Source organism: Streptomyces morookaense (genome assembly GCF_013030945.1).
In the GTDB taxonomy this organism is placed as follows: Bacteria; Actinomycetota; Actinomycetes; order Streptomycetales; family Streptomycetaceae; genus Streptomyces; species Streptomyces morookaensis.
On the sequence record NZ_JABBXF010000075.1, the window covers coordinates 1 to 50,539 of the forward strand.

Here is a 50,539-nt window from a genome sequence, read left to right on the forward strand (position 1 = left end):
AAGTGCCCGTACACCCCACTCCCAGCGGTCGCAGAACTCCTTGAACGACGAGGTCAGTCCCTCGTGCCCGGTCTCCATCCCGGAGAGGGAGAGCTCGGAGAAACCGCGGCCGACCGAGGCCGCGCCCGGGGTACCGACGCCCTTGAGTTCACCGATGGCGCCGTTGATGCCGCCGGCGATGGCGTCCATGGCGGCCTTGTTCGCCTTGAGGCCGTCACTCATGGCGCGCCTCGTCCTCGCCATCCACCGCCGCCTCGTCCGGGACGATGCCCTTCACCGGCGGGAACAGCATGGGGCGTTCACTGCCCACGTCCAGTGCCACCCCAGCTGGGCCGGCCACCGCCGGGACCACCACGTCCAGCAGCCGGGCGCCGAGCACGGTGCGGTACTCCCACGCCGCCTCCTCCTCCGTCGTACCCTGTGCGACCGCGAACCGCGCCAGCGCAGCCTCGTCCGTAAACGCGCAGATCCAGCGGATGCCCCCCAGCTCCGCCGACCACAGACCGCCCGCCCCGTCCAACGGCACCAGGACCGGCGCCCTCCGGAACTCGCCGACCAGCGCGGCAGGGCGACCCCGCTCCACATGGACCGCGGCGATCTCGCCTGCCAGCTCTGTCAACGGCAACGCCTGTTCCTCCCCCGCACGAGTGATCCCCGGCAGGTTACCGAACGACCTGGGGCGTCACCCGCGCCTCACCCCCCAGCCGCCTCCACCACCCCCCGCACCAGCCCGTACTCGTCCCCCACCTCCGGGTGCCACTGCACCCCCACCGCAAAAGCGGAACCGGGCAACTCCACCGCCTCCACCGTCCCGTCCTCCGCAAACGCGCTGGCAACGAGCCCCTCGCCAAGGCGGGCCACCCCCTGGTGGTGGTGCGTGGCGACATTCACCGTCGCCCCCAGCAGGGACGCCGTCCGCGTCCCCGGCACCGCCGTCACCGCATGCTCCCTGAACGCCCCCACCACCGGGTTGTGCCCCTCGTGCCCCACCTCGTCCGGCAGGTGCTGGCACAGCGTGCCGCCCGCGTGGACGTTCATCAGCTGCATGCCGCGGCAGATTCCCAGCACCGGCACGCCCTGCTCCAACGCGGTCTCCAGCAGGGCCAGTTCCCAGCGGTCCCGCTCCGGCACCGGCGTGCCCGTACGCGCGTGCGGGCGCTCCCCGTACAGGGCCGGGTCCAAGTCCTCGCCACCCGCCAGGACGAGACCGTCCAGGCGGCGCACCAGTGCGCCCGCCGCCGCCGGGTCGTCCGGCGGGAGCATCGCCACCAGGCCGCCCCCGCGCCGGACGTACTGCGGGTACGCGTCCGGCAGCAGCGCCGCCGGGAGGTCCCACGCGACGCCCCAGCGGGCCCGGCACAGGTAGGTGGTGACGCCGATGAGGGGCTGAACGGGCATGTTCCGTACGGTCCTTTCGATTGCGCGGGTCATTCGAGTTCCGCCTCCGCCGCCGCCAGCGCGGCGAACTCCTCCTCCGGTGCGTTCGCCACCAGCCGGTGGCGGCTGTAGAACCCGAAGTAGGCCGCCGCGACCGCGTAGACGCCCAGTGCGATGAAGGCCGCCGTCACGTCCACGAGGAAGGTGGCCACCAGCGCCGAACAGGCCAGTACGAACGCCACGGTGGACGTCGCCGTGCCGCCCGGTGTGCGGTACGGGCGCGCCAGTCCCGGTTCCCGGCGGCGCAGCACGATGTGGGAGAGCGACATCAGCGCGTACGAGATGGTGGCGCCGAAGACCGCGACGTTGAGCATGCGTGCCCCGTCCCCCGTCGCCGCGGCGAGGGCGAAGCCCAGGGTGCCCGGTACCAGCAGTCCGAGCCAGGGGGCCTTGCGGCGGCTGGTGAGGGAGAGGAAGCGGGGGAGGTAGCCGGCCCGGGAGAGGGCGAACAGCTGGCGCGAGCCGGCGTAGATGAGGGAGAAGAAGGAGGCCACCAGGCCTGCCAGACCGGCGTAGTTGACGATCCTGCTCAGGGCCGTGGCGTGCCCGTCCGGTTGCAGTGCCGTCACCAGCGGGTTGCCCGCGTCCTTGATCGCGTCCGCCCCGCCCGCCCCGCCTGCGGCGACGAACGTGAGCAGGGCGAGGAGCAGCAGGATGCCCATGGACGTCGCCATCGCCTTCGGGAGCGTGCGCGCCGGGTCCTTCGTCTCCTCCGCGGCCAGCGGCACCCCCTCGACCCCGAGGAAGAACCACATGCCGAACGGGAACGCCGCCCAGATGCCCAGCACTCCGAACGGCAGCCAGGAGGAGGCCCCGAGGGCGGAGTGGTCGACGGGGATGTCGTTCAGGCGCCCGGCGTCGAAGTGCGTGAACGCCCCGGCGGCGAACACCAGCAGCGCGGCGACCGCGATGCCGGTCACCACGAAGGAGAAGCGGAGTGCCTCGCCCACGCCCCACAGGTGGATGCCTATGAAGACGGCGAAGCACGCCAGATAGACCGGCCAGCCGGAGGTGAGTCCGAACAGGTGCAGCGACGCGACATAGTCGCCGATGAAGATGGAGATGGCGGCCGGTGCCAGGACGTACTCGATGAGGATCGCCGTCCCCGTGAGGAAGCCGCCCCACGGGCCGAGCGCGCGCCGGGCGAAGCCGTAACCGCCGCCCGCCGTGGGCAGGATGGCGGCCAGTTCGGCCAGGGCGAAGACCATGCAGGTGTACATCACGCCCATCAGGGCCGCGGCCGCGGCGAGTCCGCCGAAACCCCCGTGTGCCAGGCCGAAGTTCCAGCCGGAGTAGTCGCCGGAGACGACGTAGGCCACGCCGAGGCCGGTGAGCAGCAGGGGGCCTGCGCTGCCCCGGCGCAGTGTGCGTTTCTCCAGGTAGGAGTCCGCGGGGGAGGGTGAACAGGCGGGCGCCGTGCGATCGGCCATGAGCCGCTCCTTCGGGCAATGGTTTTGCGCCATACCTTTGCCGGGTCGGGCCGGGAAACACAACCCCCCTGCGTTAAACCGGAGTAACGCGGACGGACTTCCCGCCCGTCACGTCAGGAATCCCCGCAGCAGCGCCGCCGTGCCGCAGCAGTGCTCCCGCATCACCGCGCGCGCCCGGTCCGGGTCCCCGTCCAGCACCGCCGCCACGAGCGCGGTGTGCTGCCGCTGCGAGTGCTCCAGGTTCCGTACCAGCAGGGGAATGCAGTCCAGCAGGTCGTTGACCGTGGCGCGCACGGCAGCGTACTGCGCGGCCAGCGAGGGGGAGCCCGACAATTCGGCCAGGGTCAGGTGCAGGCGCGTGTCCATGCGGCGGTAGTCGGCCAGCGGCGCGTCATGCGTGGCGGCCAGGGCGGCCTCCAGGCGCTGCGCCTGTTCCCCGGTCAGCCCGTGCGCCGCGCACAGTGCGGCCGCGCCCGTCTCCAGCACCTCGCGGAAGCGCAGCGTGTCCTCGACGTCCACCGCCGCGATCCGGCGCCGCAGTTCGGCCTCGCCGGAGGCCGCGGGCCGGGCCAGCACGAACGTGCCGCCGTAGCGGCCGCGCCGGCTCTCCACCAGCCCCTGGTCGTGGAGCACCTTCAGCACCTCGCGCAGCGTCACCCGGCTGATCTGCAGCCGGTCCGCCAACTCCCGCTCCGCGGGCAGCCGTTCGCCGTGCGCCACCAGGCCCAGGCGCACGATCTGGAGTATCTGCTCCAGGGCCTCCTCGAAGCCGTTGCCCGCACGGACCGGCCGCAGCACGGGCGCCAGCCGCTCCGCCGTATCCGCATCCTCGTTCATCGGACCCCTTCCCAACCAATGGTCTACGGGCCTACCTTAAGACCTCCGGTCGCACCGACGAAGGCCCGACAGGAGGCACCACCGTGGCAGACCGCACACCCCCGCTCGCCGTCGACGAACTGCGCAGGCTCGTCGACACCGGGGAGATCGACACCGTCGTCCTCGCCTTCACGGACATGCAGGGACGGCTCCAGGGAAAGCGGTTCGCCGCCCGGTTCTTCCTCGACGACGCCCTCGACCACGGCACGGAGGGCTGCAACTACCTCCTCGCCGTCGACACCGACATGAACACCGTCGACGGGTACGCGATGTCCTCCTGGGAGCGCGGCTACGGCGACTTCGCCCTGCACGGGGACCTCGGCACCCTCCGCCGCACCCCCTGGAACCCCGGCACCGCCCTGCTCACCGCCGACCTCGCCTGGCACGACGGCTCGCCCGTCCTCGCCTCCCCGCGGCAGATCCTGCGCCGCCAGCTCGACCGGCTGGCCGAGCGCGGCTGGACCGCGTACGCGGGCACGGAGCTGGAGTTCATGGTCTTCCGGGACTCCTACGAGCAGGCCTGGAACCGCGGCTACCGCGGCATGACCCCCGCCAACCAGTACAACTGCGACTACTCCGTCCTCGGCACCGGCCGCGTCGAGCCCCTGCTGCGCCGCATCCGCAACGAGATGGGCGCGGCCGGCATGACCGTCGAGTCGGCCAAGGGCGAGTGCAACCTCGGCCAGCACGAGATCGCCTTCCGCTACGCCGACGCGCTCACCACCTGCGACCAGCACGCCGTCTACAAGACCGGCGCCAAGGAGATCGCGGCCCAGGAGGGCATGGCGCTCACCTTCATGGCCAAGTACGACGAGCGCGAGGGCAATTCCTGCCACATCCACCTCTCGCTGCGCGACGAGGCCGGGCACCCCGTCCTGGCCGACGACGGCGGCCCCTACGGCATGTCCCGCGTCATGCAGCACTTCCTCGCCGGACAGCTCGCCGCCCTGCGGGACTTCACCCTGCTCTACGCCCCCAACATCAACTCCTACAAGCGCTTCCGCCCCGGCTCCTTCGCCCCCACCGCCGTGGCCTGGGGCCCCGACAACCGCACCTGCTCCCTGCGCGTCGTCGGCCGGGGACACTCCCACCGCTTCGAGAACCGGCTGCCGGGCGGCGACGTGAACCCCTACCTCGCCGTCGCCGGCATGGTCGCGGCCGGGCTGTACGGCATCGAGCACGAACTCGAACTGCCCGACGTGTGCACGGGCAACGCCTACGCGGGCGACGCCGAACACGTTCCGGCCACCCTGCGCGAGGCGGCCGAGCTGTGGGAGGCCAGCCCGATAGCCCGCGCCGCCTTCGGCGACGACGTGGTCGAGCACTACCGGCACATGGCCCGCGTCGAGCAGGAGGCGTACGACACCGCCGTCACGGACTGGGAGCGCTTCCGCTGCTTCGAGCGGCTGTGATGTGACCGGCGCAGGACGGGTTCGCTGCCAGGCAGGCCGAGCCTGGCCGCCGGAGCGAACTGCGGGCTCGTCGTGGCTGGTCGCGCAGTTCCCCGCGCCCCTTCGGGGCGCGGTCACGCACCGCACTTCGCCAAGCCCGCTGAGCAAGGAGATCTGTTGCACGAGCACGACGTAGTCAATCCCGCCACCGAGGAGCTGGTCGCCACCGTACGGGCCACGACTCCCGAGGAAGTGGACGCCGCCGTCCGCCGCGCCATCGACGCCCAGCGCCGCTGGGCCGCCCTCGCCCCCGGCGACCGCGCCCGCACGCTGCGCCGTTTCGCCGCGGCCGTCGACGAACACCTGGAGGAACTCGCCCTCCTGGAGGTCCGCGAGGCGGGCCACCCGATCGGCAACGCCCGCTGGGAGGCGGGCAACGTCCGCGACCTGCTGGACTACGCGGCCGGGGGAGCGGAACGCCTCCTCGGCGCCCAGATCCCGGTGGCCGGCGGGCTGGACGTCACCTTCCACGAGCCGCTGGGCGTCGTCGCCGTCATCGCCCCCTGGAACTTCCCCATGCCCATTGCCGCGTGGGGCTTCGCCCCCGCGCTGGCCGCCGGCAACGCGGTGCTCGTCAAGCCTGCCGAGACCACCCCGCTGACCGCCCTGCGGCTGGCGGAACTCGCCCTGGAGGCCGGGCTGCCCGAAGGACTCCTCCAAGTCCTGCCCGGGGCCGGGCCGGTCACCGGCAACGCCCTGGTCGGGCACCCCGGCGTCGCCAAGGTCGTCTTCACCGGCTCCACCGCCGTCGGGCGGCAGATCATGGCCACGTGCGCGCAGGACGTCAAACGCGTCACCCTCGAACTCGGCGGCAAGAACCCGAACATCGTCTTCGCCGACGCCGACATCGAGCGCGCCGCGGCCGCCGCCCCCGGCTCGTTCCTCGACAACACCGGCCAGGACTGCTGCGCCCGCAGCCGCATCCTCGTCCAGCGCTCCGTGTACGACCGCTTCCTCGAACTGCTGGAGCCCGCAGTGCTGTCCTGGGTCACCGGCGACCCCGCCGACCCCGGCACGCAGATGGGCCCGCTCGTCTCCGCCGCGCACCGCGAACGCGTCCGCTCGTACGTCCCCGAGACCGCGCCCGCCGCCATCCGCGGCAACGCCCCGGCGGGCAAGGGCTATTGGTACCCGGCGACCGTGCTGGAGGGCCGCCCCGGGGACCGTGCCGCGGTCGAGGAGATCTTCGGGCCGGTGGCCGTCGTCATCCCCTTCGAGGACGAGGAGGAGGCGGTGCGGCTCGCCAACGCCACCGACTACGGGCTGTCGGGCTCGCTGTGGACGCGGGACGTCGCCCGCGCCCTGCGCGTCTCGCGGGCCGTCGCGGCGGGCAACCTCTCCGTCAACTCCCACAGCAGCGTGCGCTACTGGACGCCCTTCGGCGGCTTCAAGCGCTCCGGCCTGGGCCGCGAGCTGGGCCCCGACGCGTTGTCCGCCTTCACCGAGACCAAGAACGTCTTCATCGATACGGAGGAGAGCAAGTGACCGACCAGACCCCCGTCTGCCGACGCCTCGTGGGCCGCACGGCCGTCGTGACCGGAGCCGGCAGCGGCATCGGACTGGCCACCGCGCGGCGGCTCGCCTCCGAGGGTGCGCACGTCGTCTGCGCCGACATCGACGAGACGGCGGGCAAGGCCGCCGCCGACGAGGTCGGCGGCCTGTTCGTCAAGGTCGACGTCACCAGCCCGGAGGAGGTCGAGGCGCTGTTCAGGACGGCCTTCGACACCTACGGTTCGGTCGACGTCGCCTTCAACAACGCCGGGATCTCCCCGCCCGACGACGACTCCATCCTCACCACCGGCCTCGACGCCTGGAGGCGCGTCCAGGAGGTCAACCTGACCTCCGTCTACCTGTGCTGCAAGGCCGCCCTGCCGTATATGCAGCGGCAGGGCCGGGGCTCCATCATCAACACCGCCTCCTTCGTGGCCGTCATGGGCGCCGCCACCTCGCAGATCAGTTACACCGCCTCCAAGGGCGGCGTGCTGGCCATGTCCCGCGAACTGGGTGTGCAGTTCGCCCGCGAGGGCATCCGCGTCAACGCGCTGTGTCCCGGGCCGGTCAACACCCCGCTGCTCAAGGAGCTGTTCGCCAAGGACCCGGAGCGGGCGGCGCGCCGGCTCGTGCACGTGCCGGTGGGCCGGTTCGCCGAGCCGGAGGAGATCGCGGCCGCCGTGGCCTTCCTCGCCAGCGACGACTCGTCGTTCGTCAACGCCGCCGAGTTCCTCGTGGACGGAGGCATCGCGGGCGCCTATGTGACCCCGCTGTAGGGTCCATGATCGGGCAACGGAACCGGCCGTCCGGTCGGTTTCGTCGTCCTGCTCCGCCCTGCCCGTTTTCCGTTTCCTGCACCGAAGAGTTCTGATGCGCAAGAAGACCGCCATAGTCGTCGGCCTCGCTGCCGCCGCGACCCTCGCCGCCCCGCTGCCCGCCGGAGCCGCGACCGCCCACGGCACACGGGCCGCGTGCCCGCAGCTGGACAAGAACCTCGCCTGGTCCGGCGACAACCGCGCGAAGCTGCAGAAGATGATCGACGAGCGCGGCACGTGCTCGGGCAAGGGCGGTCCCCGTCCCGTCGCCGCCTTCGACTGGGACAACACCGTCGTCAAGAACGACATCACCGACGCCACGCTCGCCTGGGCGCTGCAGCACGACAAGATCCTGCGGCCGAAGTCCTGGAAGGACACCAGCAAGTGGCTGACCCCGGCCGCCGACGAGGCCCTCACCCGGGCCTGCGGCACCGCCGTGCCGGCCGGCCGTCCGCTGCCCACCTCCCGCAACACCGCCTGCGCCGACGAGATCTTCGAGATCCGCGAGAAGTCGCAGACCATGGGCGGCGCCGCCGCCTTCGCCGGTGACTGGAACCACCGGCGCACCGTGCCGGTGTACGCCTGGATCCCGCAGCTCTTCGCCGGGCACACCCCGGCCGCCCTGACCTCCTTCGCCCGCAAGGCCCGTGCCGAGCAGTTGGCCGCGCCCGTCGGCAGCACGCAGACGGTCGGCACGCACAAGCTGGCCGGGTACGTGCGCTACTACGACCAGCAGAAGGACCTGATCCGCACGCTCAAGAAGGCCGGATTCGACGTCTATATCGTCTCGGCCTCCTCCGAGCCGATCGCCGAGGCGTGGTCGGGCGGCGTGGGCATCGACCGCAAGCACACGATCGGCATCCGCAGCATCGTGCAGAAGGGCCGCCTGACCACCGGCATCCGCGGCTGCGGTGACGTCCCGGACGGGATGGGCGAGGCGCTGCCGTACATGGACGGCAAGCGGTGCCTGATCAACCAGGAGATCTTCAAGATCAAGGGCGCGAAGGCGTGGGAACGGCAGGACGCCGCGCACCGCATCGCGCTCGGCGCGGGCGACGCGGACACGGACGTGACGTTCGTCGGCGACGCGACGGGCGCGCACGTCGCGATCAACCGGAACAAGGCCGAGCTGATGTGCCGGGCGTACGACGACGAGGACGGGCGCTGGGTGGCGAACCCGATGTTCATCGACCCGATGCCGCGGAAGTCGGGCGCGTACCCGTGCGCGACGAGCGCGTACACCGCGCCGGACGGTTCGCACGGGCCGGTGCGGCGGGCGGACGGCACTGTGGTGCCGGACCAGGTGGACAGGGCGTTCTGAGGCGCCCCGAAGGGGTGCGGGGAACTGCGCGACCAGCCCCCACCGGCCCGCAGCCGAGGCACCACCCCAGAGGTCCGGGGCGTAGCCCCGAGTACCTCGGCTGCGGGAGCGTCGTGGTTGCTCGCGCAGTTCCCCGCGCCCCTTACAGGGCGCCGTGGTGCGGGGTCACAGGAACGCGTACCCCTCGCCCCGGTACGTGGGCACCGTCTCCGTGACCCGGTCCCCGTCGACCAGGTGCAACACGGCGAATCGCTCGCACAGTTCGCCCGCCTTCGCATGCCGGAACCACACCTTGTCGCCGATCAGCAGATCATCGGCCGCCTGGCCGAGCAGCGGCGTCTGCACCTCCCCCGCCCCCTCCCGCGGCGCGAGCCGCAGCCCCGCCGGCAGGTGCGGAACCGGCAGCCGGTCGCGGCCCGGTGCGCCGGAGGCGGGGTAGCCGCCGCCGAGCACGGTCACCACGCCCACGCCCGGCCTGCGCACCACCGGCAGCGCGAACAGGGCCGCCGGGCGGCCGCGGAAGGAGGTGAAGTCGTCGAAGAGGCGCGGCACGAACAGCCCCGACCCCGCGGCGACTTCCGTCACCGCCGCCTCGGCCGCCGTGTGCTGCACACTGCCCGTGCCGCCGCCGTTGACGAACTCCAGGTCCGCCACCGCCCGTACCGCCGCCACGGCCTCCGCCCTGCGCACCGCGAGCTCCCGGCGGGCGGCGGCCTGCATCAGCCGCACCGCCCGGGCCCGTACGGGGTGCCCGGCCGGGGCGTCGCCCACGCCGGCCACATGGGCTTCGTACGCCATCAGCCCCACCAGCCGCACGCCCGGCCGGCGCCCGACGGAGCGCGCCAGTTCCGCCAGGCGCTCCGGGGCGTACACCGGGGAGCGCAGCGCCCCCAGCCGCACCCGGCCGCCGAGCAGCCGCAGCGAGGTGTCCAACTCCAGGCAGACGCGCACCACTTCGCGTCCCGCGCGGGCGGACTCGACCAGGGCGAGCTGGGCCGGATCGTCGATCATCACCGTCACCGCGCGCGCCAGCTTCGCGTCCGAGGTCAGCTCGGCGAACCCCGCCCGGTCGGTGGACGGGTAGGCCAGCAGCACGTCCTCGACGCCCGAACGCGCCAGCCACAACGCCTCGGCGAGCGTGAAGGCCAGCACCCCCGAGAACCCGTCGCGGGCCAGCACCCGTTCCAGCAGCGCCCGGCAGCGCACCGACTTGCTCGCCACCCGCACCGGCTTGCCCCGCGCCCGGCGCACCAGGTCGGCGGCGTTGGCGTCGAAGGCCCGGAGGTCGACCACGGCCAGCGGCGCGGTCAGACCGCCGGTGGCCCGGTCGTAGCGGGTCCGGTCGGAGGGGGAGCCGGTGACGCGAGGTGCTGTCGCTGACGGCATGGGCGCAGCTTGCCAGAGCCGATCACCGCTGAACAGGGGCCGGGCGAGGGCGAATGGCCGGGGCCGCCGGAGGCCCCGTAGAGTGGCGCCGCCGCCCGGCCGCCGAGCCGTGGGGCGAGATGTCGTGTTACGAACCAGCCTGCCCCGAAAGGCGATCGGGCGATACGGCGAGCCGGCTCGCGAGGGGGAGCACACAGGGTGAGCACCGAAGCGGACGCCCCACCCTGCCCGGCGGCACCGATGGGGGCACCCCCAGCGGTAGCCGGGGGAGGTAGCAGGGGGAGCATCCCGCCGTATCCCGCCCGCCCGCCTCGGCACATCACCGGACGCACCGTCGCGGCGGCCGTCTGCGCGGTGCTCGGCACCGGGCTCATCGCCGGGGCGCTGGCCGGGAGTTGGCTCGTGGACGGGCCCGACGCACCGTCCGCGACCGAGGCCTCCTACGCGCGCGGCGCCACCCGCTGGCAGGAGGTGCCCGTCGACCGGCTCTTCCCCCCTGCCGTCCACAGCGACGCGGCGGGACCCGGCGGCGCCGCCCGCGACTGGACCCGCCTCGGTGTCGCCCCCGACGGCGACTGCACCGGCGCCTTCGACCCGCTGCTGGCCCGGGCCCTTGCCCCGGCCGGCTGCCGGCGCCTGCTGCGCGCCACGTACGCCGACGCCACCTCCACCCGCGTCACCACGGTCGGCCTGCTGATCACGGACACCGGCCGGGCGGGCATGCGCGCCCTCGACCACCGCTTCTCCGACGAACACCTCGACGAGCGCACCGACCTGATGCCCCGCCCCTACGCCCCCGCGGGCACCGTCGCCGAGCACTTCGGCGACGCGCAGCGCGCCAGCTGGCGCATCACCGTCCTCACGGATGTCCCGGCCGTGGTCTACGCGGTCACGGGCTTCGCGGACGGCCGCACCGGCGTGCCGCCGCAGCCCGCACCCGAGGCCGTCGCCCGCGGTGCCACCACGGTCGCCGCCCAGGCGGGACTCGGCAACGACGCGACGGCGCTGGCCGCACAACTGGAGCGCGGCTACCGCGAGGCGGCCCGCACTCCGGACGGGGAGACCCCGTGAGGACCCGCGCCCTTACCGCCGTCGCCACCGCGGCCGCGCTCGTCGCACTGTCCGCCGGGCCGGCCGGCGCCGATGCGATACGGGACCAGGAGTGGGCGCTGGACGCCCTGCACGTCCAGGACGCCTGGCGGACGACCAAGGGTGCCGGCATCACCGTCGCGGTCCTCGACACCGGAGTCGACGAGGGTCACCCCGACCTGCGCGGCCGGGTGCTGCCCGGCAAGGACTTCATCGGCTTCGGCGCCGCGCCCGGGGACCGCGCCTGGGCGCGGCACGGCACCGCCATGGCCGGCATCATCGCCGGGCGCGGGCACGGCCAGGAGGACGGCGACGGCGTCGTGGGCGTCGCGCCCGAGGCCCGGATCCTGCCGGTGCGGGTGATCCTGGAGGACAACGACCCCGCCCGGCCGAAGGCCCGCAGCTCGCGCGGCGGCGCCCTCGCGGCCGGCATCCGCTGGGCCGCCGACCACGGCGCCGACGTGATCAACCTGTCCCTCGGGGACGACAGCGACACAGCCCACCCCGAAGCGGGGGAGGACGCGGCGGTCCAGTACGCGCTCGCCAAGGGCGCCGTCGTCGTCGCCTCGGCCGGCAACGGCGGGGAGCACGGCGATCACGTCTCCTACCCGGCCGCCTACCCCGGCGTCATCGCCGTCACCGCCGTCGACCGCTACGGCAACCGCGCGGCGTTCTCCACCAGCCGGTGGTACGCCGCCGTGAGCGCGCCCGGCGTCGACGTGGTGATCGCCGACCCCGACCGCCGCTACTACGAGGGCTGGGGCACGAGCGCGGCGTCCGCCTTCGTCTCGGGCTGCGTCGCACTGATCCGCGCCGCGCACCCCGGGCTGAGCCCGGTGCAGGTACGTCGCCTGCTGGCGGCTACGGCCCAGGACGCACCGGCAGGGGGCCGCAACGACGGGGTGGGGGCGGGTCTGGTGGACGCGGCGGCGGCCGTCGCGGATGCGTCACGGCCGGGCCGCGAGGATGTGGTGCCCCGAACGTACGGGGCACGGTACTTCGGGGCGGGACCCCTGCCCCGTCCGAGCGGTTCCGGCGACAACGGCCCCCGCACGGCGGCGGTCCTCGCCGGCGTGGCCGGGATGTTGCTGCTGGGCGTCGCGTTCGCACTGCGACGACGGTGACCGCGGTTCCGCGCCCCGTCAGGGGCGCGGGGAACTGCGCGGGCAACCACAGATGACCCGCACCGACGAACCGAGGAAGGCGCCCCGATACGCTGGCCCCGTGGCCCTCAAGAACATCCCTGACCCCGGTTTCGCCGAAGACGACGGCTCCGCCGACCCCGCTCTCGCGGAGGCCCTGGCCGCGTGGGCGGCCGACCCCGCCACCGGCGAGCCCCGCGTGCTCGCCGCCCTCCGCGGCGCCCGCCTCCTCGTCCCCGTCGTCGCCGTGCTCGGCGAGGTGGAGACCGGACCCGACGGGCTCAAGCGCGAGAAGACCAGCGACATGGCCGTCCCCACCCTGCAGGCCCCGGACGGCCGCAAGGCCCTCCCCGCCTTCACCTCCCTCGAGACGCTGGCCCGCTGGCGGGCCGACGCCCGCCCCGTGGCCGTGCCCCTGCACCAGGCCCTGCAGGCCGCCGCGCACGAGAAGGCGGACACGGTCGTCCTCGACCTCGCCGGCCCGGTCACGTACCCGCTGACCGGCCAGGCCCTGCTCGCCCTCGCCGAGGGCCGGCAGAGCACCGACCCCCTGGCCGACCCGGCCGTCGCGGAGGCGCTCCGCGCCGTGCTGGCCGCCGAGCCCGGCGTGCTGCGCGCCCATCTGGCCCCGTCCGCCGAGGCCGACGGCACCCTCGCCCTCGCCCTGGCCCCGGGCACGGCGCCCGCCGCGACGGTGCCGCGCGTGGCCGAGGCGCTCGCGGCCGACGAGGTGCTGCGCGCCCGCCTGGTGCGAGGCCTGGACCTGGCCCTGCTGCCCCCGGAGGCGGCGGTCCCGGGGGAGCCGCTCTTCAGCCGCTGATCGGCTGCTGATCTCCGACAGGCGACCCGGGGCGGACCGTCCGACAATGCGATGAGGGACGGTCCGCGAGATCCAGGAGGTCGCCATGGTCGCCCTGAAGCTGGACACCCTGCAGCTGAATCCCGTGAAGACCCGCGCCATCGCGTCCGAGTTCCTCGGGACCCTGCTGCTGGTCTTCTTCGCCGTGGGCTCCGCCGTCCTGGCGGCCGACTACATCGGGGTGCTGGGCATCTCCCTGGCCTTCGGCTTCACCCTTCTGGCCCTGGCGTACGCGCTGGGCCCGGTCTCGGGGTGCCACGTCAACCCGGCGGTGACGCTGGGCATGCTGGTGGAGCGGCGCATCACGCTCACCACGGCCATCGAGTACTGGATCGCCCAGATCGTGGGCGGCATCGTCGGCGCGGCGATCCTGTTCCTCGTGGCAAAACAGGTGCCGGGGCTGAAGACCAGCGGCTCGTTCGGCAGCAACGGCTTCGGCGACCGCTCCGCCGTGCACATCAACACGGGCGGCGCGTTCCTCGCGGAGGTCGTCCTGACCTTCCTGCTGGTCTTCGTCGTGCTCGCGGTGACCCACAAGATCGCCCTGGTGGGCTTCGGCGGCCTGGCCATCGGCCTGGCCCTCGCGGTGATCCACCTGGTCGGCATCCCGCTGACCGGCACCTCGGTGAACCCGGCGCGCAGCATCGGCCCCGCGCTCTTCGCGGGCGGCGGCGCGCTCTCCCAGCTGTGGATGTTCGTGGTGGCACCCCTGGTCGGCGCCGTGCTGGCGGGGTACGCCCACCGGCTCACCCATCCGCCGCAGGCACCGGTCCTGGTCGCGGACGAGATCGCCTCGGCCACCTACGAAACCCCGCCGGGCCACCTGACGGGCAAGCCGGAGAACCCCCGCCCCGAGAGCGCCCCGTAAGGGAGGCGCCCCGAAGGGGCGGGGGGAACTGCGCGACCAGCCCAATCCGGCCCGCAGACGAAAAGACTCAGGCGTAAACAGGCCCCGTGAACTTCTCCCCAGGCCCCTGCCCCGGCTCGTCGGGCACGACGGACGCCTCGCGGAACGCCAGCTGCAACGACTTCAGCCCGTCGCGCAGCGGCCCCGCATGGAAGTTGCTGATCTCGGTGGCGCTCGCCGTCACCAGACCGGCCAGCGCGGTGATCAGCTTCCGCGCCTCGTCCAGGTCCTTGTGCGCCTCGCCCTCCTCGGCGAGGCCCAGGTTGACCGCCGCCGAGCTCATCAGGTGCACCGCCACCGTGGTGATCACCTCGACCGCGGGCACCTCCGCGATGTCACGGGTCAGGGAGTCGAAGTCGGGGGTCTCGCCGGCGGGGGTCGCGTCGTTCATGCCGCACACGATACGTGCCGTCACCGAATCGGTTCGCCACGGGTTGGGCCCTCTGCTCCACAGCTGGTAATGTGGTCCTTCGACCGGCTGGACACGTGCGTGCCCGGCCCACAAGTGGAGGCTCCGAACTCCCACCTCGCCGACCCCGGGTCGGCAGGTCGTTTCCGGTCAGGCGGTGGCCATCGTTCCGTACGGACGATGGAGCCGCCCGATGCGCCCCGCGGCTCCCCGTGGCGGTGTTCCGGTTTCTGGAGCCCCGCCTGTGCCGTCCGGGGCATTTTTTGTGCACCGGCGCGGTTGGTCCGTACGTACAACAGACGCGGCTGTCCGCCGGACGGCCGTGTGGTGCTACCGAGGAGGATCCATCAGCGCCGAGCCCCGCATCAACGACCGGATTCGCGTTCCCGAGGTGCGACTTGTCGGTCCCAGTGGCGAGCAGGTCGGCATCGTGCCGCTTGCCAAGGCCCTGGAGCTTGCGCAGGAGTACGACCTCGACCTGGTCGAGGTGGCGGCGAACGCACGCCCGCCGGTCTGCAAGCTCATGGACTACGGGAAGTTCAAGTACGAGTCGGCCATGAAGGCCCGTGAGGCGCGCAAGAACCAGGCGCACACGGTCATCAAGGAGATGAAGCTCCGGCCGAAGATCGACCCGCACGACTACGACACCAAGAAGGGTCACGTCGTCCGGTTCCTCAAGCAGGGCGACAAGGTCAAGATCACGATCATGTTCCGTGGTCGCGAGCAGTCCCGGCCCGAGCTGGGCTACCGACTGCTGCAGCGCCTCGCGGAGGACGTCCAGGACCTGGGTTTCGTCGAGTCGAACCCCAAGCAGGACGGCCGCAACATGATCATGGTTCTCGGTCCGCACAAGAAGAAGACCGAGGCGATGGCCGAAGCCCGCGAGGCGCAGGCCGCCCGCAAGGCCGCTCGCGAGGGCGGACCCGCGGACGCTGCGGATGCCGCCGAGGAGCCTGCAGAGGCGTGATCCAGGGGCCTGTGCCCCGGGTCGCTCCGGGGCGGCTGCCCCGGACAGTAATCGAACACAGCTGACGCTCCCTTGTGCCCGCCCCGGCGGGCCGGAGCGCCACCGACGAGGAGATACGGCGCGATGCCGAAGAACAAGACGCACTCCGGTGCCAGCAAGCGCTTCAAGATCACTGGCTCCGGCAAGGTCCTGCGCGAGCGCGCCGGCAAGCGCCACCTGCTCGAGCACAAGTCGTCCAAGCTGACGCGTCGCCTCACCGGCAACGCCGAGATGGCCCCGGGCGACGCCGCGAAGATCAAGAAGCTTCTCGGCAAGTGACGCCCTGCACCCCGTACCGCGGGGTGCGCGTCCGACCGGGACCCCATCGATTTCCGGGTCGCGTGAGAATCCACCGCGGCCCCGCTACAAGGAGTTAACAAGTGGCACGCGTCAAGCGGGCAGTCAACGCCCACAAGAAGCGCCGGGCGATCCTCGAGCAGGCCAGCGGCTACCGCGGTCAGCGCTCCCGCCTGTACCGCAAGGCCAAGGAGCAGGTCACCCACTCCCTGGTCTACAACTACAACGACCGCAAGAAGCGCAAGGGCGACTTCCGTCAGCTGTGGATCCAGCGCATCAACGCCGCTGCCCGCCAGAACGGCATGACGTACAACCGCCTCATCCAGGGTCTGAAGGCCGCCAACATCGAGGTGGACCGCAAGATCCTGGCCGACCTCGCGGTCAACGACGCCAACGCGTTCGCCGCGCTCGTCGAGGCTGCCCAGAAGGCGCTGCCGGCCGACGTGAACGCCCCGAAGGCCGCCGCCTGATCCGGCGCCCCACGGCTTCCGAGCGGACCCGCAGGCCCCCGCGGCCTGCGGGTCCGCTGCCGTCTGTCACCCGGCGCGCGCCCGCGCCCGTACGCCCCACCCAGTGAAGTGAGCCGCCGCCCATGGGCACCCCCGAGCTGATCTCCCCGCGCTCCCCCCGCGTCGTCGCCGCCCGGCGGCTGGCCAGGAGAAACTTCCGGGTCAAGGAGCGCCGGTTCATCGCCGAGGGTCCGCAGGCCGTCCGCGAGGCCATCGAGCACCGGACCGCGGGCGAGCCCACCCTCGTCGAGCTCTTCGCCACGGTCGAGGCCGCCGTGCGGCACTCCGAGATCATCGAGGCGGCGCTGGCCGCCGGGGTCCGGGTGCACCACGCCACCGACGAGACGGTGGCCGACATCTCGCAGACGGTGACCCCGCAGGGCTTGGTCGGCGTCTGCCGCTTCCTGGACACCCCCTTCGAGGAGATCCTGGCCGGCCGCCCCCGACTGGTGGCCGTCCTCGCCCATGTGCGCGACCCCGGCAACGCCGGCACGGTGCTGCGCTGCGCGGACGCCGCCGGCGCGGACGCCGTCGTGCTGACCGACGCCTCGGTGGACCTCTACAACCCCAAGTCGGTCCGCGCCTCCGTGGGCTCCCTCTTCCACCTGCCGGTCGCCGTGGGCGTCCCCGTCGAGCAGGCCGTGCGCGGGCTGCAGGGCGCCGGGGCCCGGATCCTGGCCGCCGACGGCGCGGGCGAGAAGGACCTGGACGACGAGCTGGACCAGGGCGCCATGGGCGGCCCCACCGCCTGGATCTTCGGCAACGAGGCCTGGGGCCTGCCGGAGGAGACCCGCGCACTCGCCGACGCCGTGGTGCGCGTTCCGATCCACGGAAAGGCCGAGAGCCTCAACCTCGCCACGGCCGCCGCCGTGTGCCTGTACGCCTCCGCCCGTGCGCAGCGCGCGTCCGGAGGGTGCCGCTCCGTGACCTCCAGCTAGTAGGGTGGCGCTCCTGGGGCTCGGGAGGGGTGTCGGGTGATGAACGTCAGGACGTCCGGGAGCGTGGCCGGGCGCTCGGCGCCCGCGGTCGCCGACGGGCCCCTGCCGCACCCCGACGACCTGCCGGACGGGCTCGTCGTCGCCGACGAGAGCGGCCTCGTGACCTGCTTCAACGCCGCCGCCGCCCGGATCACCGGCCTCGGCTCCGCCGAGGCGCTCGGCCGGCCGCTGGAGAAGGCGCTGCCGCTGGAGGACCTGGACGGCCGCCGCTGGTGGGCCCTCACCGACCCGTACGGGGGCCTCGCCATCCGGGCGGGCCAGCCCGAGCGGAATCTGCTGCTGCCCGGCGGGCGCCAGGTGCTGGTCTCCGCCCGGTACGTGCGGGAGCGGCCGACCGGGCGCGTGGTGCGCGTGGTCGTCCAGCTGCGCGGCACCGAGGCGCGCCGCCGTACCGAGGCCAGCCACGCCGAGCTGATCGCCACCGTCGCCCACGAGCTGCGCTCGCCGCTGACCTCGGTCAAGGGCTTCACGGCCACGCTGCTGGCCAAGTGGGAGCGGTTCACCGACGACCAGAAGCGGCTGATGCTGGAGACGGTCGACGCCGACGCGGACCGGGTCACGCGGCTGATCGCCGAGCTGCTCGACATCTCCCGGATCGACTCGGGGCGGCTGGAGGTGCACCGCCAGCCGGTCGACATGGTCGCCGCCGTGCACCGGCACATCGAGGCGCACACCCGGGCGGGCCAGCCGCGCGAGCGGTTCGTCGTCAAGGTCGCCGACCAGCCGCTGCCCGCGCTGTGGGCCGATCCGGACAAGGTCGACCAGGTCCTGGGCAACCTCCTGGAAAATGCTGTGCGCCACGGCGAGGGAAAGGTGACCATAGAAGTGGCACCGGCTCTGTTGACCGCGCGGAGGGAGGGGACGGCCGTGACGGTGAGCGACGAGGGCCCCGGCATCCCCGAGGAGTCCATGAAGCGCGTCTTCACCCGTTTCTGGCGCGGCAGCAAGCGCGGCGGCACGGGCCTGGGCCTGTACATCGTCAAGGGCATCATCGACGCCCACGGCGGGACGATCACGGTCGGGCGGGCCGCCCGTGGCGGCGCCCTGTTCCGTTTCACCTTGCCCGTGGGCGCCCCGGCCTTCCTGGACCGGACCTGAGACCGGCCCACGGGCCGCCACCCCTCATGCGCCCCTTAGACTCGACCTTTGGCACCTTTGGCACCGCCTCTGGACCATTAATCGGAAGCACGGGAAGAGATGTCGGCACCCAATAAGTCGTACGACCCTGTCGAGGTCGAGGCACTGAAACCGGAAGAGATCGAGCGCATGCGGGACGAGGCGCTCGCCGCCTTCGCGGCCGCAGGGAGCCTCGAAGCCCTCCACGAGGCCAAGGTCGCGCACACCGGCCCGACCTCCCCGCTCGCCCTCGCCAACCGCGAGATCGGCGCCCTGCCCCCGCAGGCCAAGGCCGAGGCGGGCAAGCGCGTGGGCATGGCCCGCGGTGCCGTCAACAAGGCCCTCGCCGCCCGGCAGGCCGAGCTGGAGGCCGAGCGCGATGCCCGGGTGCTGGTCGAGGAGGCGGTGGACGTCACCCTGCCCCATGACCGCATCCCCTCCGGCGCCCGCCACCCGATCACCACGCTCTCGGAGCGCATCGAGGACGTCTTCGTCGCCATGGGCTACGAGGTCGCCGAGGGCCCCGAGGTCGAGGCGGAGTGGTTCAACTTCGACGCCCTCAACATCGCCAAGGACCACCCGGCCCGCGCGATGCAGGACACCCTCTTCGTCCAGGGACCTGACAAAAAGGCGGAGTCCGAGGTCGTGCTGCGCACGCACACCTCGCCCGTGCAGGTCCGCACCATGCTGGACCGCGAGCCCCCCATCTATGTGATCTGCCCGGGCCGCGTCTACCGCATGGACGAGCTCGACGCGACGCACACGCCGGTCTTCACCCAGGTCGAGCTCCTCGCCGTCGACGAGGGCCTGACCATGGCCGACCTCAAGGGCACCATCGAGCACATGGTGCGCGCCCTGTTCGGCGAGGGCCTCACGACCCGGCTGCGCCCCAACTATTTCCCGTTCACCGAGCCGTCGGCCGAGCTGGACATGCAGTGCTACGTGTGCCGCGGCGCCTCGGCGGGCGACCCCGAGCGCCCCTGCCGCACCTGCTCCAGCGAGGGCTGGATCGAGCTCGGCGGCTGCGGCATGGTCAACCCGCGGGTGCTGACCGCGGCGGGCATCGACCCGGAGAAGTACAGCGGCTTCGCGTTCGGCTTCGGCATCGAGCGACTGCTGATGTTCCGCCACAACGTCGAGGACATGCGAGACATGGTCGAGGGTGACGTCCGCTTCACCCGGCCGTTCGGGATGGAGATCTGATGCGCGCCCCGCTTTCCTGGCTGCGGGAATACGTCGACCTGCCGGCCGGTGAGTCCGGCCGGGACGTCCAGGCCAAGCTCATCGCCGCGGGCCTGGAGGTCGAGCGCGTCGAGCAGCTCGGCGGCGACCTCACCGGCCCGCTGGTGGTCGGCCAGGTGCTGACCATCGAGGAGCTGGAGGGCTTCCGCAAGCCGATCCGCTTCTGCACGGTCGACGTCGGGCAGGCCAACGGCACCGGCGAGCCGCAGGAGATCGTCTGCGGCGCCCGCAACTTCGCCGTGGGCGACAAGGTCGTCGTGGCGCTGCCCGGCGCCGTCCTGCCCGGCGACTTCGCCATCGCCGAGCGCAAGACCTACGGCAAGGTCTCGCGCGGCATGATCTGCTCGGGCGACGAGCTCGGCCTGGGCGACGACGGTTCGCACGGCATCATCGTGCTCACCCCGGAGCACGAGGTCGGCACCGACGCGATCGAGCTGCTCCAGCTCGTCGACGAGGTCCTCGACATCGCGGTCACCCCCGACCGCGGCTACTGCCTGTCGATGCGCGGCATCGCCCGCGAGGCCGCCATCGCCTACGGCCTGCCGCTGCGCGACCCGGCCCTGCTGGACGTGCCGGCGCCCAACGCCCACGGCTACCCGGTGCAGATCGCCGACCCGGCCGGCTGCAGCCGCTTCACGGCGCGCACGGTCACCGGCATCGACGCCGAGGCCCGCTCGCCGATCTGGCTGCAGCGCCGGCTGCAGAAGGCCGGCATGCGCCCGGTCTCGCTGACGGTCGACATCACCAACTACGTGATGCTCGAGCTCGGCCAGCCGCTGCACGCCTACGACCGCTCCCGCCTGGACGGCCCGATCGGCGTGCGCCGTGCGCAGCCCGGCGAGAAGCTCACGACGCTCGACGGCACCAAGCGCGTCCTGGACGCCGAGGACCTGGTCATCACGGACAACCGCGGCCCCATCGGCCTCGCGGGTGTGATGGGCGGCGCCGACACCGAGATCGCCGACCACGGGGCGGCGCAGAGCTCGTCCGAGGTCGTGATCGAGGCGGCGCACTTCGACCCGGTCCCGGTCGCCCGTACCGCCCGGCGTCACAAGCTGACCTCCGAGGCGTCCAAGCGCTTCGAGCGCGGCGTCGACCCGCAGGCCGCCTCCGCCGCGGCCCAGCGCACCGTCGACCTGCTGGTGCTGCTGGCCGGCGCCACGGCCGAGGCCGGCGTCACCGAGATCACCGCGCCCAGCGCGCCCCGCACGATCGCCGTCCGTGCCGACCACCCGGACCGTGTGGCCGGTGTCGCGTACGGCCGGGAGACCGTCGTCCGCCGCCTCCAGCAGGTCGGCTGCGACGTCTACGGGCAGGACGAGCTGATCGTCACGGTGCCCAGCTGGCGCCCCGACCTCACCGACCCGAACGACCTGGCCGAAGAGGTCATCCGGCTCGAGGGCTACGAGAACCTGCCCGCCACCCTCCCGCAGCCGCCCGCCGGGCGCGGTCTGACGAACCGTCAGCGCCTGCACCGCCGGGTCGGCCGGGCGCTGGCCGGTGCCGGGTACACCGAGGTGCTCAACTACCCCTTCTTCGGGGACGAGGCGCTGGAGCACCTGGGCCTGGAGGCGGACGACCCGCGCCGCAGCACGGTGCGTGTGGCCAACCCGCTCTCGGACGCCGAGCCCGCGCTGCGCACGACCATGCTGCCGGGGCTGTTCGCCGCCCTGCGCCGCAACGACGGCCGTGGTGAGCACGACCTGGCGCTCTTCGAGACGGGCCTGGTCTTCCTGCCCACCGGCAAGGAGGTCACCCCGGCCCGCCTGCCGATCGACCGCCGTCCGACCGACGAGGAGATCGCCTCGCTCGACGCCGCGCTGCCCCGGCAGCCGCGCCGTGCGGCTGTCGTCCTGGCCGGTGCCCGCGAGCAGGCCGGCTGGTGGGGCAAGGGCCGCCCGGCCGGCTGGGCGGACGCCGTCGAGGCGGGCCGCACGGTCGCCCGTGAGGCCGGCGTCGAGCTGACCGTCCGCCAGGACCAGACGGCGCCGTTCCACCCGGGCCGCTGCGCCGCGCTGTTCGCCGTGGTGGACGGCACGGAGACGCTCGTCGGCAACGCCGGTGAGCTGCACCCGCGCGTCACCAAGGCGTTCGGCCTGCCGGAGCGCACCTGCGCCATGGAGATCGACCTCGACCTCCTGGAGCGGGCGGGCACCGGTCCGGTCGAGGCCCCGCACGTGTCGGCGTTCCCGGTGGCCACGCAGGACGTCGCGCTCGTCGTGGACGCCTCGGTCCCCGCGGCCGACGTCGAGGCGGCGCTGAAGGACGGCGCGGGCGAACTCCTGGAGTCGCTGCGGCTGTTCGACGTCTTCACCGGCGAGCAGCTGGGCGAGGGCAAGAAGTCGCTGGCCTACGCGCTGCGCTTCCGTGCCGCCGACCGCACGCTGACCGCCGACGAGGCCACGGCCGCCCGCGAGGCCGCGGTGCAGTCGGCCGTCGAGCGGACGGGCGCGGTCCTGCGCGGCTGACACGCTCCATTGCCCGAAGGGCGCCCCGGTTTTCCGGGGCGCCCTTCGCTATATCGCATTCTTGTCAGGCAACGCCTGCCGAATATCACTCAATAGGGTGGAACCGGGGCGACATCACCTTCCCCAGGTCGGAATACGTCGGCGAGAATCAGCCCGTCGTTGCGCTAGGGGGACCGACGGAATGATCCGTACCCGGGCTCTTCTGCGGTGCCGGCGGATTTTCGTCCTGATCCTGCCCGGGCTCTGGGTGTCCGGAGTGCTGGCCTGGGAGTGCGTGAATCCCCTCGGTACCGAGTTCATGCAGCTGCTCGCAGCCGCACCCGCCATCGCCTGTGCCGGTACCGGCCGCCGCCGGTGCGTCCTGCTCGGAGGACTCTGCGCGCTGCTCGCCCTGCTGCCGGTGGGACCGGTCGCCCGCACCGGCGCCGCCGCCCGGCTCGGCACGTGCTGCGCGATCCTCGCCGTCGTCGCCGCCAGCTATCTCACCAGCGGCCGCCGGCTGCGGCTGCTCGGCGAGCTGGAGCGGATCCGGGAGGTCGCGGCCACCGCCCAACTGGCCGTGCTGCGCCCGCTGCCGCCCCGGATCGAGGGCATCACCCTGGCCGGCGTCCACCTGTCGGCCAGCGAGGGAGCCCTGATCGGCGGGGACCTCTACGAGGTGCTCGCCACCCCGCACGGCGTGCGCCTCGTCATGGGCGACGTGCGCGGACACGGCATCCCCGCCATCGCCACCGTGGCCGCCCTGCTCGGCTCCTTCCGCGACGCCGCGCACGACGAGGCCGAACTCCCCGACGTGCTGCGCCGCCTGGAGCGCGCGCTGCAGCGGCACCTGGGCGAGAAGGCGCGCACCGGGCCGCCCGGCCGGCCGGAGCCGGAGGACTTCGCCACCGTCCTGCTGCTGGAGGTGCGCGAGGAGGGCCATGTCGCCGCCCTCAACTGCGGCCACCCCTGGCCGCACCACCTCACCCGCACCGCGGACGGCACCTCACGGGTCGTCGCCCTGGAGCCCGGCGAACCCCTGCCCCCGCTGGGGCTGTTCCCGCTTCCCGCCGAGCTTCCCCTGGTGCCCCTGCCGCCGCTCGCCCCCGGCGAGGCCCTGGTGCTGCACACGGACGGCGCCGAGGACGCCCGCGACCGGGCCGGCCGCCTCTTCCCGCTCGCCGGGGCCCTGGCCGATGCGGTCCGCAGCGCCCCGCCGGCGCCCGCGGCGATCGTCGAGCGCGTCCGGGCCGCCCTGCTGCGCCACACCCGAGGCCTGCTCTCCGACGACTTCGCCCTGCTCGCCATCCGCAACGACCGCCCCCTGCTGCCCGGCCCCCTCGCCCTGCCCTGTGGCCGGTCCTGAACGTCCCTACGGCGATGGCCCGTTCACACCCCGTGCGAACGGATCCCCACTACGCTGATCCCACCGAGCGCACCGGAGGGCAGGATGGAGCCCAACACACTGCTCGACGCCGTCCTCGACGAGGCGGGGATCTCCCACGCCGGTCTGGCCGCCCACATCAATGCGGCGGGCCGGGCCCGGGGACTGGCGTTGCGTTACGAACACACCGCCGTCGCCCGATGGTTGAAGGGCCAGCGGCCGCGCGGCCAGGTGCCGGACCTGATCTGCGAGGTCCTCGGCGAGCGGCTGCACCGCGCGCTGACCCTCGACGACATCGGCCTCGGCACCCCCGGCAGCCCCCGGGTGCCCGGCACCCCGCTGTCCGGCTTCGTCGAGCGCGCCACCGCCCTGTGGCGCTCCGACGAACAGCAGCGGGAACACGTCGTGCGGGCCCCCGCCGTCACGGGCACCCCCGCCGTCATCCCGGTCTGGGAGTGGGAGAACCCGCCCGAGGACGCCGACGTCTCCCGGCGCGGGCTGACCCGGGTCTCCATGGACGACATCGAGATGCTGCGCGCCGCCCGCACGCACTACGAGCAGATGTACCGCAAGGCCGGGGGAGTGGCGACCCGCGGCAGGGTCGTCGGCTTCCTCAACGCCGAGGCCGCGCCCCTGCTGCGCGGCAGCTACTCCGACGAGACGGGACGCCAGTTGCACCGTGCCACCGGCGGCCTGGTCGCCGTCGCCGGCATCTGCGCCTACGACTCCGACGCGCACGGACTCGCCCAGCGCTACTTCCACCAGGCGCTGCGGCTCGCCAAGGCCAGCGGGGACCGGGGACTGGGGGCGTATGTGATAGCGCTCCTCGTCAACCAGTCGCTCTTCATGGGGGAGTACCGGCAGGCGGTCGCCTTCGCCGAGTCGGCGCTGCGGGCCGCGGGCCCGCAGCTCACCCCGGCGCTCGCCGCCGACCTCTACGCCATGCAGGCCAAGTCCTATGCCCGGCTGGGGGACGGGGCCGGGGCGCTGGCCTGCATCCGGCGCGCCGAGTCCGCCGCCGAGCGCATCCACCGTGGCCAGGAGCCCGCCGAGACCGGCTATGTGCAGCCGGGACTGGTGAACGTGCAGGTGGCGGAGGCCCTGTTGAGCCTCGGCGACCTCGGACCCGCCCGTGAGCACGCGGACCGGGCCGTCGACACCCCCGCGCACGACCGGGGCCGTGTCCACCGGCTCGCCATGCTCACGCATATCGAGCTGCGTCAGGGAGACGCGGACAAGGCGGTGGCCACCGCACGGGAGATGACCGAGCAGGCGAGAGGCATGGAGTCGCAGCGCTTACGGGACCGGCTCCGGGCGGTGCGCGAGCACCTGATCGAAAGCGGGTGCGCGGCCACGGCCGAGGCCGCCGAGATGATCGACGGGGCGTTGCGCGTGCCCTTGTGACCCTGGTGAGGACAGCCCCCCGGGAGGTGGCCACCTCGGCGGAAGGTGGCAGACACGTGCGCTGGAAAAATCTCAGGGAGCTGACCGTCTACGAGAACCGATGGTTCCGGGTCAATCTCGCGGACGTCGAACTCCCCGACGGCCGCCACCTCGACCACTTCCTCATCCGGCTGCGGCCCGTTGCCGTGGCCACGGTGGTCAACGAGGCCAATGAGGTGCTGTTGCTGTGGCGGCACCGCTTCATCACGGACAACTGGGGATGGGAGCTGCCGGCCGGCGTCGTCGACGACGGCGAGGACATCGCGAGCGCCGCGGCCCGGGAGATGGAGGAGGAGACGGGGTGGCGGCCGGGGCCCCTGCGACACCTGATGTCCGTCGAGCCGTCCAACGGGCTCACCGACGCCCGTCATCACATCTACTGGGCGGACGAGGCGGAGTACATCGGTGACCCGGAGGACGCCTTCGAGTCGGACCGCCGCGAATGGGTGCCGCTGAAGCTGGTGCCCGACCTCATCGCCCGGGGCGAGGTGCCCGCGGCCAACATGGCGGCGGCCCTCCTCCTGCTGCACCACATCCGGCTCGGCTGAGCGGGCCGGTAACGGGGACAACGGGGACCACGGGGGCCGCAGGATGAATCACGCACACTCCGCGCTCATCGGCCGGACGCCTGCCACACGGCGACCGCCAGGCCGGCCAGGCCGGTGAGCGCGGCCAGCGACGGCAGGGGCCACCGGCCGTGCTCCAGGGCCCGCAGCCGCTCGGCCATCTCCTCCAGTTCGTGCTCCGCCTGTTCGCTGCGCTGGGTCAGGAGAGCGAGCCGGCCGTCGATGCGGACGACACCCACATCTAAGCTGCGCCGGAGCTCCGCGAGCTCAGCCGCCTTCGCGGCCGTGTGCTCGGGATGGATGGTCACGGTCCGTACCCCTTCCGGAAGGTGAATCTGCTGCTTGCCTGCTGAGGCGAGTCAACCGCGTCGGAGGGCGGGGCGGGAGCGTGTGCGGAGGGTGTTCGCGGGTCAGCGGCGCACACCCCGTGTGAAGGGGGCGCGCGCCGGCCCGGACGGCAACTCAGTAGGTGTAGAAGCCCGAACCGGTCTTGCGGCCCAGCCGGCCCGCGTCGACCATGCGCTGCAGCAGCGGGGGAGCGGCGTACAGCGGCTCCTTGTACTCGGCGTACATGCTGTCGGCGACCGAGGCGACGGTGTCCAGGCCGATCAGGTCGGAGAGCTTGAGCGGGCCCATGGGGTGGGCGCAGCCGAGCTCCATGCCGTTGTCGATGTCCTCGCGGCTGGCGATGCCCGACTCGAACATCCGGATCGCGGACAGCAGATAGGGGATGAGCAGGGCGTTGACGACGAAGCCCGAGCGGTCCTGGGCGCGGATGCCGTGCTTGCCGAGGACCTGGCCGACCAGGGTGTCGGCGCGCTTGATCGTCTCCTCGGAGGTGGTCAGTGCCGGGATCAGCTCGACGAGCTGCTGCACCGGGGCCGGGTTGAAGAAGTGGATGCCGATGACCTGGTCGGGGCGGGAGGTCGCCACGGCCAGCTTGACCAGCGGGATGGAGGAGGTGTTGGAGGCCAGGATCGCGTCGGGCCGGGTCACCACCTGGTCGAGGACCTGGAAGATCTCCGTCTTCACCTGCTCGTTCTCCACGACGGCCTCGATGACCAGGTCGCGGTCGGCGAACTCGCCCAGGTCCGTGGTGAAGCTCAGCCGCTCCAGGGCGGCGTCCCGCTCCGCCTCGGTGATCTTGCCGCGCTCGGCGGCCTTGCCGAGGGAGTTGGTCAGCCGGGTGCGGCCCAGCTCCAGGGCCTCGCCGGTGGTCTCGGCGACCTTGACCTCCAGGCCGGCGCGGGCGCACACCTCCGCGATACCGGCGCCCATCTGGCCGCAGCCCACCACTCCCACGCGTTCGATGTCGCTCACATCGTGCCTTTCGGTCTTCGCTGATCCTGCACTGCAGTCGTCTGGACTCTGCTCACGACGTTACCTCCGCAAGCGGGCGGTGCGGAGGGCTCCCGGGTGGGCATGCTGATGCCGACGGTGTGACTGTTCTGACAGGGTGCATTCAAGGAGGCGTGCATATGGGGCGAATCAGCCGAAGAGGCTTCACCGTGGCAGCCGCCGGAGCCGTGACGGCCCTGCTGGCGGCCGGCGAGGCCGGGGCCCTGGAACCCCAGGGGCAGGCCCGGCGGAAGCGGGAGTTCCGCGGCATGTGGACGGCGACCGTCGCCAACATCGACTGGCCCTCCCGGCCCGGCCTCGGCCCGGACCTCCAGCGGGCCGAGCTGCTCGCCCTCTTCGACACCGCGGTGGCCCGCCGGCTCAACGCCGTGATCCTGCAGCTCCGTCCGACCGCCGACGCCTTCTGGCCGTCCCGCTACGAGCCCTGGTCGGAGTATCTGACGGGTCATCAGGGGCGGTCACCGGGCTGGGATCCCCTGGCCTTCGCCGTGCGCGAGGCCCACAAGCGCCGCCTGGAGCTGCACGGTTGGTTCAACCCGTACCGCGTGGCCAACCACACCGACCCGGGCCGGCTGGTGCCCACGCACCCCGCGCGGGTGCACCCGGACTGGGTGCTGCCCTACGGCGGCAAGCTCTACTACAACCCCGGCCTGCCCGAGGTCCGCCGCTTCGTCCAGGACGCGATGCTGGACGCCGTCTGGCGCTACGACCTCGACGGGGTGCACTTCGACGACTACTTCTACCCCTACCCCGTCTCCGGCCGGGACTTCGACGACACCGCGGCCTACGAGCGCTACGGCGCCGGCTTCCCCGACCGGGCGGCCTGGCGGCGCGACAACATCGACCGGCTCGTCCGGGAGACCGGCGAGCGCATCAAGCGCCGCAAACGGCATGTGCAGTTCGGCATCAGCCCGTTCGCCGTGTGGCGCAACCGCACGACGGATCCCCGGGGTTCGGACACCCGGGCCGGCGTGCAGACCTACGACGACCTGCACGCGGACACCCGGTCCTGGGTCCGCAAGGGGTGGATCGACTACATCGTCCCGCAGGTCTACTGGGAGATCGGCAACCGCGCCGCCGACTACGCGAAGCTCGTGCCCTGGTGGGCGGAGACCGTCCGCGGCACCGGCGTGCGCCTCTACGTCGGCGAGGCCCTCTACCGGGCCGGCGACCCCGCACAGCCCGCGCCCTGGCAGGACCCGGCCGAGCTCTCCCGGCACCTCACGCTGGACGCGGCCCACCCGGAGGTGCAGGGGAACGTGTACTTCTCGGCCAAGCAGGTCGTCTCCGACCCCATCGGGGCGATGGCGCGCGTGGTGCGGGACCACTACCCGCACCGCGCACGCCCGCCACGGTGAGCCGAGGGGTCTGTCAGCTCCGGTCCGAGGCCTTGCGGTGATCCACGACGGAGTCGGGGCCGGGGGACATGATCGTCTCGTGCCCGTTCTCCGCCCTGACCCGGTACGGCGGGTTGCCCTGCGGCCCGAGCACCTCCACGATCTCCACGACGTGGTCCTGCTGCCCGACCACCCTGCCGTGCACCACCAGCCGGTCGCCCTTGCTCGCATGCATCGACGGTGCCCCTTCCGATGAGGTTGGACACGTGCACTGTGGGAATGCTGCCAAGTCTACGGTGAGCGCTGCGTCACCGCGATGCAGACGAGCACGCCCACCGCGGCGGCCGGCGCCGCGGGGGACAGCCGCTCGCCCAGCAGGGCCACCGACCAGACCAGCGTGAGCAGCGGCTGCGCGAGCTGCAGCTGGCTCGCCCGGGCCACCCCGATCGCGGCCATGCCGCGGTACCAGACGACCATGCCCAGCAGCTGGGAGCCCAGCGCCAGCCACACCAGCCCGGAGACCGTGTGCCAGGTCAGCCGCGCCGGCTCGGCGGACAGCGCCGCGGCCGCCCCGACGACGGCCACGGGCAGGCACAGCACCAGCGCCCAGCCGACGACCTGCCACCCCGGCATCTCACGGGCGAGCCGGCCCCCTTCGGCGTAACCCGCGGCGCACACGGCCAGCGCGGCGAAGAGCAGCAGGTCGCCACGGGAGGGCGCCCCGCCGCTCTGCAGCAGGGCGAAGGCGACGACCACGGCCGCACCGGCCAGCGCCGCCGCCCAGAACGTCCACGCATGCCGGGTACGGGTCCGCGCCGCCGCGTACGCCGCCGTGGTGAGCGGCAGCAGACCCACCACCACCGCGGCGTGCGAGGTCGTCGAGGTCTGCAGGGCCAGCGTGGTCAGCAGCGGGAAGCCGACGACGACACCGCCCGCCACGATGCTCAGCCCGGCCCAGTGGCGGCGCGGGGGCAGCCGCACGCGCAGCGCCAGCAGGGCGCCGAGCGCCGCCAGTCCCGCCAGGGTCATCCGGCACGTGGTCACCGACCAGGGCCCGAGTCCCTCCAGGGCCCAGGCGGTCGCCGGGAAGGTCAGCGAGAACGCCACCACGCCGAGCGCGGCCAGCAGCGTTCCTCCGTTCACCGCTATCGCGCTGCGGCGGATAGCGCTATCTTGTACTGTCATGCACGAGCGTAACAGCGTGGCAGAACTGGCCGGGACTCTCCGAGGCGAGCTCGACCGCTACTCGCCGGGTGAGAAGCTGCCGTCCAGCCGGGTCCTCGTCGAACGCTTCCGGGTCAGCCCCGTGACCGTCACCCGCGCCCTGGCCGCCCTCGCCGCCGAGGGCCTGGTGGTCACCCGCCCCGGCGCCGGCGCCTTCCGCGCGGAACGGGCCGGCCGGCCCGCCCGGAGCGGCGACACCTCCTGGCAGCAGATCGCACTCAGCGCGGAGACCGGCGAGGAGGCGGTCCCCCGTTCCGTGGACGCGTCCGGCGTGCTCGACACCCTCGCCGAACCCCCGCCCGGCGTCATCGAGTTGCACAGCGGCTACCTCCACCCCGTCCTGCAGCCCGAGAGCGCCCTCGCCGCCGCCCTCGGCCGGGCCGGGCGCCGGCCCGGAGTGTGGGGTCGCCCGCCCGTCGAGGGCGTCGCCGACCTGCGGGCCTGGTTCGCCCGCGAGATCGCCGGCCCCTCCGGCACCCTCGCCCCCTCCGACGTCCTGATCACCGCGGGCGGCCAGAGCGCCCTCACCACCGCACTCCGCGCCCTCGCCCCGCCCGGCGCCCCCGTGCTCGTCGAATCCCCCACCTACCCCGGCATGCTCGCCGCCGCCCGCGCCTCCGGGCTGCGCCCCGTGCCCGTGCCCGCGGACGACCGGGGCGTACGCACCGACCTGCTGGAACGGGCCTTCCGGGCCAGCGGCGCCCGGGTGTTCGTCTGCCAGCCGCTCTTCGCCAACCCGACCGGCGCCGTGCTGGCCCCCGAGCGGCGGCAGGAGGTCCTGCGGGCGGCCCGCGAGGCCGGGGCCTTCGTCGTCGAGGACGACTTCGCGCGCCGCCTGGCCCACGAGGACGCCCCGCCGCTGCCGCCCGCCCTCGCCGCCGACGACCCCGACGGCATCGTCGTCCACGTCTGCTCGCTCACCAAGTTCACCTCGCCCAGCCTGCGCGTGGGCGCCCTCGCCGCGCGCGGCCCCGTGCTCGACCGGCTGCGGGCGATCCAGGTCGTCGACAGCTTCTTCGTGCCCCGCCCGCTCCAGGAGGCCGCCCTCGAACTCGTCGGCTCCTCCGCCTGGCCCCGCCACCGGCGCACCGTCGCCGCCGCACTGCGCACCCGCCGTGACGCGCTGCTCGCCGCCCTGCGCCGGGAACTCCCGGAGACCGCCGTCGACTTCGTGCCGCCCGGCGGCTTCCACCTCTGGGCGCGCCTCCCCGACGGCACGGACGAACACGCCCTGGCCGCGGCCGCCCTGCGGGCCGGCGTCGCCGTCGCCCCCGGCCGCCCGTACTTCTCCGCCGAGCCGCCCGCCCCGCACGTCCGCCTGAGCTTCGCGGGCGTGGCCGGCACGGCGGAGCTGGAGGAGGGGGTGAACCGGCTGCGCTCCGCGCTCAGTTGAGGCTCTGATCCTCCTGTGCCGAGATCCGGGCCACCGCGGCCCGCAGCCACCGGTGGGCGGGGTCGGCGTCGAGGCGCACGTGCCAGGCCATGCCGGTGTCGACCGGCGGCAGGGGCAGCGGGATCTCCCGCACCTGCAGCGGCATCACCCCGGCCGCCCGGGCGGCCACCGCCTCCGGCAGCAGGGCCAGGGCGTCGGACTGCAGCACGAGGAAGCAGGCCGTGACGAAGGACGGCGCGGTGACCAGGACCCGGCGGGTCAGGCCGAGTTCGGCCAGCCGCTCGTCGACGATGCTGTGGGCCCTGCCGCGCCGGGAGACGGTGATGTGCGGGATCGCGGCGAAGCGCTCGGCGGTCAGCGGCTCGTCCGCATGCGCGGCGCCGGCGCGGGAGACCGCGACGTGACGGTGCCGGGAGAGCGGGCTGCTGCGCACGTCGTGGGGGAGAGCGGGCAGGGCGCTGATGTCCAGGTCGATGCGGTCGCGCAGATCCGCGAGATCCTCGTCGCCCTCGGGCAGGATCCGCAGCCGGATGCCGGGCGCCTCCTGCGCGATGCGCTCGGTGAGAGCGGGGCCGAGGACGACGGCGAGCCCCTCGCTGGTCCGCAGCGTGAACTCCCGCTCCACGGTGGCGATGTCGACGGGCTGCGGCGGCCGCAGCGCGGCCAGCGCCCCGAGCAGCGCCGCCTCGACCTGCGGCCGCAGCTCCAGCGCCCGCGGCGTGAGCGTCAGTCCGCGCCCCGCGGGCACCAGCAGCGGATCCCCGACCACCCGGCGCAGCCGCCCCAGGGTGCGGCTCATGGCGGAGGCGGAGACGTTCATCTCGGCGGCGGCACCGGTGACGCTGCCCTCGCGGAGCAGGGCGTGGAGGGCGGGGAGGAGGTTCATGTCGGGGAGTTGCATGGGATGCAACTCTACTGTTCCGATTCGGAACTTGTGGTCAAGGGTCGGTGCCGCACACCATGAACGGGTGATCGACAGCAAACACCGCAACACTGCGCTCCTGGTCGCAGGCTGCTTCTTCATGGAGAACCTCGACGGCACGATCGTCTCGACCGCCGCACCCCGGATGGGTGCCGCACTGGGCGTCGCGCCGACGGCGATCGGCCTGGTGGTGACGGCCTATCTGGTCACGCTGGCGGTCCTGATACCGCTCAGCGGCTGGCTGGCCGCCCGCTTCGGACCCCGGCGCGTCTTCCTCACGGCCATCGCCCTCTTCACCGCGGCCTCGCTGGGCTGCGTGCTGAGCACGAGCCTCGGATGGCTCGTGGCCATGCGGGTCGTACAGGGCGCCGGGGGAGCGATGATGGTGCCGGTGGGCCGGCTGATGGTGGTGTCGGAAGTGGACAAGCCGGACATACCCCGGCTCATCTCGTACGTCGTCTGGCCCGGCCTGGTGGCACCGGTGATCGCACCGCTGCTGGGCGGACTGATCACCACGTATGCGAGCTGGCCCTGGATGTTCCTCGTCAACATCCCGCTCGGCGCGGTGGCGTTCGCCGTCGCGTGGCGCCTGATCGACGACGGGCCGGGCCGTACGGCTCCGCCGCGGCTGGACCGGGCCGGTGTCCTGCTGACGTCCACGGGGCTCGGTGCGCTGACCTGGACGGCACATCTGCTGTCGGACCGGCACGCGCGGTGGACGCCCGTGGCCGTCTTCGGCGTGCTGTCCGTGGCGCTGCTGGCCGCTGCGGCACGGCACTTGCTGCGCACCGAGCACCCGCTCGTCGACCTGCGCACCCTGCGGATCCCGGCCTTCCGCGCGTCGGTGTCCGGCGGCTCCCTGTTCTGGATCACTGTGGCGGCGGTCCCCTTCGTGCTGCCGCTGCTCTTCCAGGAGGCCTTCGGCTGGAGCGCGGTGAAGTCGGGCACGGTGGTGCTGTTCGTCTTCGTCGGCAACATCGGCATCAAGCCGGCGACGACCAGGCTGCTCCAACGGTTCGGCTTCCGGCCGCTGTTGGTGACGGCCACGGTGGGCGTCGTCGCGACGACGGTTCTCTGCGGGTTCCTGACCGCCGGGACACCGGTCGCGCTGATCGCCGCTCTCGCGGTGGTGAGCGGCGCCGCGCGCTCGCTGGGGCTGACGTGCTACCAGGTCATCGCCTTCGCGGACGTCCCGCAGGAGCGGATGGGCCACGCGAACACCCTCCAGTCCACGGCCCAGCAGGCCGCCGCCGGGCTGGGCGTGGCGGCGGCCACGGTGGCCCTCCGGGCGGGCGAGTGGCTACGGCCGGGGTCCGCGTACGCGGTGGCGTTCTGCCTGCTGGCGGTGGTGTCGGTGGGGGCGCTGACGGGCGCGGTGCGGCTGCGGCCGGGGGCGGGTGGTGCGGTTATGGGTGTGATGCCCCGGTCCCGCCCTTCAGCCGGGCAACTTCAGCGCGGTGCGTGATCGCGCCCCAAAGGGGCGCGGGGAACTGCGCGATCGGCCACGACGCGCCCGCAGTCGACGCACTGCACTTCCCGCGGAGCGCCCTGTCACCCCACCCGCGTGAACACCAGCGACGCATTGTGCCCGCCGAACCCGAACGCGTTGGCCAACGCAGCCTCGTACCGCCCCGGTCGCGGCCCTCCGGCCACCACGTCCAGCTTCACTTCAGGATCCAGCACATCAAGATTCCGCACCGCCGGCACCACCCCGTCCCGCACCGCCAGAATCGCCGCCAGCGCCCCCACGGCCCCCGCCGCCCCGAACAGGTGGCCCGTCATCGACTTCGTCGCGGTCACGGCCGGGTGCAGCCCGACCGCCTCCGCCACCGACTCGGCCTCCACCAGGTCCCCCTGCGGCGTGGACGTCGCATGCGCATGCACCACCCCGACATCGCGCGGGGAGACCCCCGCGCTCTCCAACGCGCCCCGCATCGCCCGTACCTGCCCCTCGGCGTGCGCGGCGGTGATGTGGAACGCGTCCGACGTCACCCCGGCCCCGGCCAGCCCGGCGTGCGCCCGCGCGGCGCGTGCCGCGGCGAACCCGGCCCGTTCCAGGACGACGACCACGGCGCCCTCGCCGATGACGAAACCGTCCCGGTCCACGTCGAACGGCCGCGAGGCCCGCCCCGGTTCACCGTTGCGCGTCGAGTGCGCCTTGGCCTGGGCGAAGCCGGCCAGCGGCAGCGGGTGGATGCAGGCCTCGGTGCCGCCCGCCACCACCACGTCCGCCCGCCCGAGACGGATCAGGTCCAGGCCCATGGCGATCGCCTCGGCCCCGGACGCGCACGCGCTCACCGGCGTGTGGGCACCGCCGCGCGCCCCGAGCTCGATGCTGACCCAGGCCGCGGGACCGTTCGCCATCAGCATGGGAACGGTGTGCGGGGAGACCTTCCGCACCCCCGAGGCCTCCAGGACGTCGTCCTGGCCGAGCAGCGTCAGGGCTCCCCCGGTGCCGGTGCCGATCACCACGGCCAGCCGCTCCGGATCCACCTCCGGACGCCCCGCGTCCGCCCACGCCTCACGCGCGGCGACGAGCGCGATCTGCTCGCAGCGGTCCATGCGGCGGGCCTGCACCCGGTCCAGCACCTCGGCCGGTTCGGTCTTCAGCCGGCCCGCGATCCGGACGGGCAGCTGCTGCGCCCACTCCTCCTCGATCGCGCGGATGCCCGATTCCCCGGCCAGCATCCCGGCCCAGGTCGAGGCGACGTCCCCGCCGAGCGGCGTCGTGGCCCCGAGACCGGTGACCACCACGTCCTCCATGCCGTTCATGCATAACCCCCTTTGTTGTGGTCGAACAACTCGCCAACGACTCTGCCAGCGCAGATGCGCACGGCGAATGCCGTGATCCACGGAGACGGGCTTCCGGGATTTGTAGGGTTCGGTCATCGACGTCGCCGTATCCGCACATCTATTCCGGGTATTGCATAAAAGTGCAGCCGTCCGTATAGTCATGCCAACCGAGTGGAGGGACGGACCCATGGCGATACGCGCGGCAGTGGCCGGAGCGAGCGGATATGCAGGCGGCGAAGTGCTGCGCCTGCTCCTCGCGCACCCCGGCGTCCGCATCGGCGCCCTGACCGGGAACTCCAACGCCGGCCAGTCCCTCGGTGCCCTGCAGCCGCACCTGTCGCCGCTGGCGGACCGGGTGCTCGAACCCACCACCGCCGATGTCCTCGCCGGGCACGACGTCGTCTTCCTCGCCCTGCCCCACGGGCAGTCCGCCGCCGTCGCCGCGGAACTCGGCGACGAGACGCTGGTCGTCGACTGCGGCGCGGACTTCCGGCTCGCCGACGCGGCGCAGTGGGAACGCTTCTACGGCTCCCCGCACGCCGGCACCTGGCCCTACGGCCTGCCCGAACTCCCCGGTGCGCGCGAGGCGTTGCGCGGCGCCCGCCGGATCGCCGTGCCCGGCTGCTACCCGACCGCCGTCTCGCTCGCCCTCTTCCCCGCGTACGCGGCCGGGCTCGCCGAGCCCGAGGCCGTGGTCGTCGCCGCCTCCGGCACCTCCGGTGCGGGCAAGGCGGCCAAGCCGCACCTGCTCGGCAGCGAGGTCATGGGCTCGATGAGCCCGTACGGCGTCGGCGGCGGCCACCGGCACACCCCCGAGATGATCCAGAACCTCTCCGCCGTCGCGGGGGAGCGGGTCGGCGTCTCCTTCACCCCCACCCTGGCGCCCATGCCCCGCGGCATCCTCGCCACCTGCAGTGCCAAGGCCCGCCCGGGTGTGACCGCCGAGGCCGTGCGCGCGGCGTACGAGAAGGCCTTCGAGGGCGAGCCGTTCGTCCGGCTGCTCCCGGCCGGCCAGTGGCCGGCCACCGGTGCCGTCCTCGGCTCCAACACCGCCCTGGTGCAGGCCGTCCTCGACGAGGACGCGTCCCGCATCGTCGTCGTGAGCGCGATCGACAACCTCACCAAGGGCACCGCGGGCGGCGCCGTGCAGAGCATGAACCTCGCCCTCGGCCTCCCCGAGGACCTCGGTCTGCCGGCCACGGGGGTGGCGCCATGAGCGTGCGCAAGATCGTCGCCACCGTCCTCGCGCGGCTGGCGCCCTGCGAGACCCCGGCCCGCCCCCGGCGCGCCGTCCACCGGGACCCGTCCCCCCAGGAAGCCGACAAGGAGATGCAGTGAGCGTCACCGCAGCACAGGGATTCACGGCAGCGGGCATCGCCGCCGGGATCAAGGAGAGCGGAAGCCCCGACCTGGCCCTGGTGGTGAACGAGGGCCCCCGCCGGGCCGCCGCCGGTGTCTTCACCGCCAACCGTGTCAAGGCCGCGCCCGTCCTGTGGTCCCAGCAGGTCCTCAAGGGCGGCGAGGTCTCCGCCGTCGTCCTCAACTCCGGCGGTGCCAACGCCTGCACCGGCCCGGCCGGCTTCCAGGACACCCACGCCACCGCGGAGAAGACCGCCGAGGTGCTCGGCCACAGCGCCGGCGAGATCGCAATCGCCTCCACCGGCCTGATCGGCGTCCGGCTGCCGATGGACAAGCTGCTGCCGGGTATCGAGAAGGCCGCCGTCGCACTGTCCCCGCACGGCGGCGAGAAGGCGGCCATCGCCATCAAGACCACCGACACCGTCCACAAGACCGCCGTCGCCGAGGGCGGGGGATGGGTGGTGGGCGGCATGGCCAAGGGCGCCGGCATGCTGGCCCCCGGCCTGGCCACCATGCTCGTCGTCCTGACCACCGACGCCGACGTCGACGCCGCCGGCCTGGACGAGGCGCTGCGCACCGCCACCCGCACCACCTTCGACCGGGTCGACTCCGACGGCTGCATGTCCACCAACGACACCGTGCTGCTGCTCTCCTCGGGCGCCTCGGGCATCGCCCCGGACCCGGCGGCCTTCGCCGAGGCGGTACGGACCGTCTGCGACGACCTGGCCCGCCAGCTCATCGGGGACGCGGAAGGCGCCAGCAAGGACATCCGCATCGAGGTCGTCGGCGCGGCCACCGAGGACGACGCCGTCGAGGTGGGCCGGTCCATCGCCCGCAACAACCTCCTCAAGTGCGCCATCCACGGCGAGGACCCCAACTGGGGCCGGGTGCTCTCCGCCATCGGCACCACCTCGGCCGCCTTCGACCCGGACAGGCTGAACGTCGCCATCAACGGTGTATGGGTCTGCAAGAACGGCTCGGTCGGCGAGGACCGCGACCTGGTGGACATGCGCTACCGGGAGGTCCGTATCACCGCCGACCTCGCCGAGGGCACGGAGTCCGCCGTGATCTGGGCCAACGACCTCACCGCCGACTACGTCCACGAGAACAGCGCGTACTCCTCATGAGCACCCCGGCCCGGAAACACACCGCCCTGCCCAAGGCGCAGATCCTCGTCGAGGCGCTGCCCTGGCTGACGCGCCATCACGGCAAGACCGTCGTCATCAAGTTCGGCGGCAACGCCATGGTCGACGACGAACTCAAGGCCGCCTTCGCGAAGGACGTCGTCTTCCTGCGGCACGCCGGGCTGCGCCCGGTCGTCGTGCACGGCGGCGGCCCGCAGATCAGCGCCGCCCTCGAACGGATGGGCCTGGAGTCCGAGTTCAAGGCCGGGCTGCGGGTGACCACGCCCGAGGCCATGGACGTCGTGCGCATGGTGCTCGCCGGACAGGTCCAGCGCGAACTGGTCGGGCTGCTCAACCAGCACGGCCCGCTGGCCGTCGGCCTCACCGGCGAGGACGCCGGGACCATGACCGCCGTCAAGCACTTCGCGGAGCTGAACGGCGAACGCATCGACATCGGCCGGGTCGGCGAGATCACCCATATCGACACCGGCGCCATCGAGACGCTGCTGGACGACGGCCGGATCCCCGTCGTCTCCTCCGTCGCCCGCAGCGGCGACGACGGTCACGTCTACAACGTCAACGCCGACACGGCCGCGGCCGCCCTGGCCGCCGCGCTGGGGGCGGAGACGCTGATGGTCCTCACGGACGTGGAGGGCCTGTACGAGGACTGGCCGCACAGCGACGAGGTCATCAGCAAGCTCACCGCGAGCGAACTGGAGGCGCTGCTGCCGCAGCTGGCCAGCGGCATGGTGCCCAAGATGCAGGGGTGCCTGTACGCGGTCCGCAACGGCGTCACCACCGCCCGGGTGATCGACGGCCGCGTCCAGCACTCGATCCTGCTGGAGATCTTCACGGACGAAGGCATCGGCACGATGGTCGTGCCGGACACGGAGGAGGGGCAGGCGTGACCAACGACGAGCTCACCCGGCGCTGGCAGGGCGCCCTGATGGGCAACTACGGCACCCCGCGCATCCCCCTCGTGCGCGGCGAGGGCCCGGCGGTGTGGGACGCCGACGGCAAGCGCTACCTGGACTTCGTGGGCGGCATCGCCGTCAACGCCCTCGGCCATGCGCACCCCGCGGTCGTGCAGGCGGTGTCCGCCCAGATCGCGACCCTCGGCCATGTCTCCAACCTCTTCACCGCCGAGCCCACCGTCGCCCTCGCCGAGCGGCTGCTCGCCCTCGCGGACCGTCCCGGCCGCGTCTACTTCTCCAACTCCGGTGCGGAGGCGGTCGAGGCGGCGTTCAAGATCGGGCGGAGGACGGGCCGGACGCATATGGTCGCGGCGGCCGGGGGCTTCCACGGCCGCACCATGGGCGCCCTCGCCCTGACCGGCCAGCCCGCGAAGCAGGAGCCGTTCCTGCCGCTGCCCGGGGACGTCACCCATGTCCCGTACGGGGACGCGGAGGCGCTGCGCGCGGCGGTCACGACGGAGACGGCGATGGTGATCCTGGAACCGGTCCAGGGCGAGAACGGCGTCGTCGTCCCGCCGCCCGGCTATCTGGCGGCCGCCCGCGAGATCACCCGGGCCACGGGGACCCTGCTCGTCCTGGACGAGATCCAGACAGGTATCGGCCGTACCGGATACTGGTTCGACCACCTTGCGCACGGGATCGAACCGGATGTGATCACTCTTGCCAAGGGACTGGGCGGCGGACTCCCCATCGGCGCCACCGTCGCCTTCGGCACCGCGGCCGACCTGCTGACGGCCGGTCAGCACGGCTCGACGTTCGGCGGGAACCCGGTCGCCTGCGCGGCCGCCCTGGCCGTCCTCGACACGCTGGAGGCCGACGGGATCCCGGACCGTGTCAAGCACACGGGCGCCCTGCTGCGTGACGGGATCGCTGCGCTCCGGCACCCGCTCGTCGACCATGTCCGCGGTGCGGGCCTGCTGCTGGGTATTGTCCTGTCCGAGCCCCTCGCACCGACGGTGCAGCAGGCTGCACAGGAAGCCGGCCTCCTGGTGAACGCGGTCGCACCCGACGTGGTGCGCCTCGCACCTCCGCTGATCATCACCGAGGATGACGTGGAGACGTTCCTCCGGGCCCTGCCCGGTGTCCTGGACGCCGCACGAGGAACGAGATGATCCGGAGACTGACGTAAAGATGCCCGAGGCGCAGGAGACCGAGCCGTTCCACGGCGGCGGCGGACCGGCCGTGCCGCAGACCCGCACCGCGCGCCACCGCCGGATCGTCGACATCCTCGGCCGGCAGCCGGTGCGCTCGCAGAGCCAGCTGGCCAAGCTGCTCGCCGACGACGGCCTCTCCGTCACCCAGGCCACGCTCTCGCGCGACCTCGACGAGCTGGGCGCGGTCAAGATCCGCAACACCGGCGGCGAACTGATCTACGCGGTCCCCTCCGAGGGCGGCGACCGCACCCCCCGCGCCCCCCTCGGCGAATCCGCCACGGAGGCCCGCATGGGCCGCCTCGCCGCCGAACTCCTCATCTCGGCCGAGGCCTCCGCGAACCTGGTCGTCCTGCGCACCCCCCCGGGCGCGGCCCAGTTCTTCGCCTCGGCCATCGACCAGGCGGGCGTCCACGAGATCATCGGCACGATCGCGGGCGACGACACGCTCCTGCTGATCAGCCGGGATCCGGGTGGGGGGCAGGCGCTGGCGGATCATCTGCTGAGGCTGGCGCAGAAGGAGCGGTGAGGGGGCGGGGGCGCCGGGGTCCGGCGCCCCTCCGTTTGTCTGCCGGACGCTCGCCCGCGCAGACCGCCCTGACGCTCAGGTGGACTGCCCTGTGGTTGCTTGCCTTCTGTCCTCCGCAGTAGCCGGCCTGAGGGCCTTCGGCGGTACGTCCCACTCACGACCACCGCGAGGTGGGCGAAGCTGGCAGACACCACCCTCCTTGGCCATCACCACACCCAGGCGCTCGGTGCGGGTGTCGACCATGAGGGAGCCCAACCTGATTGCCTCACTCATGCCGGACTCCCTTCGTGGATCGCCTCGGCAGGGGCTGCGGCAGCCTTGACCTTGCTCTTTGTCCTGGTGGATGACATGCCCGGCACGGTAGGGATCGGCAGCCTCGGGACTCAATGAGCGTGTACGGACTTGCGTGCCCTCACCCCAGAGCGTTGATCGCGGAGGTGATGACTCCCCGTGCCGTCGCTCCGTAGACAGCGAGCCCCTGCAGTAGCCCGAAGGTCCGGGCGTAGAGGCTCACCTCGTGAGGTTGCGTGACGTTCAAGTACGCAGAGACCAGTTCGACATTTACCTGGGCGTCATCAAAGATCCAAAAGTCCTCAACGGGTGGGATGGCGGACCGGTCTGCGTGATCCGGGATGACTCCAAGGCTCATGCTGGGCAATGTCGCGACGGTGATGAGGTGGGCAAGCTGACCGGCCATCACTTCAATGCCGCCGATGCGCTTCCTCAACGCCGACTCCTCGATGAGGAAGGCGAACCGATGGCTGCCTTGGTGGAGAATCCTTGAGCGCTCCATACGAACGGTGAGGGCTTGCTCGACGTCATCAACAAGACCTCTCCTCCGGGCGGTTGCTCGAAGAAGAGCCCTTGTATAGCCCTCCGTCTGGAGGGGCCCGGGGACAAGCCAGGACGAGTACGCCCGGAAGACTCGTGTCCGCTCGAAGAGCGGAACCACTGACTCCTGGGCACGCTTGAGGCCGGCTCGCTCGATGCGACGCCACTCCACGTACATGCCCTGGATGCCACGGGCTGTGGCAATCAGATCCTCGGTCTGATCAAGGGCCCCGCAGTGGTATGTCCAGGCCCTGATGTCCGCGTCGGACGGAGGGGTGCGTCCATGTTCAAGTCGTGAGCACTTGGACTCATGCCAGCCGGCCCTGTGAGCCAACTCCCGCGCGGTGATCCCGGCATCCTTGCGGATCTCGCGAAAGCGTTGGCCCAGGGCCTGTTTTGCTTGCTGAACACTGGAGGAGGATGAGGTCACGAAGGGCTCAGGCAGGCTCGTACTCCTCGTGCGGGATCGCCCGCTCCCACACCGTTTCGAACGCCTTGGCGCACAGGCTCACGACCTCGGGCTCGGTCCGGATCTCCTCATCGTCGGGGGCGAGTTCACCTTCCCCGTTGAAGTGATTGATGAGGACGATCTTCCCGTCGAACAGCCAGAAGTCGTTGCCCGGGAGGGCAAGATCCGTTGCCCGCCGACGAGGGAGCCAGCGCACCTGTTCGCAGGCCGCGATGTTCAGGCCCTTGGTGATCTCGTACTCGAAGCGCACGTACTCACTCACCGGCTCGGAGACAATCCGGGCTCGACGGACGGAGACTCCCCTCTTTCGGGCATCCCCTACCCACTCGAACCACTGCGGCCAGCGCTCACGAGGAGCAATTGCCATACCGGCCTTCCAGTCGATGAAGGCTGGGTCGGACAGCATGTACCCATCCCGCATCTCCAGGTGGACCGCGGATTCCTCGGCCCGCCTGAGCAGCTCCTCAAAGCTCGGTCGTGCCACGACTGACCTCCGGAAAGAACTGCATCATGCGCCGGGGAAACTCGATCACCGTCTCGTGCGCCGGGACGTCCATCTGCGACAGGCGCTTTTCGTCCAGGACCTTCCAGCCCTGGAGCACGTAGTTGCCCGTCTCGTCGTCGTAGTACACCGTCGGCGAGTTGTTGACCGGTGACTCCGGGTCCTTGCCCAGCTTGTGCAGCGCCATGATGCCCTCTTCCGCCGAGGTCGATGGTTGCTGCGCACGATCTTGCATGTGGCTGCTTCGCCACCGCCAGCTACTTGCGTGAACTTGCGCGCCGTAAGCCGCAGGAGGGCTGGGCAGAACGACAGAGGCCCTGCCTCCAGTGATGGAGACAGGGCCTCTGAGCTGGACTTGCGTCCTGCTCGCCTGTCGGGACGGCGGGATTTGAACCCACGACCCCTTGACCCCCAGTCAAGTGCGCTACCAAGCTGCGCCACGTCCCGGTGCCCGTTCCCTCCGGGTTGTTCCCGGTGGGGCGTGCAGAAAGAAAATATCCTGTTCCGCCCCGTGATCCAAATCCGGGGTCAGCGGGATGCCTGCAGGTACCAGCGCAGCACGGTCACCCGGCGCTCGCCGACGGTCGCCGCGGCGCGGTCGAGCAGGGTGTCCAGCCGGGCGCGGTCCTCGTCCGGGAGTGCCCGGTACGCGGAGGCGGCATCGGACGGGGCCCAGCGGGCGAGGGAGGCGCGGGCGGCGGCGCGCAGGGTGGGGTCCCGGTCGTCCAGCAGGTCGAGGAAGCAGCGGAGCCGGGCCATGGAGCGGTGCGCGGACAGCAGGCGGAAGGACGCCTTCCGTACGTGGTCGGGGCGGTCGGCCGCCAGCCGATCCCGCAGCCACGCCTCGGGGAGCCGGTCGGCGGAGGGCGCGAGGGTGACGGCGACCTCGCGGACCACCGCTCCCGACGGGTCGTCCAGCAACGGCATCAGCCGCTCCACCTCGTCCGCGCCCAGCGCGCGCAGCGCGGCGACGGCCCGGGCCCGTACCCCCGGCTGCGGGTGCGCGAGCAGCGGCCACAGCAGCGCGGCGTCCGCGCGCGTGCCGCACTAGCCGAGTCCGGCGACGGCGCCGGGGGAGGCGCACGCGGTGCGGTAGTACGGCACCGGGTCGATGCCGTGCTGCCGCAGCACCCAGCGCGCGCAGGCGCGTACGAGACCGGAGCGGTCGGCGAGGAAGGCGGTGGCCCGCCCAGTGTCGCCGGTGCGGTTGAGCGCGGTCACGCCCGCCGCGCGGACGCGGGACTGGCGGGAGCCGAGGAGCGGCTCGAAGAACTGGTCGTCCTGCGGCGTGGCGGCGAGCGCCGCGTTCGCGCAGAGGTCCTGGACGACGATGTCGCTGTCGGCGGCGGCGATCTCCGCGAGACGGGCGGGGGAGAACCGCCCCTGTTCGACGGCGATCCGGTGCCCGAGGCGCCGGGCGGACCTGTCCTTGCAGGTCAACAGGGCGTCGACGGCGCCGGGTTCCCGTGCCGCCGCCACCACGAGCTCGTGGGCGAAGCCGCCGTGCTGCCGGTGCGCGGTGCGCAGGGCGACGGCGGTGACCGCGGCCAGTATTTCGGGGCGCGTGTCGGGCAGTGCGCTGCGGAGCAGCTCCCGCGCCTGCTCGCGTACCGGGGCCACCCAGTCCGCGCAACGGATGGTGACGAGGGGGAGGAGGGCGGCGGCGCCGGGGGCGGCGAGGGCGGCCTGGCGTATGTGGCCGTTGGGGTTGCAGAGGGCTATGGCCGGCGACGACTCGCCTTCGGTGTCGGGGAGGGCCCACAGCCGGCGCACGGCGGGGTCGAGGGCGACCCAGTCCTCGGCCGTGGCGATGTCCGACGGGAGCGCGCGTCCGGACCGGGCGGCTTCGGCGGCTATGTGGGCCAGGCCGGTCCGGCTGTTCAGTTCCAGCGCTTGAACTTGTCTGTCGGGATCTCAACCTTGCTGCCGTCCGCCAGGTTGAGAGTCACTGTCGCGCCGTACGTAAACTTTCGGCAGCTGGTGTACTCGTCACCCTCAGGGAGGCTGAGCAGGTGGCATACGCCTTCGAACGGGTCGACGATGAGGTAGGCCGGGACGCCGAAGCGGGCGTACTGCCGCACCTTGATCTCGTAGTCGTTGGCATCCTGCTTCGTGGAGACAACTTCGACGGCAGCCAACAAGGCCTCGTGTGAGTAGGGCTTCTCTGCCCCCTCTTCCATGATTGCGACGTCAGGGCAGCGTGGCGCCTCACCCGGGAATCGGATCAAGACGTCGGCCAGGAATCGGTCCTCGTCGATACCGCTGTCCTCGATGGCATTGAGGATGCGGCGGACCGTCCACCCCTGAATGTCGCTCTGCGGCGTCATGACGATCCGGTCCCCCACAGCCTCGATCTTGAAGCCCTCGAACACTGCCGCGGCGCGCTCGATGGTCTCCCGCAGGAAGTCGTCCTGCACGGTCATGGCAACCTCCCCTGCTCGGACTCGTCGATAGTCGCATCGTAGAACGCCCGGCCGACACCCACACCCGACCGATTCACTCCCCCGAGCTATTGACGAAACATACGGCGCACTGCATAGTTATGCCTACCAGCGCATGAGAGCGCAGCGCATCGCACCGTAAGGAGAACCCCGTGACCGAGCGCGTCGTACTCGCCTATTCCGGCGGCCTTGACACCTCCGTCGCCATCGGCTGGATCGCCGAGGAGACGGGCGCCGAGGTCATCGCCGTCGCCGTGGACGTCGGCCAGGGCGGCGAGGACCTGGACGTCATCCGCAAGCGTGCGCTCGCCTGTGGTGCGGTCGAGGCCGAGGTCGCGGATGCCAAGGACGAGTTCGCCGAGGAGTACTGCCTCCCCGCGATCAAGGCCAATGCGCTGTACATGGACAAGTACCCGCTGGTCTCGGCCCTGTCGCGGCCCACGATCGTCAAGCACCTGGTGGCCGCCGCCGAGAAGCACGGTGCGAGCGTCGTCGCCCACGGGTGCACCGGCAAGGGCAACGACCAGGTGCGGTTCGAGGCCGGTATCTCCTCGCTCGCCCCGCAGTTGAAGTGCATCGCCCCGGTCCGGGACTACGCGATGACGCGGGACAAGGCCATCGCCTTCTGCGAGGCCAAGGGCCTGCCGATCGCGACGACCAAGAAGTCGCCGTACTCGATCGACCAGAACGTCTTCGGCCGGGCCGTCGAGACCGGCTTCCTCGAGGACATCTGGAACGCCCCGATCGAGGACGTCTACGACTACACGGCGAACCCGGCCACCCCCCGGGAGGCCGACGAGGTGGTCATCACTTTCGAGCAGGGTGTCCCGGTCGCGATCGACGGCAAGCCCGTCACCGTGCTCCAGGCCATCCAGCAGCTCAACGAGCGGGCCGGGGCCCAGGGCGTCGGCCGGCTGGACATGGTCGAGGACCGGCTGGTCGGCATCAAGTCCCGTGAGGTGTACGAGGCGCCGGGCGCCATCGCGCTGATCACCGCGCACCAGGAGCTGGAGGCGGTCACCGTCGAGCGGGAGCTCGCCCGGTTCAAGCGGCAGGTCGAGCAGCGGTGGACCGAGCTCGTCTACGACGGCCTGTGGTTCTCCCCGCTCAAGCGGGCCCTGGACGGCTTCATCGCCGAGGCCAACGAGCACGTCTCCGGTGACATCCGGATGACGCTGCACGGCGGCCGGGCCGTGGTCACGGGCCGGAAGTCCGCGCAGTCGCTCTACGACTTCAACCTCGCCACCTACGACACCGGCGACACCTTCGACCAGTCGATGTCGAAGGGCTTCATCGAGATCTTCGGGCTCTCCTCGAAGATCGCCGCGAAGCGGGACCTGGCCCAGTGACCACCAATGACGTACGGCTCTGGGGCGGGCGGTTCGCCGACGGGCCCGCCGAGGCCCTCGCCAAACTCTCCGCCTCCGTCCACTTCGACTGGCGGCTCGCCCCGTACGACATCGCCGGCTCCCGCGCCCACGCCCGCGTCCTGCACAAGGCAGGGCTGCTGAGCGCCGACGAGCTCCAGCGGATGATCGAAGGCCTCGGGCAGCTGGAGGCCGACGTCGCCGCGGGGACGTTCATGGGCACCGTCGCCGACGAGGACGTGCACACCGCCCTCGAGCGCGGTCTGCTGGAGCGGCTCGGCCCGGAGCTCGGCGGCAAGCTGCGCGCCGGGCGGTCCCGGAACGACCAGGTGGCCACGCTCTTCCGGATGTACCTGCGCGACCACGCGCGGATCATCGGCGGGCTGATCGCCGACCTCCAGGAGGCGCTGGTCGGGCTGGCGGAAACCCATCCCGACGTGGCCATGCCGGGCCGGACGCACCTGCAGCACGCCCAGCCCGTGCTCTTCGCGCACCACGTCCTCGCCCATGTCCACGCCCTCGGGCGGGACGCGGAGCGGCTGCGGCAGTGGGACGAGCGCACGGCCGTCTCCCCGTACGGCTCGGGCGCCCTGGCCGGGTCCTCCCTCGGGCTGGACCCGGAGGCCGTCGCCGCCGACCTCGGCTTCGAGCGCGGCAGTTCGGGCAACTCCATCGACGGCACGGCCTCCCGGGACTTCGCCGCCGAGTTCGCCTTCATCACGGCGATGATCGGCATCGACCTGTCCCGGCTCGCGGAGGAGGTGATCATCTGGAACACGAAGGAGTTCTCCTTCGTGACGCTCCACGACGCCTTCTCCACCGGCTCCTCGATCATGCCGCAGAAGAAGAATCCGGACATCGCCGAGCTGGCGCGCGGCAAGTCCGGCCGGCTGATCGGCAATCTGGCCGGGCTGCTCGCCACCCTCAAGGCCCTCCCGCTCGCGTACAACCGCGACCTGCAGGAGGACAAGGAGCCGGTCTTCGACTCCTGCGACCAGCTGGAGGTCCTGCTCCCGGCCTTCACCGGGATGATGGCGACCCTCACCGTCAACCGCGCGCGCATGGAGGAGCTGGCCCCGGCCGGCTTCTCGCTGGCCACCGACATCGCGGAGTGGCTGGTCAAGCAGGGCGTGCCGTTCCGGGTGGCGCACGAGGTCGCGGGCGCGTGCGTCAAGGAGTGCGAGGCGCAGGGCATCGAGCTGGACGAGCTCACGGACCAGCAGTTCGCCGCCATCTCGCCGCATCTGACGCCCGAGGTCCGCTCGGTCCTGACCGTGCCGGGCGCGCTCGCCTCCCGCAACGGCCGCGGCGGCACGGCTCCCTCGGCCGTGGTCGTCCAGCTGCAGGAGGTCAAGGCGGATCTGGCCGTGCAGCGGGAGTGGGCGGCCGCCAAGCAACACTAAAGATGAGACATCGATAACCCGAATGAGACGCCAGTGTCTCATTCGGGTTATCGTCGTCTCATGAGTGTGGATCGAGACCAGGTACTGAGAGCGGCCGCCGGCCTGCTCACGCGCAAGCCGACCGCTTCCATGGACGAGATCGCCAAGACCGCCGGCATCGGCCGGGCCACCCTGCACCGGCACTTCTCCGGCCGGGACGCCCTCGTCCGCGCGCTGGAGAACCACGGCATCGAGCGGCTCGGCCGGGCCCTGGACGAGGCCCGGCCGGAGGAGGGCGACGCGGCGGACGCCGTGCGCCGGATGGTCGCGTGCATCGAGCCCGTCGCCGGGATCATCGCCTTCCTCTACGGCGAGAACCAGCTCTACGAGGGCGGTATGAACGAGGGCTGGAACCGCCTCGACGCCCGGATCACCGGGCTGTTCCGGCGCGGTCAGGAGGAGGGCGCCTTCCGCCTCGACCTCTCCCCGGCCTGGCTCACCGAGGCCCTCTACGGCCTCGTGGCGTCCGGCGCCTGGGCCGTCCAGGACGGCAGGGTTGCCGCCCGGGACATCAGCCACATGGTCTCCGAGCTGCTGCTCGGCGGCGCCCTGCGACGGAGGATGGAACCGTGAGCCATGAGATCGTCTCCCCGCCGTCCGGTGCGCCGGACGCGGCGGACGCCCCGCGCCCCGGTCGCTGGCTCGCGCTGGCCGTGCTCGTCCTGGCCGTCCTGCTCGTCGCCGTCGACGCGACCGTGCTCGGCCTGGCGACGCCCTTCCTCAGCGAGGACCTCAAGCCCTCCGGCACCCAGCTGCTGTGGATCGGCGACGTCTACTCCTTCGTCATCGCCGGTCTGCTGGTCTCCATGGGCAGCCTCGGCGACCGCATCGGCCGCAAGCGGCTGCTGCTCGTCGGTGCCGTGGCCTTCGGTGCCGTCTCGGTGCTCAACGCCTATGCGACCAGCCCCGAGATGATGATCGTGGCCCGCGCCCTGCTGGGCGTGGCGGGCGCGACGCTGATGCCGTCCACCATGGCGCTCATCCGCAACCTCTTCCACGACCCCAAGGAGCGCAGCCTGGCCATCGGCATCTGGGGTGCGATGGCCTCGGCGGGCGCGGCCGTGGGACCGGTCGTCGGCGGCTTCCTGCTGGAGAACTTCTGGTGGGGCTCGGTCTTCCTGATCAACCTGCCGGTGATGGCCGTGCTCGTGCTGGTCGGCTTCAAGCTGCTGCCCGAGTCGCGCGACCCCTCGCCCGGTCCGTGGGACCTGCTCAGCGTGGCCCTGTCGATGGTCGGCATCATCGCGGTGGTCTACGCGATCAAGGAGGGCGCGACGATCGGCTTCGGGCTGCCCGTCGCGGTGGCGGCCGTCGTCGGCGTGGTCGCCCTGGTGTGGTTCGTACGGCGCCAGCTGAAGCTGCCCGCGCCGCTGCTGGACATGCGGCTGTTCCACCACCGCGGCTTCTCCGGTGCGGTGCTGGCGGATCTGCTGACGATCCTGGGCCTGTCCGGGCTGGTCTTCTTCCTCTCCCAGTTCCTCCAACTGGTGCAGGACCGCAGCCCGTTGGAGGCGGGGCTCGCGGAACTGCCCGCGGCCGTGGGCGCGGTGACGGCCGGCCTGCTGGCCGGGCAGGCCGCCCGGCGCTTCTCGGTGCGGTCGGTCGTCTCGGGCGGGCTCGGCGCGATCGGCGTCGCGCTGGCGGTGCTCGCCTGGCTGCAGACGACCACCCCCTACCCGCTGCTGGGCGCCGTCCTGCTGGTGGTGGGCGTGGGCGCGGGCTTCTCGTTCACCGTCACCGCCGATGTGATCCTCTCCAGCGTGCCCAAGGAGCAGGCGGGCTCGGCCGCGGCCGTCTCGGAGACGGCGTACGAGCTCGGTGCGGCGCTCGGCATCGCCCTCCTCGGCTCGATCGTCACCGGCGTCTACCGCGGCTTCCCGATCCCCGTGGGTGTCCCCGCGGACGCCGCCTCGGGGGCGCACGAGTCGCTCGGCGGCGCCGTGGAGGCCGCGGCCCTGCTGCCCGCCGACACGGGGGCGGCCCTGCTCTCCTCGGCGCAGGACGCCTTCGTCGAGGGGCTGCGGATCGCCTCGGGCGTGGGCGCGTTCGTACTGATCGGCACCGCGCTCGCGGCCTGGTTCCTGCTGCGCGGCCAGCGGCTCGCGGAGGGCGCGGGCGGCTGAGCGGGCGGCCGGGCCGGCGCGCTCGGATGAGCCATCCCAGCATCACATGGCCCGGGGCTTCAAGTCCCGGGCCATGTGATGTTTACCGGCCGGTAACTCCCTTGACGCGGTCCTGACGCAACGGAGAACATCTCGTCCACCGGTCGACATTGTCGAACGCGGTTCGGACAAGGCGCCCGTTCCGGGACGCCCCTGTGTCAAAGGAAGCCCCCCCATGCGTCACACGCGCCTGCGCACCACAGCACGGTTCCTGATCGCCGCCGCGGCCGCCGCCGCGCTGAGTCTCACGGGCCTCGCCGCGTCACCGGCCTCCGCCTCGCCGCTCGACATCCCGCCGAAGGGCGCCAACGACTGGTCCTGCAAGCCGGATTCGGCCCACCCGGAGCCGGTCGTGCTGGTCAACGGCACGTTCAAGCTGATGGCCGAGAACTGGGCGGCTCTCTCGCCCAAGCTCAAGGAGGCGGGCTACTGCGTCTTCGCCTTCAACTACGGGCACATGGAGACCGACCCGATACCCCAGGCCGCCGCCGAACTGCGGGACTTCGTCGAGGCCGTGCGCGGTGCGACGGGCGCTGCGAAGGTCGACATCGTCGGCCACAGCCAGGGCGGCATGATGCCGCGCTACTACGTGAAGTTCCTCGGCGGCGCGGACAAGGTGAACGACCTCGTCGGCATCGTCCCGTCCAACCACGGGACCAAGAACCCGCTGGCGATCCCCGCCGGTTACACCTTCTGTCCGTCCTGCCTGGACCAGCGCTGGGACTCGGACTTCATGAAGAAGCTCAACGCGGGCGACGAGACGCCGGCCGGTCCGGACTACACGGTCATCACGACCCGCCACGACGAGGTCGTCATCCCCTACACCAGCGCCCTGCTGACGGGCCCGTCCGAGCACCTGACGAACGTGGTGCTCCAGGACAAGTGCCCGCTCGACCCGTTCATGCACGACCAGGCCACCAAGGACCCGGTCGTGGCGCAGTGGGTGCTCAACGCGCTCGGCCGCAAGGGAGGTCCGGCGGACCCGGACTTCCAGCCGCACTGCTTCGGCTGAGTGCTCCGCGGCCCGTGCGGTTCGACGGCCGCGGGCCGGCCGTGGCCGGTCGCGCAGTTCCTCCCCCAGCTACCGCTGGGGGGACCCCCAGCGGTGTCCCCGGCGCCCCTCACGGGGCGCGGTACCGCGTCGCCTCGAACTGTGCGGCCTTCAGGCCGCCTTGGCCTTGGTGGCGTACATGTCCACGTACTCCTGGCCCGACAGCCGCATGACCTCGCTCATCACCTCGTCGGTGACGGCGCGCAGCACGTAGCGGTCGCGGTCCATGCCCTCGTAGCGCGAGAAGTCCAGCGGGTCGCCGAAGCGGACCGTCACCTTGGCGATGCGCGGGATGCCCTTGCCGCTCGGCTGCACCTTCTCCGTGCCGATCATCGCGAACGGCACCACCGGCGCGCCCGTCATCAGCGTCAGCCGCGCGATGCCGGTGCGGCCGCGGTAGAGCCGGCCGTCGGGGGAGCGGGTGCCCTCCGGGTAGATGCCGAAGACCTTGCCCTCGTCGAGGATCCGGCGGCCGGTCATCAGCGCGG

General features: G+C 72.4%; 51 protein-coding genes, 1 tRNA gene and 2 pseudogenes. 32 read left to right on the top strand and 22 right to left on the bottom strand.

Annotated features, from left to right (window positions below; all coding sequences use genetic code 11):
- The 5 genes and pseudogenes from HG542_RS26870 to HG542_RS26890 form a co-directional block, all read right to left on the bottom strand.
- Positions 1-222: pseudogene (locus HG542_RS26870) on the bottom strand (hypothetical protein); the annotation flags it as partial.
- Complete coding sequence (locus tag HG542_RS26875) at positions 215-619, bottom strand: SseB family protein (RefSeq protein WP_373313237.1); 405 nt, start codon at positions 617-619, stop codon at positions 215-217. The gene HG542_RS26875 and the pseudogene HG542_RS26870, both read right to left, overlap by 8 nt.
- Positions 620-693: 74 nt before the next feature.
- Positions 694-1,398: a gamma-glutamyl-gamma-aminobutyrate hydrolase family protein gene (locus HG542_RS26880; RefSeq protein ID WP_171085828.1), complete on the bottom strand. Its 705-nt coding sequence runs from the start codon at positions 1,396-1,398 to the stop codon at positions 694-696.
- A 29-nt stretch (positions 1,399-1,427) separates the two neighbouring features.
- Positions 1,428-2,867: an ethanolamine permease gene (eat, locus tag HG542_RS26885; protein WP_171085829.1), complete on the bottom strand. Its 1,440-nt coding sequence runs from the start codon at positions 2,865-2,867 to the stop codon at positions 1,428-1,430.
- Between the two features lie 108 nt (positions 2,868-2,975).
- Positions 2,976-3,704: a FadR/GntR family transcriptional regulator gene (locus HG542_RS26890; RefSeq protein ID WP_171085831.1), complete on the bottom strand. Its 729-nt coding sequence runs from the start codon at positions 3,702-3,704 to the stop codon at positions 2,976-2,978.
- An 83-nt stretch (positions 3,705-3,787) separates the two neighbouring features.
- Here HG542_RS26890 and HG542_RS26895 point away from each other — a divergent pair, with 83 nt between their 5' ends.
- The 4 genes from HG542_RS26895 (at position 3,788) to HG542_RS26910 (ending at position 8,821) form a co-directional block, all read left to right on the top strand.
- A complete protein-coding gene (locus HG542_RS26895; protein WP_171085832.1) occupies positions 3,788-5,155 on the top strand; it encodes a glutamine synthetase family protein in 1,368 nt (455 codons plus the stop codon).
- Between the two features lie 153 nt (positions 5,156-5,308).
- Positions 5,309-6,679: an aldehyde dehydrogenase family protein gene (locus HG542_RS26900; protein ID WP_171085908.1), complete on the top strand. Its 1,371-nt coding sequence runs from the start codon at positions 5,309-5,311 to the stop codon at positions 6,677-6,679.
- Entirely contained in the window at positions 6,676-7,461 is a 786-nt protein-coding gene (locus HG542_RS26905) for a 3-oxoacyl-ACP reductase (protein ID WP_171085834.1), read from the top strand. Before HG542_RS26900 ends, HG542_RS26905 begins: the two co-directional genes overlap by 4 nt.
- A gap of 94 nt (positions 7,462-7,555) precedes the next feature.
- Positions 7,556-8,821: an HAD family hydrolase gene (locus tag HG542_RS26910; RefSeq protein ID WP_171085836.1), complete on the top strand. Its 1,266-nt coding sequence runs from the start codon at positions 7,556-7,558 to the stop codon at positions 8,819-8,821.
- A gap of 165 nt (positions 8,822-8,986) precedes the next feature.
- Here the strand turns inward: HG542_RS26910 and HG542_RS26915 are convergent, their stop codons facing one another.
- Entirely contained in the window at positions 8,987-10,207 is a 1,221-nt protein-coding gene (locus HG542_RS26915) for an alanine racemase (RefSeq protein ID WP_171085838.1), read from the bottom strand.
- Between the two features lie 198 nt (positions 10,208-10,405).
- Here HG542_RS26915 and HG542_RS26920 point away from each other — a divergent pair, with 198 nt between their 5' ends.
- The 4 genes from HG542_RS26920 (at position 10,406) to HG542_RS26935 (ending at position 14,165) form a co-directional block, all read left to right on the top strand.
- Positions 10,406-11,278: a hypothetical protein gene (locus HG542_RS26920; RefSeq protein ID WP_171085840.1), complete on the top strand. Its 873-nt coding sequence runs from the start codon at positions 10,406-10,408 to the stop codon at positions 11,276-11,278.
- On the top strand, positions 11,275-12,420 hold the full coding sequence (gene mycP, locus HG542_RS26925; RefSeq protein ID WP_373313236.1) for a type VII secretion-associated serine protease mycosin: 1,146 nt from the start codon (positions 11,275-11,277) through the stop codon (positions 12,418-12,420). The genes HG542_RS26920 and mycP overlap by 4 nt, the downstream gene beginning before the upstream one ends.
- Before the next feature lie 100 nt (positions 12,421-12,520).
- On the top strand, positions 12,521-13,258 hold the full coding sequence (locus HG542_RS26930) for an SseB family protein (RefSeq protein ID WP_171085842.1): 738 nt from the start codon (positions 12,521-12,523) through the stop codon (positions 13,256-13,258).
- 85 nt (positions 13,259-13,343) lie between these two features.
- Complete coding sequence (locus HG542_RS26935) at positions 13,344-14,165, top strand: MIP family channel protein (protein ID WP_171085844.1); 822 nt, start codon at positions 13,344-13,346, stop codon at positions 14,163-14,165.
- 67 nt (positions 14,166-14,232) lie between these two features.
- Here HG542_RS26935 and HG542_RS26940 read toward each other — a convergent pair whose 3' ends face one another.
- The gene (locus HG542_RS26940) at positions 14,233-14,595 is read right to left on the bottom strand and encodes a DUF1844 domain-containing protein (RefSeq protein WP_171085846.1); all 363 of its coding nucleotides are present in this window, start codon (positions 14,593-14,595) and stop codon (positions 14,233-14,235) included.
- Between the two features lie 340 nt (positions 14,596-14,935).
- Here HG542_RS26940 and infC point away from each other — a divergent pair, with 340 nt between their 5' ends.
- The 10 genes from infC (at position 14,936) to HG542_RS26990 (ending at position 25,603) form a co-directional block, all read left to right on the top strand.
- Complete coding sequence (infC, locus tag HG542_RS26945) at positions 14,936-15,580, top strand: translation initiation factor IF-3 (RefSeq protein WP_171085848.1); 645 nt, start codon at positions 14,936-14,938, stop codon at positions 15,578-15,580.
- A 123-nt stretch (positions 15,581-15,703) separates the two neighbouring features.
- Positions 15,704-15,898, top strand: coding sequence for a 50S ribosomal protein L35 (gene rpmI / locus HG542_RS26950; RefSeq protein ID WP_171085849.1), 195 nt, complete (start codon positions 15,704-15,706; stop codon positions 15,896-15,898).
- 101 nt (positions 15,899-15,999) lie between these two features.
- The gene (gene rplT / locus HG542_RS26955; RefSeq protein ID WP_171085850.1) at positions 16,000-16,386 is read left to right on the top strand and encodes a 50S ribosomal protein L20; all 387 of its coding nucleotides are present in this window, start codon (positions 16,000-16,002) and stop codon (positions 16,384-16,386) included.
- A gap of 122 nt (positions 16,387-16,508) precedes the next feature.
- Positions 16,509-17,363: a TrmH family RNA methyltransferase gene (locus HG542_RS26960; protein WP_171085852.1), complete on the top strand. Its 855-nt coding sequence runs from the start codon at positions 16,509-16,511 to the stop codon at positions 17,361-17,363.
- 39 nt (positions 17,364-17,402) lie between these two features.
- The gene (locus HG542_RS26965) at positions 17,403-18,521 is read left to right on the top strand and encodes a sensor histidine kinase (protein ID WP_171085853.1); all 1,119 of its coding nucleotides are present in this window, start codon (positions 17,403-17,405) and stop codon (positions 18,519-18,521) included.
- Between the two features lie 99 nt (positions 18,522-18,620).
- Positions 18,621-19,742: a phenylalanine--tRNA ligase subunit alpha gene (gene pheS / locus HG542_RS26970; RefSeq protein ID WP_171085855.1), complete on the top strand. Its 1,122-nt coding sequence runs from the start codon at positions 18,621-18,623 to the stop codon at positions 19,740-19,742.
- Complete coding sequence (gene pheT, locus HG542_RS26975; RefSeq protein WP_171085857.1) at positions 19,742-22,249, top strand: phenylalanine--tRNA ligase subunit beta; 2,508 nt, start codon at positions 19,742-19,744, stop codon at positions 22,247-22,249. The genes pheS and pheT overlap by 1 nt, the downstream gene beginning before the upstream one ends.
- Before the next feature lie 181 nt (positions 22,250-22,430).
- Positions 22,431-23,594 (top strand): PP2C family protein-serine/threonine phosphatase, encoded by a 1,164-nt coding sequence (locus tag HG542_RS26980; RefSeq protein ID WP_171085859.1) that lies wholly within the window; start codon positions 22,431-22,433, stop codon positions 23,592-23,594.
- Positions 23,595-23,678: 84 nt separating this feature from the next.
- Positions 23,679-25,016 carry a tetratricopeptide repeat protein gene (locus HG542_RS26985; protein ID WP_171085861.1) on the top strand — a complete coding sequence of 446 codons (1,338 nt, stop codon included), beginning with the start codon at positions 23,679-23,681 and terminating at the stop codon, positions 25,014-25,016.
- 56 nt (positions 25,017-25,072) lie between these two features.
- Positions 25,073-25,603, top strand: coding sequence for an NUDIX hydrolase (locus HG542_RS26990; protein WP_171085863.1), 531 nt, complete (start codon positions 25,073-25,075; stop codon positions 25,601-25,603).
- A gap of 65 nt (positions 25,604-25,668) precedes the next feature.
- Here the strand turns inward: HG542_RS26990 and HG542_RS26995 are convergent, their stop codons facing one another.
- Positions 25,669-25,929, bottom strand: a complete 261-nt coding sequence (locus HG542_RS26995; protein WP_171085865.1) for a hypothetical protein — start codon at positions 25,927-25,929, stop codon at positions 25,669-25,671.
- A gap of 154 nt (positions 25,930-26,083) precedes the next feature.
- Positions 26,084-26,941, bottom strand: coding sequence for a 3-hydroxybutyryl-CoA dehydrogenase (locus HG542_RS27000; RefSeq protein ID WP_171085867.1), 858 nt, complete (start codon positions 26,939-26,941; stop codon positions 26,084-26,086).
- Positions 26,942-27,099: 158 nt separating this feature from the next.
- Between HG542_RS27000 and HG542_RS27005 the strand changes: the two genes are divergently transcribed.
- A complete protein-coding gene (locus HG542_RS27005; protein ID WP_171085869.1) occupies positions 27,100-28,338 on the top strand; it encodes a glycoside hydrolase family 10-like protein in 1,239 nt (412 codons plus the stop codon).
- Positions 28,339-28,351: 13 nt separating this feature from the next.
- Here the strand turns inward: HG542_RS27005 and HG542_RS27010 are convergent, their stop codons facing one another.
- Together HG542_RS27010 and HG542_RS27015 are read right to left on the bottom strand one after the other, a co-directional pair.
- The gene (locus HG542_RS27010) at positions 28,352-28,552 is read right to left on the bottom strand and encodes a DUF1918 domain-containing protein (protein ID WP_171085871.1); all 201 of its coding nucleotides are present in this window, start codon (positions 28,550-28,552) and stop codon (positions 28,352-28,354) included.
- 56 nt (positions 28,553-28,608) lie between these two features.
- Positions 28,609-29,502 (bottom strand): DMT family transporter, encoded by an 894-nt coding sequence (locus tag HG542_RS27015; protein WP_171085872.1) that lies wholly within the window; start codon positions 29,500-29,502, stop codon positions 28,609-28,611.
- Here HG542_RS27015 and HG542_RS27020 point away from each other — a divergent pair.
- On the top strand, positions 29,501-30,934 hold the full coding sequence (locus tag HG542_RS27020) for an aminotransferase-like domain-containing protein (RefSeq protein WP_171085873.1): 1,434 nt from the start codon (positions 29,501-29,503) through the stop codon (positions 30,932-30,934). The genes HG542_RS27015 and HG542_RS27020 overlap by 2 nt on opposite strands.
- On the opposite strand, the gene HG542_RS27025 is transcribed toward HG542_RS27020, so the two are convergent.
- Positions 30,927-31,835 carry a LysR family transcriptional regulator gene (locus HG542_RS27025; RefSeq protein WP_171085874.1) on the bottom strand — a complete coding sequence of 303 codons (909 nt, stop codon included), beginning with the start codon at positions 31,833-31,835 and terminating at the stop codon, positions 30,927-30,929. The two genes, HG542_RS27020 and HG542_RS27025, sit on opposite strands and share 8 nt — an antisense overlap.
- Positions 31,836-31,902: 67 nt before the next feature.
- On the opposite strand from HG542_RS27025, the gene HG542_RS27030 reads away from it, so the two are divergent.
- The gene (locus HG542_RS27030; RefSeq protein WP_171085875.1) at positions 31,903-33,321 is read left to right on the top strand and encodes an MFS transporter; all 1,419 of its coding nucleotides are present in this window, start codon (positions 31,903-31,905) and stop codon (positions 33,319-33,321) included.
- Between the two features lie 86 nt (positions 33,322-33,407).
- Here HG542_RS27030 and HG542_RS27035 read toward each other — a convergent pair whose 3' ends face one another.
- Positions 33,408-34,628, bottom strand: a complete 1,221-nt coding sequence (locus HG542_RS27035) for a beta-ketoacyl-[acyl-carrier-protein] synthase family protein (RefSeq protein WP_171085876.1) — start codon at positions 34,626-34,628, stop codon at positions 33,408-33,410.
- Positions 34,629-34,836: 208 nt separating this feature from the next.
- Here HG542_RS27035 and argC point away from each other — a divergent pair, with 208 nt between their 5' ends.
- From argC to HG542_RS27060, 6 genes are read left to right on the top strand one after another with little or no spacing between them, the layout of a single operon-like run.
- Positions 34,837-35,865, top strand: coding sequence for an N-acetyl-gamma-glutamyl-phosphate reductase (gene argC, locus HG542_RS27040; RefSeq protein WP_171085878.1), 1,029 nt, complete (start codon positions 34,837-34,839; stop codon positions 35,863-35,865).
- A complete protein-coding gene (locus HG542_RS35440) occupies positions 35,862-35,987 on the top strand; it encodes a hypothetical protein (RefSeq protein ID WP_255316257.1) in 126 nt (41 codons plus the stop codon). Before argC ends, HG542_RS35440 begins: the two co-directional genes overlap by 4 nt.
- On the top strand, positions 35,984-37,135 hold the full coding sequence (gene argJ / locus HG542_RS27045; protein ID WP_171085880.1) for a bifunctional glutamate N-acetyltransferase/amino-acid acetyltransferase ArgJ: 1,152 nt from the start codon (positions 35,984-35,986) through the stop codon (positions 37,133-37,135). The genes HG542_RS35440 and argJ overlap by 4 nt, the downstream gene beginning before the upstream one ends.
- The gene (gene argB / locus HG542_RS27050; protein WP_171085881.1) at positions 37,132-38,040 is read left to right on the top strand and encodes an acetylglutamate kinase; all 909 of its coding nucleotides are present in this window, start codon (positions 37,132-37,134) and stop codon (positions 38,038-38,040) included. The genes argJ and argB overlap by 4 nt, the downstream gene beginning before the upstream one ends.
- Complete coding sequence (locus HG542_RS27055; RefSeq protein WP_171085883.1) at positions 38,037-39,218, top strand: acetylornithine transaminase; 1,182 nt, start codon at positions 38,037-38,039, stop codon at positions 39,216-39,218. Before argB ends, HG542_RS27055 begins: the two co-directional genes overlap by 4 nt.
- 19 nt (positions 39,219-39,237) lie before the next feature.
- The gene (locus HG542_RS27060) at positions 39,238-39,786 is read left to right on the top strand and encodes an arginine repressor (RefSeq protein WP_171085885.1); all 549 of its coding nucleotides are present in this window, start codon (positions 39,238-39,240) and stop codon (positions 39,784-39,786) included.
- Between the two features lie 412 nt (positions 39,787-40,198).
- On the opposite strand, the gene HG542_RS27065 is transcribed toward HG542_RS27060, so the two are convergent.
- From HG542_RS27065 to HG542_RS27090, 8 genes and pseudogenes are all read right to left on the bottom strand, one after another.
- The gene (locus HG542_RS27065; RefSeq protein ID WP_306665344.1) at positions 40,199-40,795 is read right to left on the bottom strand and encodes a DUF5753 domain-containing protein; all 597 of its coding nucleotides are present in this window, start codon (positions 40,793-40,795) and stop codon (positions 40,199-40,201) included.
- A gap of 48 nt (positions 40,796-40,843) precedes the next feature.
- Positions 40,844-41,047: pseudogene (locus HG542_RS35830) on the bottom strand (helix-turn-helix domain-containing protein); the annotation flags it as partial.
- 7 nt (positions 41,048-41,054) lie between these two features.
- Positions 41,055-41,507 (bottom strand): DUF6879 family protein, encoded by a 453-nt coding sequence (locus HG542_RS27070; RefSeq protein WP_227724877.1) that lies wholly within the window; start codon positions 41,505-41,507, stop codon positions 41,055-41,057.
- Positions 41,508-41,550: 43 nt separating this feature from the next.
- Positions 41,551-41,775 (bottom strand): hypothetical protein, encoded by a 225-nt coding sequence (locus tag HG542_RS27075; RefSeq protein WP_171085891.1) that lies wholly within the window; start codon positions 41,773-41,775, stop codon positions 41,551-41,553.
- 186 nt (positions 41,776-41,961) lie between these two features.
- Positions 41,962-42,035 (bottom strand) — tRNA-Pro (locus tag HG542_RS27080).
- Positions 42,036-42,116: 81 nt separating this feature from the next.
- Positions 42,117-42,611 (bottom strand): HEAT repeat domain-containing protein, encoded by a 495-nt coding sequence (locus HG542_RS34425; RefSeq protein WP_306665345.1) that lies wholly within the window; start codon positions 42,609-42,611, stop codon positions 42,117-42,119.
- Positions 42,612-42,635: 24 nt separating this feature from the next.
- Positions 42,636-43,361: a hypothetical protein gene (locus HG542_RS27085; RefSeq protein WP_176607030.1), complete on the bottom strand. Its 726-nt coding sequence runs from the start codon at positions 43,359-43,361 to the stop codon at positions 42,636-42,638.
- 107 nt (positions 43,362-43,468) lie between these two features.
- The gene (locus HG542_RS27090; RefSeq protein ID WP_171085893.1) at positions 43,469-44,011 is read right to left on the bottom strand and encodes a Uma2 family endonuclease; all 543 of its coding nucleotides are present in this window, start codon (positions 44,009-44,011) and stop codon (positions 43,469-43,471) included.
- Positions 44,012-44,181: 170 nt separating this feature from the next.
- Here HG542_RS27090 and HG542_RS27095 point away from each other — a divergent pair, with 170 nt between their 5' ends.
- The 5 genes from HG542_RS27095 (at position 44,182) to HG542_RS27115 (ending at position 50,012) form a co-directional block, all read left to right on the top strand.
- Positions 44,182-45,378, top strand: a complete 1,197-nt coding sequence (locus HG542_RS27095; protein ID WP_171085896.1) for an argininosuccinate synthase — start codon at positions 44,182-44,184, stop codon at positions 45,376-45,378.
- Complete coding sequence (argH, locus tag HG542_RS27100) at positions 45,375-46,799, top strand: argininosuccinate lyase (RefSeq protein WP_171085898.1); 1,425 nt, start codon at positions 45,375-45,377, stop codon at positions 46,797-46,799. Before HG542_RS27095 ends, argH begins: the two co-directional genes overlap by 4 nt.
- A gap of 60 nt (positions 46,800-46,859) precedes the next feature.
- A complete protein-coding gene (locus HG542_RS27105; protein WP_171085900.1) occupies positions 46,860-47,411 on the top strand; it encodes a TetR/AcrR family transcriptional regulator in 552 nt (183 codons plus the stop codon).
- The gene (locus HG542_RS27110) at positions 47,408-48,961 is read left to right on the top strand and encodes an MFS transporter (protein WP_373313235.1); all 1,554 of its coding nucleotides are present in this window, start codon (positions 47,408-47,410) and stop codon (positions 48,959-48,961) included. Before HG542_RS27105 ends, HG542_RS27110 begins: the two co-directional genes overlap by 4 nt.
- A gap of 214 nt (positions 48,962-49,175) precedes the next feature.
- Positions 49,176-50,012 (top strand): alpha/beta fold hydrolase, encoded by an 837-nt coding sequence (locus HG542_RS27115; RefSeq protein WP_171085902.1) that lies wholly within the window; start codon positions 49,176-49,178, stop codon positions 50,010-50,012.
- A gap of 150 nt (positions 50,013-50,162) precedes the next feature.
- Here HG542_RS27115 and HG542_RS27120 read toward each other — a convergent pair.
- Positions 50,163-50,539 (bottom strand): lysophospholipid acyltransferase family protein (locus tag HG542_RS27120; protein ID WP_171085904.1); only part of this gene is annotated, 377 nt, incomplete at its 5' end.

Coding starts and splice junctions, on each gene's coding strand:
- HG542_RS26880 (WP_171085828.1), bottom strand. CDS start 1,398: ATGCCCGTTCAGCCCCTCATCGGCGTCACCACCTACCTGTGCCGGGCC.
- eat (WP_171085829.1), bottom strand. CDS start 2,867: ATGGCCGATCGCACGGCGCCCGCCTGTTCACCCTCCCCCGCGGACTCC.
- HG542_RS26890 (WP_171085831.1), bottom strand. CDS start 3,704: ATGAACGAGGATGCGGATACGGCGGAGCGGCTGGCGCCCGTGCTGCGG.
- HG542_RS26910 (WP_171085836.1), top strand. CDS start 7,556: ATGCGCAAGAAGACCGCCATAGTCGTCGGCCTCGCTGCCGCCGCGACC.
- HG542_RS26915 (WP_171085838.1), bottom strand. CDS start 10,207: ATGCCGTCAGCGACAGCACCTCGCGTCACCGGCTCCCCCTCCGACCGG.
- HG542_RS26935 (WP_171085844.1), top strand. CDS start 13,344: ATGGTCGCCCTGAAGCTGGACACCCTGCAGCTGAATCCCGTGAAGACC.
- HG542_RS26940 (WP_171085846.1), bottom strand. CDS start 14,595: ATGAACGACGCGACCCCCGCCGGCGAGACCCCCGACTTCGACTCCCTG.
- rpmI (WP_171085849.1), top strand. CDS start 15,704: ATGCCGAAGAACAAGACGCACTCCGGTGCCAGCAAGCGCTTCAAGATC.
- HG542_RS26960 (WP_171085852.1), top strand. CDS start 16,509: ATGGGCACCCCCGAGCTGATCTCCCCGCGCTCCCCCCGCGTCGTCGCC.
- HG542_RS26965 (WP_171085853.1), top strand. CDS start 17,403: ATGAACGTCAGGACGTCCGGGAGCGTGGCCGGGCGCTCGGCGCCCGCG.
- pheS (WP_171085855.1), top strand. CDS start 18,621: ATGTCGGCACCCAATAAGTCGTACGACCCTGTCGAGGTCGAGGCACTG.
- pheT (WP_171085857.1), top strand. CDS start 19,742: ATGCGCGCCCCGCTTTCCTGGCTGCGGGAATACGTCGACCTGCCGGCC.
- HG542_RS26980 (WP_171085859.1), top strand. CDS start 22,431: ATGATCCGTACCCGGGCTCTTCTGCGGTGCCGGCGGATTTTCGTCCTG.
- HG542_RS26985 (WP_171085861.1), top strand. CDS start 23,679: ATGGAGCCCAACACACTGCTCGACGCCGTCCTCGACGAGGCGGGGATC.
- HG542_RS27005 (WP_171085869.1), top strand. CDS start 27,100: ATGGGGCGAATCAGCCGAAGAGGCTTCACCGTGGCAGCCGCCGGAGCC.
- HG542_RS27010 (WP_171085871.1), bottom strand. CDS start 28,552: ATGCATGCGAGCAAGGGCGACCGGCTGGTGGTGCACGGCAGGGTGGTC.
- HG542_RS27020 (WP_171085873.1), top strand. CDS start 29,501: ATGCACGAGCGTAACAGCGTGGCAGAACTGGCCGGGACTCTCCGAGGC.
- HG542_RS27015 (WP_171085872.1), bottom strand. CDS start 29,502: ATGACAGTACAAGATAGCGCTATCCGCCGCAGCGCGATAGCGGTGAAC.
- HG542_RS27025 (WP_171085874.1), bottom strand. CDS start 31,835: ATGCAACTCCCCGACATGAACCTCCTCCCCGCCCTCCACGCCCTGCTC.
- HG542_RS27035 (WP_171085876.1), bottom strand. CDS start 34,628: ATGAACGGCATGGAGGACGTGGTGGTCACCGGTCTCGGGGCCACGACG.
- argC (WP_171085878.1), top strand. CDS start 34,837: ATGGCGATACGCGCGGCAGTGGCCGGAGCGAGCGGATATGCAGGCGGC.
- HG542_RS35440 (WP_255316257.1), top strand. CDS start 35,862: ATGAGCGTGCGCAAGATCGTCGCCACCGTCCTCGCGCGGCTGGCGCCC.
- argB (WP_171085881.1), top strand. CDS start 37,132: ATGAGCACCCCGGCCCGGAAACACACCGCCCTGCCCAAGGCGCAGATC.
- HG542_RS27060 (WP_171085885.1), top strand. CDS start 39,238: ATGCCCGAGGCGCAGGAGACCGAGCCGTTCCACGGCGGCGGCGGACCG.
- HG542_RS27065 (WP_306665344.1), bottom strand. CDS start 40,795: ATGTACGTGGAGTGGCGTCGCATCGAGCGAGCCGGCCTCAAGCGTGCC.
- HG542_RS27070 (WP_227724877.1), bottom strand. CDS start 41,507: ATGCGGGATGGGTACATGCTGTCCGACCCAGCCTTCATCGACTGGAAG.
- HG542_RS27075 (WP_171085891.1), bottom strand. CDS start 41,775: ATGGCGCTGCACAAGCTGGGCAAGGACCCGGAGTCACCGGTCAACAAC.
- HG542_RS27090 (WP_171085893.1), bottom strand. CDS start 44,011: ATGACCGTGCAGGACGACTTCCTGCGGGAGACCATCGAGCGCGCCGCG.
- HG542_RS27105 (WP_171085900.1), top strand. CDS start 46,860: ATGAGTGTGGATCGAGACCAGGTACTGAGAGCGGCCGCCGGCCTGCTC.
- HG542_RS27115 (WP_171085902.1), top strand. CDS start 49,176: ATGCGTCACACGCGCCTGCGCACCACAGCACGGTTCCTGATCGCCGCC.